The organism is Hydrogenophaga sp. 2FB (assembly GCF_005503365.1).
Taxonomy (GTDB): Bacteria; Pseudomonadota; Gammaproteobacteria; order Burkholderiales; family Burkholderiaceae_C; genus Hydrogenophaga.
On sequence record NZ_SCML01000031.1, the window covers coordinates 1 to 56,266 of the forward strand.

The 56,266-nt window shown below is 66.2% G+C and carries 52 protein-coding genes and 1 tRNA gene (1 of these 53 cut by a window edge); 21 read left to right on the top strand and 32 right to left on the bottom strand.

Going from position 1 to position 56,266, the window contains the following annotated elements:
* Positions 1-10: 10 nt before the first annotated feature.
* The gene (gene orn / locus FFS09_RS18140) at positions 11-562 is read left to right on the top strand and encodes an oligoribonuclease (RefSeq protein ID WP_137920367.1); all 552 of its coding nucleotides are present in this window, start codon (positions 11-13) and stop codon (positions 560-562) included.
* Between the two features lie 90 nt (positions 563-652).
* Positions 653-2,248, top strand: coding sequence for an inorganic phosphate transporter (locus tag FFS09_RS18145; protein ID WP_137920306.1), 1,596 nt, complete (start codon positions 653-655; stop codon positions 2,246-2,248).
* 25 nt (positions 2,249-2,273) lie between these two features.
* Here the strand turns inward: FFS09_RS18145 and FFS09_RS18150 are convergent, their stop codons facing one another.
* The 7 genes from FFS09_RS18150 to FFS09_RS18180 are packed head-to-tail and all read right to left on the bottom strand — an operon-like array spanning position 2,274 to position 8,408.
* Positions 2,274-3,584 carry a four-carbon acid sugar kinase family protein gene (locus FFS09_RS18150; protein ID WP_137920307.1) on the bottom strand — a complete coding sequence of 437 codons (1,311 nt, stop codon included), beginning with the start codon at positions 3,582-3,584 and terminating at the stop codon, positions 2,274-2,276.
* A 5-nt stretch (positions 3,585-3,589) separates the two neighbouring features.
* The gene (locus FFS09_RS18155; RefSeq protein WP_137920308.1) at positions 3,590-4,870 is read right to left on the bottom strand and encodes a ribulose-bisphosphate carboxylase large subunit family protein; all 1,281 of its coding nucleotides are present in this window, start codon (positions 4,868-4,870) and stop codon (positions 3,590-3,592) included.
* A gap of 7 nt (positions 4,871-4,877) precedes the next feature.
* Positions 4,878-5,420, bottom strand: coding sequence for a VOC family protein (locus tag FFS09_RS18160; RefSeq protein WP_137920309.1), 543 nt, complete (start codon positions 5,418-5,420; stop codon positions 4,878-4,880).
* A gap of 45 nt (positions 5,421-5,465) precedes the next feature.
* Positions 5,466-6,260 carry a transporter substrate-binding domain-containing protein gene (locus FFS09_RS18165; protein WP_137920310.1) on the bottom strand — a complete coding sequence of 265 codons (795 nt, stop codon included), beginning with the start codon at positions 6,258-6,260 and terminating at the stop codon, positions 5,466-5,468.
* A gap of 47 nt (positions 6,261-6,307) precedes the next feature.
* The gene (locus FFS09_RS18170; protein WP_137920368.1) at positions 6,308-7,036 is read right to left on the bottom strand and encodes an amino acid ABC transporter ATP-binding protein; all 729 of its coding nucleotides are present in this window, start codon (positions 7,034-7,036) and stop codon (positions 6,308-6,310) included.
* A 14-nt stretch (positions 7,037-7,050) separates the two neighbouring features.
* Positions 7,051-7,722: an amino acid ABC transporter permease gene (locus FFS09_RS18175; RefSeq protein WP_137920311.1), complete on the bottom strand. Its 672-nt coding sequence runs from the start codon at positions 7,720-7,722 to the stop codon at positions 7,051-7,053.
* Positions 7,719-8,408 (bottom strand): amino acid ABC transporter permease, encoded by a 690-nt coding sequence (locus FFS09_RS18180; RefSeq protein ID WP_137920312.1) that lies wholly within the window; start codon positions 8,406-8,408, stop codon positions 7,719-7,721. Before FFS09_RS18180 ends, FFS09_RS18175 begins: the two co-directional genes overlap by 4 nt.
* Positions 8,409-8,633: 225 nt before the next feature.
* On the opposite strand from FFS09_RS18180, the gene FFS09_RS18185 reads away from it, so the two are divergent.
* Both FFS09_RS18185 and FFS09_RS18190 read left to right on the top strand, forming a co-directional pair.
* Complete coding sequence (locus FFS09_RS18185) at positions 8,634-9,662, top strand: LacI family DNA-binding transcriptional regulator (RefSeq protein WP_137920313.1); 1,029 nt, start codon at positions 8,634-8,636, stop codon at positions 9,660-9,662.
* A 356-nt stretch (positions 9,663-10,018) separates the two neighbouring features.
* Positions 10,019-11,962: a DEAD/DEAH box helicase gene (locus FFS09_RS18190; RefSeq protein WP_137920314.1), complete on the top strand. Its 1,944-nt coding sequence runs from the start codon at positions 10,019-10,021 to the stop codon at positions 11,960-11,962.
* 193 nt (positions 11,963-12,155) lie between these two features.
* Here FFS09_RS18190 and FFS09_RS18195 read toward each other — a convergent pair whose 3' ends face one another.
* The 7 genes from FFS09_RS18195 to pdxR all read right to left on the bottom strand — a co-directional run bounded on the left by FFS09_RS18195 (position 12,156) and on the right by pdxR (position 23,143).
* The gene (locus FFS09_RS18195; protein WP_137920315.1) at positions 12,156-14,171 is read right to left on the bottom strand and encodes a hypothetical protein; all 2,016 of its coding nucleotides are present in this window, start codon (positions 14,169-14,171) and stop codon (positions 12,156-12,158) included.
* A gap of 185 nt (positions 14,172-14,356) precedes the next feature.
* Entirely contained in the window at positions 14,357-15,769 is a 1,413-nt protein-coding gene (locus tag FFS09_RS18200) for an efflux transporter outer membrane subunit (RefSeq protein ID WP_252374419.1), read from the bottom strand.
* Between the two features lie 35 nt (positions 15,770-15,804).
* Positions 15,805-19,026 (bottom strand): efflux RND transporter permease subunit, encoded by a 3,222-nt coding sequence (locus tag FFS09_RS18205; protein WP_137920317.1) that lies wholly within the window; start codon positions 19,024-19,026, stop codon positions 15,805-15,807.
* 74 nt (positions 19,027-19,100) lie between these two features.
* The gene (locus tag FFS09_RS18210; protein ID WP_137920318.1) at positions 19,101-20,399 is read right to left on the bottom strand and encodes an efflux RND transporter periplasmic adaptor subunit; all 1,299 of its coding nucleotides are present in this window, start codon (positions 20,397-20,399) and stop codon (positions 19,101-19,103) included.
* Positions 20,400-20,823: 424 nt separating this feature from the next.
* The gene (locus FFS09_RS18215; RefSeq protein ID WP_137920319.1) at positions 20,824-21,144 is read right to left on the bottom strand and encodes a DMT family transporter; all 321 of its coding nucleotides are present in this window, start codon (positions 21,142-21,144) and stop codon (positions 20,824-20,826) included.
* A gap of 5 nt (positions 21,145-21,149) precedes the next feature.
* A complete protein-coding gene (locus tag FFS09_RS18220) occupies positions 21,150-21,602 on the bottom strand; it encodes a carboxymuconolactone decarboxylase family protein (RefSeq protein ID WP_137920320.1) in 453 nt (150 codons plus the stop codon).
* 119 nt (positions 21,603-21,721) lie between these two features.
* Entirely contained in the window at positions 21,722-23,143 is a 1,422-nt protein-coding gene (gene pdxR, locus FFS09_RS18225) for a MocR-like pyridoxine biosynthesis transcription factor PdxR (RefSeq protein ID WP_137920321.1), read from the bottom strand.
* Between the two features lie 66 nt (positions 23,144-23,209).
* Between pdxR and FFS09_RS18230 the strand changes: the two genes are divergently transcribed.
* Positions 23,210-23,845, top strand: a complete 636-nt coding sequence (locus tag FFS09_RS18230) for an FMN-dependent NADH-azoreductase (RefSeq protein WP_137920322.1) — start codon at positions 23,210-23,212, stop codon at positions 23,843-23,845.
* A gap of 4 nt (positions 23,846-23,849) precedes the next feature.
* Here FFS09_RS18230 and FFS09_RS18235 read toward each other — a convergent pair whose 3' ends face one another.
* Positions 23,850-24,818 carry a LysR family transcriptional regulator gene (locus FFS09_RS18235; RefSeq protein WP_137920323.1) on the bottom strand — a complete coding sequence of 323 codons (969 nt, stop codon included), beginning with the start codon at positions 24,816-24,818 and terminating at the stop codon, positions 23,850-23,852.
* A gap of 122 nt (positions 24,819-24,940) precedes the next feature.
* Here FFS09_RS18235 and FFS09_RS18240 point away from each other — a divergent pair, with 122 nt between their 5' ends.
* From FFS09_RS18240 to FFS09_RS18285, 10 genes are all read left to right on the top strand, one after another.
* Positions 24,941-25,930, top strand: a complete 990-nt coding sequence (locus FFS09_RS18240; RefSeq protein WP_137920324.1) for a tripartite tricarboxylate transporter substrate-binding protein — start codon at positions 24,941-24,943, stop codon at positions 25,928-25,930.
* 2 nt (positions 25,931-25,932) lie between these two features.
* Entirely contained in the window at positions 25,933-26,499 is a 567-nt protein-coding gene (locus tag FFS09_RS18245; protein ID WP_137920325.1) for a 4-hydroxylaminobenzoate lyase, read from the top strand.
* Positions 26,496-27,197 carry a nitroreductase gene (locus FFS09_RS18250; RefSeq protein WP_137920326.1) on the top strand — a complete coding sequence of 234 codons (702 nt, stop codon included), beginning with the start codon at positions 26,496-26,498 and terminating at the stop codon, positions 27,195-27,197. The genes FFS09_RS18245 and FFS09_RS18250 overlap by 4 nt, the downstream gene beginning before the upstream one ends.
* A gap of 101 nt (positions 27,198-27,298) precedes the next feature.
* Positions 27,299-27,832 carry a MarR family winged helix-turn-helix transcriptional regulator gene (locus FFS09_RS18255; RefSeq protein WP_137920327.1) on the top strand — a complete coding sequence of 178 codons (534 nt, stop codon included), beginning with the start codon at positions 27,299-27,301 and terminating at the stop codon, positions 27,830-27,832.
* A gap of 90 nt (positions 27,833-27,922) precedes the next feature.
* The gene (locus FFS09_RS18260; RefSeq protein ID WP_252374420.1) at positions 27,923-29,122 is read left to right on the top strand and encodes a multidrug effflux MFS transporter; all 1,200 of its coding nucleotides are present in this window, start codon (positions 27,923-27,925) and stop codon (positions 29,120-29,122) included.
* Positions 29,123-29,176: 54 nt separating this feature from the next.
* Positions 29,177-29,608 carry an ankyrin repeat domain-containing protein gene (locus tag FFS09_RS18265; RefSeq protein WP_137920328.1) on the top strand — a complete coding sequence of 144 codons (432 nt, stop codon included), beginning with the start codon at positions 29,177-29,179 and terminating at the stop codon, positions 29,606-29,608.
* An 84-nt stretch (positions 29,609-29,692) separates the two neighbouring features.
* Positions 29,693-30,949: an Hsp70 family protein gene (locus FFS09_RS18270; RefSeq protein WP_137920329.1), complete on the top strand. Its 1,257-nt coding sequence runs from the start codon at positions 29,693-29,695 to the stop codon at positions 30,947-30,949.
* Between the two features lie 75 nt (positions 30,950-31,024).
* Positions 31,025-31,744 carry an endonuclease/exonuclease/phosphatase family protein gene (locus FFS09_RS18275; RefSeq protein WP_137920330.1) on the top strand — a complete coding sequence of 240 codons (720 nt, stop codon included), beginning with the start codon at positions 31,025-31,027 and terminating at the stop codon, positions 31,742-31,744.
* Complete coding sequence (clsB, locus tag FFS09_RS18280) at positions 31,741-32,952, top strand: cardiolipin synthase ClsB (protein ID WP_137920331.1); 1,212 nt, start codon at positions 31,741-31,743, stop codon at positions 32,950-32,952. Before FFS09_RS18275 ends, clsB begins: the two co-directional genes overlap by 4 nt.
* Positions 32,949-33,938, top strand: coding sequence for a lysylphosphatidylglycerol synthase domain-containing protein (locus tag FFS09_RS18285; RefSeq protein ID WP_137920332.1), 990 nt, complete (start codon positions 32,949-32,951; stop codon positions 33,936-33,938). The genes clsB and FFS09_RS18285 overlap by 4 nt, the downstream gene beginning before the upstream one ends.
* Before the next feature lie 29 nt (positions 33,939-33,967).
* Here FFS09_RS18285 and FFS09_RS18290 read toward each other — a convergent pair whose 3' ends face one another.
* Entirely contained in the window at positions 33,968-37,552 is a 3,585-nt protein-coding gene (locus FFS09_RS18290; protein WP_137920333.1) for an indolepyruvate ferredoxin oxidoreductase family protein, read from the bottom strand.
* A 226-nt stretch (positions 37,553-37,778) separates the two neighbouring features.
* Between FFS09_RS18290 and FFS09_RS18295 the strand changes: the two genes are divergently transcribed.
* The 4 genes from FFS09_RS18295 to FFS09_RS18310 all read left to right on the top strand — a co-directional run bounded on the left by FFS09_RS18295 (position 37,779) and on the right by FFS09_RS18310 (position 40,122).
* On the top strand, positions 37,779-38,231 hold the full coding sequence (locus FFS09_RS18295) for an Lrp/AsnC family transcriptional regulator (RefSeq protein WP_137920334.1): 453 nt from the start codon (positions 37,779-37,781) through the stop codon (positions 38,229-38,231).
* A gap of 127 nt (positions 38,232-38,358) precedes the next feature.
* Positions 38,359-39,006, top strand: a complete 648-nt coding sequence (locus FFS09_RS18300; protein ID WP_137920335.1) for a phosphoribosyltransferase — start codon at positions 38,359-38,361, stop codon at positions 39,004-39,006.
* 27 nt (positions 39,007-39,033) lie between these two features.
* Positions 39,034-39,219 (top strand): DUF6496 domain-containing protein, encoded by a 186-nt coding sequence (locus FFS09_RS18305; RefSeq protein ID WP_137920336.1) that lies wholly within the window; start codon positions 39,034-39,036, stop codon positions 39,217-39,219.
* Positions 39,220-39,351: 132 nt separating this feature from the next.
* On the top strand, positions 39,352-40,122 hold the full coding sequence (locus FFS09_RS18310; protein ID WP_137920337.1) for a hypothetical protein: 771 nt from the start codon (positions 39,352-39,354) through the stop codon (positions 40,120-40,122).
* 66 nt (positions 40,123-40,188) lie between these two features.
* Here FFS09_RS18310 and FFS09_RS18315 read toward each other — a convergent pair whose 3' ends face one another.
* From FFS09_RS18315 to FFS09_RS18385, 15 genes are all read right to left on the bottom strand, one after another.
* The gene (locus FFS09_RS18315; RefSeq protein WP_137920338.1) at positions 40,189-41,166 is read right to left on the bottom strand and encodes an SDR family oxidoreductase; all 978 of its coding nucleotides are present in this window, start codon (positions 41,164-41,166) and stop codon (positions 40,189-40,191) included.
* 76 nt (positions 41,167-41,242) lie between these two features.
* The gene (locus FFS09_RS18320; RefSeq protein WP_137920339.1) at positions 41,243-41,983 is read right to left on the bottom strand and encodes a sulfite exporter TauE/SafE family protein; all 741 of its coding nucleotides are present in this window, start codon (positions 41,981-41,983) and stop codon (positions 41,243-41,245) included.
* A 61-nt stretch (positions 41,984-42,044) separates the two neighbouring features.
* Positions 42,045-42,992, bottom strand: a complete 948-nt coding sequence (locus tag FFS09_RS18325; protein WP_137920340.1) for a Bug family tripartite tricarboxylate transporter substrate binding protein — start codon at positions 42,990-42,992, stop codon at positions 42,045-42,047.
* A 301-nt stretch (positions 42,993-43,293) separates the two neighbouring features.
* Positions 43,294-44,187 carry a LysR family transcriptional regulator gene (locus tag FFS09_RS18330; protein ID WP_137920341.1) on the bottom strand — a complete coding sequence of 298 codons (894 nt, stop codon included), beginning with the start codon at positions 44,185-44,187 and terminating at the stop codon, positions 43,294-43,296.
* Between the two features lie 6 nt (positions 44,188-44,193).
* A complete protein-coding gene (locus tag FFS09_RS18335) occupies positions 44,194-45,114 on the bottom strand; it encodes a LysR family transcriptional regulator (protein WP_137920342.1) in 921 nt (306 codons plus the stop codon).
* A 68-nt stretch (positions 45,115-45,182) separates the two neighbouring features.
* Complete coding sequence (locus tag FFS09_RS18340; protein ID WP_137920343.1) at positions 45,183-46,016, bottom strand: amidohydrolase family protein; 834 nt, start codon at positions 46,014-46,016, stop codon at positions 45,183-45,185.
* Positions 46,017-46,071: 55 nt separating this feature from the next.
* Positions 46,072-46,758 carry a fumarate hydratase C-terminal domain-containing protein gene (locus tag FFS09_RS18345; RefSeq protein WP_137920344.1) on the bottom strand — a complete coding sequence of 229 codons (687 nt, stop codon included), beginning with the start codon at positions 46,756-46,758 and terminating at the stop codon, positions 46,072-46,074.
* On the bottom strand, positions 46,752-47,687 hold the full coding sequence (locus tag FFS09_RS18350; RefSeq protein WP_137920345.1) for a fumarate hydratase: 936 nt from the start codon (positions 47,685-47,687) through the stop codon (positions 46,752-46,754). The genes FFS09_RS18345 and FFS09_RS18350 overlap by 7 nt, the downstream gene beginning before the upstream one ends.
* An 11-nt stretch (positions 47,688-47,698) precedes the next feature.
* Entirely contained in the window at positions 47,699-49,447 is a 1,749-nt protein-coding gene (locus FFS09_RS18355; protein WP_137920346.1) for an L-aspartate oxidase, read from the bottom strand.
* Positions 49,444-49,794 carry a succinate dehydrogenase/fumarate reductase transmembrane subunit gene (locus tag FFS09_RS18360; RefSeq protein WP_137920347.1) on the bottom strand — a complete coding sequence of 117 codons (351 nt, stop codon included), beginning with the start codon at positions 49,792-49,794 and terminating at the stop codon, positions 49,444-49,446. The genes FFS09_RS18355 and FFS09_RS18360 overlap by 4 nt, the downstream gene beginning before the upstream one ends.
* A complete protein-coding gene (locus tag FFS09_RS18365; protein WP_137920348.1) occupies positions 49,791-50,126 on the bottom strand; it encodes a succinate dehydrogenase in 336 nt (111 codons plus the stop codon). Before FFS09_RS18365 ends, FFS09_RS18360 begins: the two co-directional genes overlap by 4 nt.
* 1 nt (position 50,127) lies before the next feature.
* Positions 50,128-50,862 carry a succinate dehydrogenase/fumarate reductase iron-sulfur subunit gene (locus FFS09_RS18370; RefSeq protein ID WP_137920349.1) on the bottom strand — a complete coding sequence of 245 codons (735 nt, stop codon included), beginning with the start codon at positions 50,860-50,862 and terminating at the stop codon, positions 50,128-50,130.
* Between the two features lie 424 nt (positions 50,863-51,286).
* Positions 51,287-51,362 (bottom strand) — tRNA-Ala (locus FFS09_RS18375).
* Between the two features lie 32 nt (positions 51,363-51,394).
* Positions 51,395-52,306 carry an NAD(P)-dependent oxidoreductase gene (locus tag FFS09_RS18380; protein WP_137920350.1) on the bottom strand — a complete coding sequence of 304 codons (912 nt, stop codon included), beginning with the start codon at positions 52,304-52,306 and terminating at the stop codon, positions 51,395-51,397.
* Between the two features lie 114 nt (positions 52,307-52,420).
* On the bottom strand, positions 52,421-53,182 hold the full coding sequence (locus tag FFS09_RS18385) for a GntR family transcriptional regulator (RefSeq protein WP_137920351.1): 762 nt from the start codon (positions 53,180-53,182) through the stop codon (positions 52,421-52,423).
* Between the two features lie 73 nt (positions 53,183-53,255).
* Between FFS09_RS18385 and FFS09_RS18390 the strand changes: the two genes are divergently transcribed.
* Positions 53,256-54,161, top strand: coding sequence for an alpha/beta hydrolase (locus tag FFS09_RS18390; protein ID WP_252374421.1), 906 nt, complete (start codon positions 53,256-53,258; stop codon positions 54,159-54,161).
* 250 nt (positions 54,162-54,411) lie between these two features.
* Here FFS09_RS18390 and FFS09_RS18395 read toward each other — a convergent pair whose 3' ends face one another.
* On the bottom strand, positions 54,412-55,389 hold the full coding sequence (locus FFS09_RS18395) for a GMP reductase (RefSeq protein WP_137920352.1): 978 nt from the start codon (positions 55,387-55,389) through the stop codon (positions 54,412-54,414).
* A gap of 234 nt (positions 55,390-55,623) precedes the next feature.
* On the opposite strand from FFS09_RS18395, the gene FFS09_RS18400 reads away from it, so the two are divergent.
* On the top strand, positions 55,624-56,266 hold the start of the coding sequence (locus FFS09_RS18400; protein WP_137920353.1) for a UvrD-helicase domain-containing protein. The gene runs 1,775 nt beyond the window's last position; 643 of the gene's 2,418 nt are visible here — the first part of the coding sequence; it begins with the start codon at positions 55,624-55,626; the stop codon falls past the right edge of the window.

The following is a 56,266-nucleotide window of genomic DNA, read 5'->3' on the forward strand; positions in this document are numbered from 1 at the left end:
CGACACCCCCATTCCCACCCTGGCCAAGAGCGACCAGAACCTGGTGTGGCTGGACTGCGAGATGAGTGGGCTCGACCCCGAAAAAGAACGCCTGCTGGAAATTGCGGTGGTCATCACTGGCCCGCAGCTCACGCCGCGCGTCGAAGGCCCGGTGATCGTGGTGCACCAGAGCGACGCGGTGCTCAACGCCATGGACGCCTGGAACAAGGGCACGCACGGCAGGAGCGGACTGATCGACAAGGTCAAGGCCAGTACGGTGAGCGAAGAGCAGGCGCAGGCCGAGTTGCTGGCGTTCATTGGCAAGTACGTGCCGAAGAACGGCTCGCCGATGTGCGGCAACACCATCAGCCAGGACCGCCGTTTCCTCGTGAAGTACATGCCCAAGCTGGAGGCCTACTTCCACTACCGCTGCCTGGACGTGAGCACGCTCAAGGAACTGGCCAAGCGTTGGCGGCCCGAGGTGTATGACTCTTTCAAGAAGCACCAGAAGCACACCGCCCTGGCCGACGTGCACGAGTCGATCGACGAGCTCGAGCACTACCGCACCCATTTCCTGCGCTGATTCGGCGTTGTTTCCCCTGGTTTCCCCCCCTATGCGCGGCGTGAATGCCGCGCGGCACGTTTTCCAACTTGATCTTCCGCTGAGTTCAGCATGACAAAAAAATCCCGCCGACGGTTCCTGTTCAAGCACCAGGAGGTGCTGCAACTGATCGCTGCGTTGTTGTTCCTCTTGCTGGTCGGGGTCTACGCCTCGCTGACCGGCGCGTCCACCGCGGGCCTGAGCACGTCGGCCGTGTGGCTGTTGATCGTGGCCGCCTCCGTGGGCGCCTACATGGCCATGAACATTGGCGCCAACGACGTCGCCAACAACATGGGGCCAGCCGTGGGGTCGGGCGCCATGACCATGGGCTGGGCGATCCTGATCGCCGCCATCTTCGAGGCCCTGGGCGCCATCGTGGCCGGTGGTGACGTCGTGAGCACGATCAAGGGAGGCATCATCGACCCGGACGCCATTTCGGACCCGGCGCTGTTCGCCTGGGTGATGTTCTCGGCCTTGCTGGCCGGCGCGCTGTGGCTGAACCTGGCCACCGCGCTGGGCGCACCGGTGTCCACCACCCACTCCATCGTGGGCGCGGTCATGGGCGCGGGTATCGCGGCCGGCGGCTGGGGCCTGGTCCACTGGGAAACCATCGGCCAGATCGTGATCAGCTGGGTGGTCTCGCCGCTGGCCGGCGGTGCGATGGCAGCGGCCTTCCTGTACATCATCAAGCGCAGCGTGACCTACCGCAGCGACATGATCGAAGCCGCCAGCCGCGTGGTGCCGATCCTGATCGCCACCATGGTGTGGGCGTACACCACCTACATGCTGCTCAAGGGCCTGGGCCAACTGGTGCAAGTGGGCGTGGTGCAGGCCTTGCTGGCCGGCGTGGTGCTGGCGGTGGTGGTGTGGGCGCTGATCCGCAAGCCGATCGCGGCCATGGCACGGCGGCACGACAACAGCAAGAAAAGCGTCAACCGTTTGTTCACCTGGCCGCTGATCTGCTCGGCCGCGCTGCTGAGCTTTGCCCATGGCGCCAACGATGTGGCCAATGCCATCGGGCCGCTGGCCGCGATCTACGAAGCGGTGAAAGAGGGTGCGATCGCGACCTCGGCCGGCACGCCACTGTGGATCATGGTGCTCGGTGCCCTGGGCCTGGCGGTGGGGCTGACCTTGTACGGCGCGCGCCTGATCAAGACCGTGGGCAAGGAGATCACCGAGCTGGACAACATGCGGGCCTACGCCATCGCCATGTCGGCCACCTTGACGGTGATCGTCGCATCGCAAATGGGCATGCCGGTGTCGACCACCCACATCTCGATTGGCGCGGTGTTCGGCGTGGGCTTTCTGCGCGAGCTGTTGAAGGTGAACTACGCCAAGATGGAGGCGGTGGTGCGCGCCGGCCACCAGGGCGCCGACCGCGATGTAGTGGAAGCCTATCTGAGCCAGTTCGAAGCGGCCGAGGTGGGCGAGAAGAAGCGCATGCTCGCCGAGATGAAACAACGCGCCAAGCAACGCGAGCTTGCCGCGGTCGAAGACGGTGCGGTGTTCGCCAAGAAGGAACAGAAGGCGTTCAAGAAGGCCTACAAGAAGGAAATCGTGAAGCGCTCGGTGGTCATGCGCATCGTGGCCGCGTGGATCATCACGGTGCCCGCCACGGCCGTGCTGGCGGCCATCGTGTTCTACATCGTGCGCGCGGTGCTCAACTGACGGATGCGCGCCCACCGGGCGCGCATCAGCTTGCTGTGCCCTTCAGCAGCCGCTCGAACATGTCGGTCGGCCCCATCTGACCGCCCTTGAGCATGAGCTCCAGTCCGTCGAGCGATGGCTGGTCGCTGCGCGCGCGGCTCAGCGTGACGCCCGGCGCCAGCACGCCCTGACAGGTCAAACCCCAGATGCCGAGCCGCTGCACCGCGAGGCTGGAGGTGTCGCCACCCGCGATGCCGACGCGGCTCAGGGGCTGGCCGGTGTTGACGCGGGTGCGCACGACGCTCGCCACGAGATCACCTGTGGCGGACGCGATGGCGTGGGCGTCGAGGTCGGCGTGGCGCGTGCGGGCTTCCGTGTGCAGCAGCACGTGTTGTCGCGCGGCGAGACCGGCGAGCGCCGCATCGCCGCACGCCGTGGCATAGCCGGGCTCTTCGAGCAGGCGGCGCACGTCGACGGCAATCTTTTGAAACGATGCCGCGGCCGCCACCTGCGCCGCGGTCTGCGGTGAGAGGCTGCCGGCGAACGCGAACACCGGCGTGCTGACGGGTTCTGGTGCGGGCAGGGTGGAAGCCTGATCGGTGGCATTCCAGTGCGCCGCGAGCGCTTGCACCACACCACTGGGTCCGACCACCAGCAGTGGCGCCTGCTGCGCGCTCTGCCAGATCAGGCGGCCCACCGGGGCGAGGTCTTTCGATTCCGACACATCCATCAGCACCGCGTCGGGCCGCGTGGCCAGGACCTGTTGCAGCGCGGCGTCCTGCGCACCGAGTGGCCGCGCGTGACCCGGGTAGTGCAGGGCGGCGACTTGCAAACCCTGTGCTTGCAGATGCCGGCGCAGATCGGCCTCGCCCATGGGTGTGACCGGGTGCTGGCTCATCGTGGGATGGCGGTCGATGCGGTGCACCTCACCGCCCGCTCCCGCGGCCGCGAACAACTGGCTGAAGCAGCAGTAACGGCCGATGTTGGGCTGTCCGCCCACGATCGGCACCCAGGCGCTGTGGATGTGCTGGTTCAGCACGCGCACTGCCTGGCCGATGCTGCCGACGTGGGGCGCGCTGTCAAAGGTGGAACAGCACTTGTAGTGGACCACCGGCGCGCGCAATGCGGCGAAGAAGCGGCCCACGGGTTCGAGCTCGTCCGCCATGGCCTGCGGGTCCATGGCGCGCGCGGCACCCGCGATGCCGATGGCGTCCAGCGGGCCGGCGGCCTGCAGATGCGCCGCGCTCGGTACGCCCAGAAAAAGCAGGCTGCGCAGCCCCGCCTGGGCCGCCGTGGCCAGGGTGTCGGTGGCGCCCGTGAAGTCGTCGCCGTACCAGGCCAGCCGTGGGGTGTTCACGCGATCTACTTCGTCTTGGGGCCGAAGAACGCCAGCGCGGCCGCCAGCTCGGGGGCTTCGCGCGCGGCGTCGGCGAGCGCCACGCCGGCCCGCGCGGCGGCCCAGGCCTGGCGGATGCTCGCCACGCCGGCCGCAGGGCCGTTGGGGTGCGCGAGGATGCCACCGCCGGACATGAACATCAGGTCGTCGGTGCCCACGGCGGCCCAGGTCGCCGGCACGGTGCCGGCCCACTGGCCCGACGAGAACGCCGGCATCACGGCGTCGGCGTGGCCGTCGGTCAGGGGTGCGAGACAGTCTTGCGCCGACTCGATCACTTCTTCATCCGGTTGCGAGAACTTGCCTTGCAAGCCGTGCACGTGCATGTGGTCCACGCCGGCCAGGCGCCACAGCGTCTGGTAGGCCTGGAAACCGATGCCCAACAGCGGGTGGCGTGCGAGCGCGCCAAAGCCGTTGCGGTGGCCGTGGATCGCCAGCGGCGTGTGGCGGCGCAGGGTCTGCAGGGCCGAGTAGCCGCACCAGTTCAGGCTGGCCATCACACACGAGCCACCTTCGCGTTCCACGAGGTCGGCGTGGCGGCGCATGGCGTCGGTTTCGTCGGTGATGTTGAAGGCGACCATCACGTGTTTGCCGGTGCGCTGCTGGTGCTCGCGCACGACAGCCATGACGGCGGGCACGCGCTCGGCCAGCGGGGCGTGCGCGGGGTCGGCACACACCTCGTCGTCCTTGATGAAGTCCACGCCGGCGGCGCAGAGTTGCGCGACGAGCTCGGCGGTTTGCGCGGCGGAGAAGCCCACGTTGGGTTTGATGATGGTGCCCACCAGCGCGCCGCTGGACACGCCCGTGCGCTGCCGCGTGCCGGCGATGCCCAGTTGCGGCATGTCGAATCGCGCACGGTACGCAGCCGGCAATTGCATCGATTCGAGGCGCATGCCAGTAACCTCGCCGAGGTCGTACAGGTTGCCGCTGACCGTGGCCGCCAGCGTGGGCAGGTTTGCGCCGATGTTGGCGGTAGGGAAAGCGATGCGCACGCGCGCGCGCCGCCACGGACCACCGCGCCCCTGCCGTTCCAGCAAAGCGTTGGGCAGGCTGGGGGCCGTCGCATCGGGCAGCGGCTCGATGTGTTCCACCGTGGCGCGGGCGCGTTCGCGCAGGTCATCGGTTTCGCCCTGCACGCGGGTGAAGGTGCCGCAGGACTGTTCACCCGCCATCACCTCGGCCACCTGCGCGGGCTCCAACGGGGTTTCGATCAGGTAGGTGGCGTGCAGGCGCTCGGCGGACGTGGTCATGGGGCGGTCAGATCTTGCTCAGGTCGGGGAAAGGGCGCACGGGCTCGGTCACGCCGTCCCAGGTCTTCGACGATTCGCGGATCAGGTCGAACATGCGGCCCTTGGGACCGGCCACTTCCGACAGCTCGATCACGGTGCCCGGGTGGTACTCGGTGTCGAAGTAGATGAAGCGGCCACGCTCGCCCACCTCGCCCTGCATCTTGGGCTTGAAGCCCTCGGCCAGCAGTCGCTTGAGGTCGGCGTCGTAGTCGCTCGTCCAGTAGGCGATGTGCTGCAGACCGGTGCGCCCGGCCTGCAGGAAGTCGCGGTACATCGAGGGCACGTCGTTGCGCGTCTGGATCAGCTCCACCTGCACGAAGCCCGAGTTCGCGAGCGCCACCGAGTTGTGCGGCTCGTAGTCCTTGCCGTCGTACTGGTAGTTCTTGATCGGCACGCGCGGGTTGTAGTACCAGGGGCCCACGCCCAGCGTGCGGCTCCAGTAGTCCATGGCGGCTTCGATGTCGTGCACGACATAACCGAGCTGGCGGATTTCTCCGAAATGGCGACTCATGTGTGGTTCTCTCTCAGGTGCAAATGCGGAGTCAGACGATGGCGTTCACTTCGCGCCGTCGACGATTTCCTTGGGGATGGGCACGCCGGCGTGCTTCAGGTGGATGGCGTTGAGCTTGCCGTTGGACAGGTTGGTCTTGACCCAGCCATTGACCCAGTTCATCAGCTCGGGCTGGTTCTTGCGCATGGCCACGGCGAGCTGGTAGGACTGCAGGATGAACTTCACTTCGAAGTCGCGCGCCGGTGCGCGCTTGGCGATGGCCGCGATGATCGGCGGCGTGATCGCGACGATGTCGGTCTGGCCGCTGGCGGCGGCCGTGATCGAGGCGGCTTCGTCGTCGAAGCGCACCACCTTGGCTTGCGGTGCGCGCTCGGTGACGATCTTGTCTTGCGGGCCACCGCGCGTGACGGCGATGGTCTTGCCGGCCAGGTCGTCGATGCCGGTGATCTTCAGGCTCTTGGGCGCGCCCACCGCAGCCTGGATGGCTCCATAGGGAACCGAGAAGTCCACCGCCTTCTGGCGCTCGGGCGTGATGGACAGGGACGAGATGATCAGGTCGGCCTTGTTCGACAGCAGGTTGGGGATGCGCGCGGAGTTGGTCGAATTCACGATCTCCAGTTGCACACCCAGGTCTTTGGCCAGCAGCTGCGCGGCTTCCACGTCCGAGCCCGCGGGGTTCACCTTGTCGTCCACGTAGCCGTAGAAGGGCGCGCTCAGGTCGATCGCGATGCGGATCTTGCCTGCTGCCTTGATGTCGGCCAGGTCGGCCATGGCCGGCAGGCACAACGCGCCCAGGGTGGCGGCGAGGACGGTGCGGCGCAGGATGCGGGACGTGTTCATGGTGTGTCTCCAGGTGTTGTGGGAAGGAACGAGGGAAAAGGGAACGGTCAGAGACCGTGCGAAAGAAACTCGCGCAGTTCGGGCGTCTGCGGGTCGCGCAGCATGGTGCCGGGCCCGGTCTCCCAGACCTTGCCCTCGTGCATGTAGATGATGGTGTCGGCCACGCGCGCGGCGAAGTCCATTTCGTGCGTCACCAGCACCATGGTCATGCCGCCTTCGGCCAGTTGTTCGATCACGCGCAGCACCTCGCCGGTGAGCTGCGGGTCCAGCGCGGAGGTGACTTCGTCGAACAGCATCACCTGCGGCTCCATCGCGAGCGATCGCGCGATCGCCACGCGCTGCTGCTGCCCGCCCGAGAGTTGTTCGGGATAGGCCTGCGCCTTGTCGGCCAGGCCCACCTGGCGCAGCGTGCGTTCGGCGATCGCCTTGGCGTCGGCCGCCGAGAGGTTCTTCACCGCCTTGGGCGCGAGCGTCACGTTCTGTTCCACCGTGAGATGCGGGAACAGGTTGTAGCTCTGGAACACGATGCCCACGTCCATGCGCAGCTTGCGCAGGTCGATGGCCGGGTCGTGCACCGCGTGGCCGCACACCTGGATGGTGCCGCTGTCGATGATCTCCAGCCGGTCGATGCAGCGCAGCGCGGTGCTTTTTCCCGAGCCGCTCTTGCCGATGATGGCCACCACCTGGCCCTTGGGAATGGCGAAGGACACGCCCTTGAGCACCTGGTTCGCGCCGAAGCGCTTGTGCACGTCCTTGAGTTCGACGACCGTGGTCATGGCGTTGTTTTCTTTCATGTCTCGCTCGGAATGCGGGTGCCCACGTGCAGTCGCTGTTCCAGCTTGCGGCTCCAGACCGACAGCGGGAAACACATCGCGAAATACAGCGCCGCGATGATCAGGTAGACGAGGAAGGGTTGAAAAATCGAGTTGTTGATGAGCTGGCCGGCGCGCACCAGCTCGACGAAACCGACGATGGAAGCGAGCGAGGTGTTCTTCACGATCTGCACCATGAAACCCACCGTGGGCGGCGTGGCGATGCGCAGCGCCTGTGGCAGCACCACCAGTCGCATGCGCTGGGCGCGCGACAGTGCCAGACACTCGGCCGCTTCCCATTGCGTGCGCGGCACCGACTCGATGCAGCCGCGCCAGATCTCGCCGAGGTACGCGCTCACGTAGACCACCATCGCGATGCTCGCGGCCACCAGGCCCGGCAACTCCAGGCCCATGATGCTCAGGCCGAAGTAGCACACGAACAGCACCACCAGCAGCGGCGTGCCCTGGATCAGCTGGATCCAGCCGATCGCCAGCCAGCGCACGGCCTTGTTGGGGCTGATGCGGCACAAGGCGATCACGCCACCCGCCAGGCCACCGCCGATGAAGGCGATCAGCGACAGGCACACCGTCCACAGCACACCCACCGCGAGGAACTGGATGTGAAAAAGATTGAGTCCACCGTCGATCATTTGCTGGCTCCTGCACCGAGCCGGCGCTTGCGCGTGAACACCATCTGGCCGAACAGCCACAGCCCGGCGCGCATCAACAGCGACAACAACAGGTACCCCACGGCCACCAGGATGTAGGCCTCGAAGGGACGGAAGGTTTCGGACTGCACGCGCGCCGCAATGGCGGTGAGTTCCTCCACCGAAATCTGCGACGTGATCGACGTCGCCAGCATCAGCAGCACGAACTGGCTGGTGAGCGCGGGGTACACCTTCTCCATCGCCGGGCGCAGGATCACGTGCCAGTACACCTGCCGGCGCGTGAGCCCCAGGCACTCGGCCGCTTCGAGCTGGCCCTTGTGGATCGAGTCCATGCCCGCGCGCATGATCTCGCACGAGTAGGCCGCCACGTTGATCACCAGCGAGACCAGCGCCGCCGTGAACGCCGACACCTTCCAGCCCAGGCTGGCCAGGCCGAAGAACACCAGGAACACCTGCACCAGCAACGGCGTGTTGCGGACCACTTCCACATACGCGCCGCAGAGCTTCGAGAGCCAGCGCACCTCGCCGCGCCGGCCCACGGCGAGCAAGGTGCCGATCGCAAACCCCAGCACCGTGGCCGGGAACGACAGCTGGATCGTCATCCAGGCACCCTCCAGGAACAGGGGCCAGGCCGCCAGCACGCTGGCGAAATCGAATTCGTAGTTCACGCGAACCGTTCCTCGTCAGCCGCTCAGAAGCGGGAACGCAAGGCAGCCGTGGCGGCGGAAAGTGGATCGCATGTTGTCTCCTGGAACCCCGTCGGCTGCTGAGGCCATCCGGTTTGTTGTCTGATTGGATTTGATGTGTTGATGCATCAGAATCGAGATCGATGTTATCGTTTGACGCCATCAGATACCAGTTGAAGTATTGATGGTTTTTGATTGATTTACCGCATGAGCAAAGCCGCCCGCATCCCCGACATCGCCCACATGGCCGGCGTCTCTACCGCCACGGTGGACCGCGTGCTCAACCGGCGACCCGGCGTGCGCCGGGCCACGGTCGAGCGCGTGATGCAAGCCGCCGAGCGCCTGCAGTATTTGCCCGATGCCGACGTGCGCGCCGCGCTGCAACCACCGCCCATGCAGCTCGTCTTCCTGCTGCCCGCTGGCAGCAACCGCTTTCTGCGCATGCTGGGCGACACCATCGGCTATTCGCAGGAACACTGCACACCCTACAACGTGCAGTGCCGCGTCGAGTTCGTCGAAGGCTTCAACCCCGAGGTGCTGGCCAAGGCCTTGCTGCGCCACGGTGCGCGCGCCGACGGCATCGCCTTCATGGCGCTCGAACATCCGCTGGTGCGCGACGCGGTGGACCAACTGGCCGAGCGGGGGGTGCACACGGTCACCCTGATTTCCGATCTCTCCGGCGCGCGCCGCGCCGCGTACGTGGGGCTGGACAACCGCGCCGCTGGCCGCACCGCCGCGTACCTGATCGCGCGCTTCATCGGCGAGCGGCCCGCGCAGGTGGCGATGATCGCCGGCAGCCTGAGCTACCGCGCGCACGAAGAACGCGAAATGGGCTTCCTCTACCTGTTCAAGGAATCCTTTCCGCGCATCGAGGTGGTGGGCCTGCGCGAAGGCCACGACGATGCCGAGCGCAACTACATCCTCACGCGCACGCTGCTCGACCAGTACCCCGACCTCGCCGGCATCTACAACATCGGCGGCGCGTCCGACGGCGTGGGCCGCGCGCTCAAGGAAGCCGGGCGCGACCAGAAAGTGGTGTTCATTGGCCACGGCCTTTCGCCCGACACGCGCGGGCTGCTGATCGACGGCACCATGGACGCCGTCATCAGCCAGAGCCCGCAGGGCGCGATGCTCACCTGCGTGCGCATCTTCGCCAACCTGCGCGACGGGCGCGACGCGCTCACCGGGGTTGAAACGGTGCGCGGGCAGATCATGTTTCGCGAGAACCTGCCGTAGACCGCTCAGCGGACTTGCCGCGGAATCGCGGAAACCCCCTGGGGTTTTCCCGAATCTGTGCCATAATCGTGGGCTTCGCAGGCAACTGCGATGATTTGTGCATCTGCCTCACACACCAGGCTCCCCGAACACCCGGTTGGCACGTTGTCCGTCAAGGACTTCACCAACTCCAGCGGATGGGGCCTTCGCTCCCGGCGTCACGCTTCTTTCTGTGACCCAAGGCGCGTCGATCGTTTGATGGTTGATGTTTTGTAACCACGAACGGATCCGACGCCACGGAGCTGCCACCTTTTCAGGTCGGCCGTCCCTTCAACGTTTGCATTCGATCAATTGCGCCTGATGGCGCATGGACGAACATGAGCGACTCTTTTGAAGCCCGCGGCGATTTCACGCCCGAAACCCTGTCTGCCGATACGGACGCAGACACCTCCACCCCCATGACCGCTGAAGCCGTCGAGCCTGTGGTGCCGGCCGGCCCCAACGGCTTCGAACTGCTGGGCCTCGCGCCCGAGCTGGTGCAAGCTTGCGTGGACCTCGGTTACACGCAGCCCACCGGCGTGCAGAACAACGTGATCCCCAAGGCCTTGCTGGCCGAAGGCGAGCAGCGTTTTGCCGACCTGATGGTCTCCAGCCAGACCGGCAGCGGCAAGACCGCCGCCTTCCTGCTGCCCGTGCTGCACACCCTGCTGCAGCAGCGCGCCGCCGCCGATGCCAAGGAACGCGCCGAACGCGAGCAAGCCGTGGCCGATGCCCTGGCCCGTGGCGAAGCACCGCCCAAGGCGCCCAAGCGCAAGGACCCGACCAGCTCGCGCAACTTCAAGCCCGCCACGCCCGGCGCGCTGATCCTGTGCCCCACGCGCGAACTCGCGCAGCAGGTGGCCAACGACGCCATCGACCTCGTGCGCCACTGCCGCGGCCTGCGCATCGCCAACGTGGTGGGCGGCATGCCTTACCAGTTGCAGATCGCGCGCTTGCAGAACGCCGACCTCGTCGTCGCCACGCCGGGCCGCCTGCTCGACCTGCAGCGCTCGCAGCAGCTCAAGCTCGACCAGGTGCAGTTCCTGGTGGTGGACGAAGCCGACCGCATGCTCGACCTCGGCTTCTCCGACGACCTCGCCGAAGTCAACGCCCTGACCAGCCAGCGCCGCCAGACCATGATGTTCAGCGCGACCTTCGCGCCGCGCATCCAGCAACTCGCCATGCGCGTGATGCACGAGAACGGCAAGCACGCGCAAAAGGTGCAGATCGATTCGCCGCAAGAGCAACACGCCAACATCAAGCAGGTGCTGTTCTGGGCCGACCAGGCCGACCACAAGCGCAAGCTGCTCGACCACTGGTTGCGCGACACCACCATCAACCAGGCCGTGGTGTTCTGCAGCACGCAGATCGAGTGCGATGGCCTGGCCAACGACCTGCAGCAATCCGGCTTCGCCGCCGTGGCACTGCACGGCGCGCTGAACCAGGGCATGCGCAACCGCCGCCTGCAGGCGCTGCGCGCTGGCCAAGTGCAGATCCTGGTCGCCACCGATGTTGCCGCTCGCGGTATCGACGTGCCCACCATCACCCACGTCTTCAACTTCGGCCTGCCGATGAAGGCCGAGGACTATACGCACCGCATCGGCCGCACCGGCCGTGCGGGCCGCGATGGCCTGGCCGTCACGTTCGCCGAGTTCCGCGACCGCCGCAAGATCGGCGACATCGAAGCCTTCACGCGCCAGCGCCTCAACGTCGAGACCGTGCCCGGCCTCGAGCCGCGCCAGCGCGCGCCGCAACCCGAGTTCGGTGGCCGTGGCCGCCCGGCCGGTCGTGGTGACCGCTTCGGTGGTGGTGGTGGTGATCGCAACTACGCCGACCGCAGCAACTTCAATTCCCGTGGTCCCGCACCGCGCGGCCCGCGTTTCGAAGGCCGTCCGGAACAAGGCCGCTTCGATGCACCGCGCGCCGAGCACGGCCGCCCCGATGCGCGCTTCGACCCGCGTTTCGAAGGCCGCGCCGAGCCGCGCAGCGAGAACCGCTTTGACAACCGCGGTGAAGGCCGTGGTGACCAGGGCGGCTACCGCAACGACACGCGCCCCGCAGGCCGTTCGTTCGACCGCGCACCGGGCGCCCGCCCAGGTTTCGGTCCCAAGCCCGCCGGTGGTTTCTCCAGCTTCGGTCGCAGCGACAAGGGCGGCGAACCGCGCGGTGGCTTTAGCGACCGTGGCAACGCTGAACGCGGCGCCATGCGCGGTGGCGAGTTCGCACCGCGCCGCCCCGAGGGCGCTCCGTCGCGTCCGATGGCGCGCCGCACGCCGCGCTGAGGCGGTCGACAAGGGCTCGCATCAAAGCCCTTGCGCCCGAGCCCTGACGGTTAATCCAAAAAGGAAGCCCCTCGGCGCGAGCCGAGGGGCTTCCTTGTTTGAGAGGTCAAGGCGTTCTGCTATCTGCCCTCTGCCATCTTCACGGCGAATTGTTTGAATGCAAGAAGTCTGTCATGCAGTCGGCGTGGAACTCTCAGTTCGATGGATTTGTCGGCGGCGATGGTTGTAGCGACGCTGATGTAGTCGTTGTCGTGGTGGTCGTCGTGATGGTTGTGTTGGCGTCGGAAATGGCGAAGGGCGGGTTGTTGACCAGATGCCGGTTGCGCTCGAAGACGTCCACCACCTGCTTCTGTGCATTCAAAATATCCGTCGCATCGAATTGTTCCGCGAGCAAGGCGCCCAGGTTGTTCAAGAGGCTGGTGTGCACCACCAAGGGGATGCCCCGCTCCTCTGCGTGCTGGGCGGCCAGGAGGTAGGCCACCTGACGCCCCAGCTCCTGCACCATGACACGGCCGTGGTCGAGTTGCTGCTGTGGCGCCGAAAGCATGGCGTTGGCCTTGGGCGCGACCAAGGCGAAGCCGGGTTCGAACGGCTTCTGACGATCGATGTCCTCGGGCATTCGCGTCCTCAAAGCGAACACGTACTTGCCCGACCCAGGCTTCAGGGGGTCACCCTCCTCGGGAACCTTGGTGGTGATCCGCTCGCACCCGTAAATCTGCTTGTCAGGACCTGTGACGAAGAGTTCGTGGTGCCGGGGCAGGGTGAGTTCCTTGACTCTCGGCAGCTTCCACAAGGCTTCGGTCAAAGCTACCGTCGCCTGCAGCTCCGTCACGCAACCCTCCAGATCGACCTTCTCGAGGAGGGCGAGTGCGCCCTCTGGATGCGCTTCTTGCGCCAACTGATCCAGCTGGCTGGCAGGGAGAAAAACGTTCTTGATCACGATGGTTGTCAGGGAAGGCGTCTCCTTGCTGCTGCTGCTGCTGCTGCTGCTGCTGCTGCTGCTGGATCGGCTTTCCTTCATCCTGGTGACCGCTTCCTGTGGATCCAGGTCGGAGCCTTGTTGTTGAAGGTCCTCCAGCTCAAGCACTGTGGGCGGCCAGTTGAATGTGATGCGCACCGTTTTCAGCGTGGGGCATTCCAGAGCGAGCGCGAAGATATGCGATTGGAGTTGCATGCCCTTCGGACTGAGGGTTGCGAGCCCGCCGGTCACCACCAGTTCGGTCAACGCTCCATGCTTTTTCAATGGGCTGAGGAGCAAATCGTCCACGTCGCCAACCATGAGCCAGGGTGCGCTCACCTCGATCTTCTGCAAGGACTTGATCTGACGGACTGTATTGATGAGGATCGGCAGCTCTTGGCCCGCAGTTCCTATTTGGGAGCCCCGCCGAAAGCTGACCGATGTCAACACCGCCCCCTCCCAGGTGGGGTCGATGTAGAGCTTGAGGGTCTCATGCAGGCGCAATAGGCCAGAGTTCTCCAGGGCGAGATGCTTCAGCGTTCTGCAGAAGGCCAGATCGTTCAACACCACCTTGAAGTTGCCGATCGCATCGTCGGAGAAAGCACCATGAAACCATGCGTCTCCCAGCGTGATCGACGCCAGTTGGCTCGACTTCCAAAAGTCGATCTCCGACGGCGCGGCCGGTGGCGAAACGAGATGGAGGTGGGTGGTGCCTGCTTTCAACAAGCCGGCCAGACCGACATTCAACGCCTCCGGCAAAGACATCAGAGGGTCGTGGAGGTTTTTCAGGACGACTCTCTGTGCGTCGATCTGGCTGAAATGCTTGTGCACTTCTTCTACGGTGTAGATGCTCCAGGGCGCCCAGTCGGAGCGCACGCTCAGGGTCAACGAAGATGCGTGGGGCGGCTCTTCCGGGCTTGTCCACTTGGCCATGGTCTCGTTGAAGAAGTTGCTGACCTTCACCAGCAAATCAAGTGCGTAGGCATTGGCGAGTGCAGAGCAAACTTGCGCGGCGCGTTTTTCCCAATCGGCGTCCGGTTTGACGTTGTCGGAGATATCCCCCAGGGCGGTGAGAAATTGTTGAACGGTTTCCGGGTGCCCGAGTCGCATGGCTTGCTCGTCTCGCAGCCATCGCATATTTAGCGACCCATTTTCCAAAAGGTGTTCCGTCTCGGTCTTTGGAACAGGGGGCAGATCCGAAGCGCCAATGGATGGCCGGGGTGATTGGGGCGTGTTGGACACGTTGCTCATCAATGCTCTCCTTCGGGTTGAGGTAGAGCATTTGTAACTTCCGCCTTTGGGCGGTTCAAACGCGCCGTGCAACCATCGAGCTCGAAGCTTCGTGTGATGTTCGGCGGAGGAGCGGTTGGGCCGCAGAACACGTACAGCGGTATGGTGCGCCGCTGTTGTGGTGGCCGTGGGACAAGCCTTCTTGCCTACCCGCCCAGCACCTTCCAAAGCGCGATGCGGTTGGCCTGCTCGGACAGGCGCAAGGCGATCAGGTTCTGTTGCGCCGCGTACAGGCTGCGCTGTGCGTCGAGCACCGTGAGGTAGTTGTCCACACCCGAGGTGAAGCGCGCTTCGGACAACTCGAAGGCCTGTGCGTTGGCTGCCACCACCGCTTCCTGTGCGCTCAGCCGGGCCTGCCATTGCTCGCGCTCGGCCAAGGCGTCGGACGCTTCGCGGAACGCGGTCTGGATGGTCTTCTCGTACTGGGAGATCGCGATCTCGCGGTTGGCCTTGGCCACGTCCACCGCCGCACGGCCGCTGCCGCCGTCGAAGATCGGGAAACGGATCTGCGGCACGAAGCTCCAGCTGCCGTTGCCGGTGCCGAACAGGTTGTCCAGCTCGCGGCTGCCGGTGCCCACGCTGGTGGTAAGGCTGATGGTCGGGAACAGCGCGGCTCTGGCGGCCGCCACGTTCGCCGCCATGGCGCGCAGGTTCAGTTCGGACGCGCGCACGTCGGGGCGCGAGAGCAACACGGTGGATTCGAGCGTGGCCGGGCGTTCCAGCAGGGAGGCGGGCGCCTGGGTGCCTTGCAAGGTGTCGGCCGTGGGCAGCCAGTCGGGATTCAAGCCGTTGCCGACCAGCAAGGCCAGGGCATTGCGGTCCTTCGCCACCTGCGCGGTGAAGGCCGCCACGTCGCCGCGCGCGGTCTCGACCGTGCTGCGGTTCTGAGCGAGCACAAGGCCGGAGGTGGCGCCCAACGCGTGGATGCGCTCGGTGAGCTGGTAGGCCTTTTCACGGCCGGCCAACGTGTCCTGCGCCAGCTTCAGGCGCGACTGGTTGGCGGCCAGGTTGAGCCAGGCGTTGGCCACGTCGGCCACCAGCGTGATGCGCACGTTCTGCTGGTTCGCCTCGGACTGCAGGAACTGCTGCAGCGCCGCGTCGTTCAGGTTGCGCACGCGGCCCCACAGGTCCAGCTCGAAGCTGGTGATGGCCAGTTGCGCGGTGTACTGGGTGCTGGTGGTGGGGTTGCCGGAGTTGGAGAGGTCCGCCGGCGTGCGGGCCCGGCTGCCCTGGGCGTTGGCCGCCACGGTGGGCAACTGCGCGGCGCTGGTGATGCCGTACTGCGCCCGGGCGCGCTCGATGTTGAATAGCGCGGTGCGCAGGTCGCGGTTGTAGGTGAGCGCCTGGGCGATGGTCTGGCGCAGGCCGGGGTGTTGCACCCAGACGAGGGCCTGCGCTTCGTCCAGCGCCTTTTGCGTGGCGTCGGCCGGTGCTTGCGGCTGGCCAATGACGGGAGCGACCACGCCTTGCACATCGGGTTGGGCCGGTGGTGTCAGCGCGCAACCGGCCACGAGCGCTGCGCTCAGCAGCGTCAAAGGGGTCCACAAGCGAAGGTTCACGGTGCGGCTCGGAAAACGGTTCGGGCTGCGCGGCATCAGGCTTCTCCCTGCACAGCGAGTTGCGCGGCCGTGGCGGCGGGCGGGGTGGCGAGTGGGGCCGTGGGCGAGGCCGCGGGCGGCGTCGCGAGTGGGACGTCTTCGGGGGCCTTCTGTCGGCGGTTGACCCAGCTGCGCACCAGCAGGAAAAACACCGGCACGAAGAACAGGCCGAGCATGGTGGAGAGCACGGTGCCGCCCAGCACGGCGGTGCCGATGGCCTGGCGGCTGGCAGCGCCCGGGCCGGTGCCCAGCGCGAGCGGCAGCACGCCGAAGCCGAAGGCCAACGAGGTCATCAGGATCGGGCGCAGGCGCCGTCGCACGGCTTCGACCACGGCCTCGAACACGCTGCGGCCCTGGTCCTGCAACTGCACCGCGAACTCGACGATCAGGATGGCGTTCTTCGACGCCAGGCCGACGGTGGTGAGCAGGCCGACCTGGAAGTACACGTCGTTGGACATGCCCCGCGTGTAGGTGGCCAGGAGCGCGCCGACCACGCCCAGCGGCACGGCCAGGATGACCGAGAACGGCACGCTCCAGCTTTCGTACAGCGCGGCCAGGCACAGGAACACGAACAGGATGGAGATGGCGTAGAGCAGCGGCGCTTGCGCGCCCGACTGGCGTTCCTGCAATGAGGCGCCGGTCCATTCGTAGCCGATGCCCAGGGGCATCTCTTTCATGATCTTTTCCACCGCACGCATGGCGGCGCCCGAACTCACGCCCGGCGCGGTCAGGGCCAGCATTTCCATCGCGGGCGCGCCGTTGTAGCGCATGAGCTGCGGCGCGCTGCTGGTCCAGGTGGTCGAGGTGAAGGACGACATCGGCACCATTTCGCCGCTGCGGTTGCGCACGGCCCACTGGCCGATGTCCTGGGGCAGCATGCGGTAGGGCGCATCGCCCTGCACGTACACGCGCTTGACGCGGCCGTTGTGCACGAAGTCGTTCACATAGCTCCCGCCGATGGCGCTGGAGAGCACGCTGTTGATGTCGTTGGTGGCCACGCCCAGCGCGGCGGCCTTGCGGTCGTCGATCACCACCTTGAGCTCGGAGGTGACGTCGAAGTCGGTGGTGCGCATGTTCACCAGTTCCGGGCGCTGGTTGGCCAGCTCGATCACCTTGTCTTTCGCGGCGCGCAGCGCGTCGTTGCCCAGGCCGTTGATATCCTTGAGCATGAAGTTCACACCTGCGTCCGAGCCCAGGCCGCGAACGGCGGGTGGCATGGACACGAAGATGCGCGCTTGGCGGATGCGCGCGAGTTCCTTCGTTGCCTTGCGCGAAATGGCTTCGGCGCTCTGCTCGGGGTTGGGTCGCTCGTCCCAGGGCTTGAGGCGCACGAAGATGTTGCCCGAGCTCTGGTTGCCGCTGTTGCCCGCGAGCGAGTTCACGCGCAGCACGTCGGGCTGGGCCTGGAAGTAACGTGTGATGTCTTGCAGCACCACGTCCAGCTGCGCGTCGGACGAGCCGGCGGGCAGGGTGACGCTGGCGGTGATGAAGCCCTGGTCTTCGACCGGCAGGAACGAGGTGGGCAGCTTCTGGAACAGCAGCACCACGCCACCGATGATCAACACGTAGATCAGCAGCATGCGCTTGGCGCGTTGCAGCAGCCGGCGCACGGTGCCCTGGTAGCGCGTGGCGTTGCGGTCGAAGCCGGTGTTGAACCCCCGGAAGAAACGATCGACGTGGCCCAGCCAACCCTTGCGCGGCTCGCCATAGTTGTGCTCCGTGGGCTTGAGGATGGTCGCGCACAGGGCCGGGGTGAGCGTGAGCGCCACCAGCACCGAGAACGCCATGGCCGAAACGATGGCGACCGAGAACTGCCGGTAGATCACCCCCACCGAGCCCGAGAAGAAGGCCATGGGAATGAACACGGCCGCCAGCGTGAGGCCGATGCCCACCAGCGCGGGCGTGATTTCCTTCATCGACTTGATGGTCGCTTCCTTGGCCGGCAGATGCTCCTGGTGCATCACCCGCTCCACGTTTTCCACCACCACGATCGCGTCGTCCACCAGCAGGCCAATGGACAGCACCATGGCGAACATGGTGAGCATGTTGATGGAGTAGCCCATGACGGACAGCACGCCGAAGGTGCCCAGCAGCACCACCGGCACGGCGATGGCCGGGATCAGCGTGGCGCGCAGGTTCTGCAGGAAGACGTACATCACGATCACGACCAGCAGCAAGGCCTCGAACAGCGTGATGGCCACTTCCTTGATCGATGCCTTCACGTAGGGCGTGGAGTCCGAACTGATGACGCCGGTGATGCCGTCGGGGAAGAAGGGCGCGAGTTCGGCCATCTTGGCGTTGATCGCGGTGGCCACCGCCATGGCGTTGGCGCCGTCGGCCAGCACGATGCCCAGGCCGGCGCCGGGCTGGTTGTTCAGGCGCGACTTGACGGTGAGGTTGTCGGCGTCGAGTTCCACGCGGCCGATATCGCCCACGGTGACCACCGAGCCATCGGTGGCGGACTTGAGCACGATGTTGCGGAATTCTTCAGGCGTCTTGAGCTTGGTGCGCGCCGTGATGGTGGCGTTGAGCATCTGGTCTTTCACCGCCGGCAGCGCCCCGAGCTGACCGGCCGACACCTGGGCGTTCTGCGAGTTCAGCGCCGAGATGACGTCCGAGGGCATGAGCGCGAACTGCTCCATCTTGGCCGGGTCCATCCAGATCCGCATGGCGTAGTTCGTGCCGAACACGTTCACGTCGCCCACGCCGTCGATGCGCGAGATCACATCGACCACGTTGCTGTTGATGTAGTCGCCAATCGCCACCTGCGTCACCGACGGGTCGGGCGAGGTGAAGACGAAGGTCATCAGGTTGTCCTGACCGCCCTTGTTGACGAACACGCCGCGGCTCTTCACGGACTCGGGCAGGCGGTTCATGGCGGCCTGCAGCTTGTTCTGCACCTGCACCTGGGCCACGTCGATGTCCGTGCCCGGCGCGAAGGTGAGCTGCGTGCGCGAGCGGCCGGCGGAGTCGCTGGTCGAGCTCATGTAGAGCACGTTGTCGATGCCCTTGAGCTGCTGCTCGATCACCTGCGTGACGGAGTCGGCCACGGTCTCGGCCGAGGCGCCGGTGTACAGGGTGTTGATCGACACGCGCGGCGGCGCGATGTCCGGGTACTGCTCCAGCGGCAGAGTGAAGATCGACATCGCCCCCGCCAGCATGATCACGATGGACAGCACCCAGGCGAAGACGGGGCGGTGAATGAAGAACTGGGCCATGGAGCAGCGTTTCGGAGGTCGGTTGGTTCAATGAGTCAGGGTGTTGCCGTGGGTTCCACCCTGCCGCTGCGCGCTCAGGGAGCGGGGCGTTTCGCCGGTGCCTTGCCGCCGGACGCATCCGCCTGCGCAACCACCACGCGGTTGCCTTCCACGCGCATTTCGAGCGGCGTCACGCTCTGACCCACGCGGGCTTTCTGGAAGCCGTCGACCATCACCCGGTCGCCACTCGCCAGGCCTTCGGCCACCAGCCACTGGGCGCCCAGGGCCTGGCCGAGCTTGATGGGGCGCTTTTCGATCTTGTTCTCGGCCGTGATGACCTGCACGCTCGGGTTGCCAGCCGGGTCGCGCCGCACGGCGGGCTGCGGCACCACGATGGCGTCGCTGGCTTCGCCGGTGGCCAGCTGCGCGCGCACGTACATGCCGGGCATCAGCACGCGGTCGGGATTGGGCACGGTGGCGCGCAGGGTGATCGCGCCGGTGGTCTGGCTCACGCTGGCCCCGGTGAACTGCAAGGTGCCCACGTGGGGGTACTTGCTGCCGTCTTCCAGGATCAGGCGCACCTTGGCGGCATTGCCTTCGACCTTGCCGAACACGCCGGCCTGCCATTGGCGGCGCAGCTCTAGCAGCTCGGCGCTGGACTGGGTGATGTCGACCAGGATCGGGTTGAGCTGGCTGATGGTGGTGAGCGGCTGCGTCTGGTTGGCGGTGACCAGCGCACCCGGCAGCACGGTGGACAGATCGATCTGCCCGCTGATGGGCGCGGTGATGCGGCTGTATTGCAGGTTGATGCGGGCGTTGTCCAGCGCGGCTTGCGCGACGGCGACGTCGGCCGCGCCCTGGGCCGCCTGGGCCTGGCTTTCGTCGTTGGCCTGGCGGCTGATGGCATCGATCTTCACCAGCTCGGCATTGCGCGCGGCGTTGGCTCTGGAGGTTTGCGCGGAGGCGCGGGCCTTGGCCAGCGCGGCTTCGGCGCTGGAGACGGCCGCCTGCAGCGAGCGCGAATCGATCTGGTACAGCGGCTGCCCGGCCTTGACGATGGCGCCTTCGGTGAACAGGCGCTGCTGCAGGATGCCCGAGACCTGGGGCCGCACTTCCGCACTCTGGGACGCCTTGGTGCGGCCGGTCAGGTCGGTGTGCAGGCCTTGGGCCTTCGGTGCGATGGTGATGTAGCCCACGCTCGGCGGCGGTGGAGGCGCGGCCGCGCTGCTGGCGTCCTTGCCGTTGCACGCCGCCACCATCGCCGCCACGGCCAGCGCCGTGCCGACCCCGGCCCAGCGCCGGGAGACCGTCTGTCGAGCAGGGCGCGGCGTGGCGGACGGGTGCTCGGAAGCCGGCTTTTCGTGATCGACGGAGTGCGGGGATGTGGATGGCATGGGGTTCAGGACGGACATTCGGGAGACGAGACGACGCGCATGGGGCCGGCTGCTGGCCGGGCGTGGGTGCCCTACAAGTAACCGATTATTTGCAAACCAACATGTCGGTTGTGTAAACCCGGCATGAAGGTCGCATAAAAGTGCTCCGCGCGCACGGCCCTTGTGAGAGACCGGGTGCCGGAGCGTTTTAATCAGACCCGCGGAGAACCCAGGAGTTCTATCAGATTCCCGACCAATTCGTTATTGGTGAGAACCGTCGAAGCGCGCGGCGTTGACACTTTCGTCACGCCCCGGCTTGGTGCAGAGGCGGCTTTAGCTCGCCTGCAGCGCCTTTAGCCGCCCGCTCGTCTGGTTGGCGAGGTCCTGCAGGTCGGCCAGGTAGCGCTCGACCAGCCATCCCCGGCTGCCCGGACTGACGCGGCGGTCAGAGACCCGACGTCAGCTTGAGCCCGACCACGCCCCCCAGGATCAGCGCGATGCAGAAGAGCCGCAAGGGAGCGGCCGAGTCGCCCATCACCGCGATGCCCAGCAGGGCGGTGCCCGCCGCGCCGATGCCGGTCCACACGGCATAGCCGGTGCCCACGGGCAGCGTGCGCAGCGAGAGCGAGAGCAGCACCACACTCGACACGCCCGTGGCGAGCGTGAGCAGCGAAGGCCACAGACGCGTGAACCCCAGAGAGGCCTTCATGGCCAGGGCGAATGCGATTTCTAGAAGGCCGGCGATGCCGAGCAGGACCCAAGCCATGGGTCTCAGGCCTTGACGGCGGCGGGCGTGGAGCGGAATGCCACGCCGAACCGGTTGAAGGCGTTCATCAGGCCGATCGCATAGGTGAGGTCGGCCAGCTCCTTGTCGCTGAATTCGGCTGCGGCGGCCGCGTAGTCGGCATCGGGAATGCCGGTGGAGGCCACGCGGGTCACGGATTCCGCCCAGGCCAGTGCGGCGCGCTCGCGTGGGCTGAACAAGCCGCCCGCGTCGTGCCACACCGCCACCAGGGCAAGCTTGTCCGCCGACAGGCCGGACTTGAGCAGATCGCGGCTGTGCATGTCGAGGCAGAAGGCACACCCATTGATCTGCGACACCCGCAGGTAGACCAGATCGACCAGGCCTTTGGCCAGGCCACTTTTCTGAACACTGACATACACGCCGCCAAAGGCTTTGAAGCCCTCGGGAGAGGCCTGTGCGTAGTCGATGCGATTGCTCATGATGGATCCTTGAAGTGCTGTTGTGGAAGGACGCCATCGTGCCGAATCATGGCCCTGTCAGAAAGAACCAAGATGGGTGTTTTTGACTGGTCCATGATGCATCTCTCGCGGGCACGTTCCTACAGCAGGGTCAGGATCCGCCTGCCGAGTTTTTCGGCGCCCGCCCGGGCATCGATGTTCGTGAAACCGAGCAGCAGGGCCGAGTCCACCGCCGAGTCCATCGCCCAGTCCGACAGCGCCTCCGCATACAGGCCGGCGTCTCTCAGGCGTGCCACCAGCCGGCGATCGGAGCGGCGTGCCTTCAAGCGCAGAACCAGGTGCATGCCGCCCGGCGGTGCGTCGATCGTCATGTGCCGCCCCAGCACGCTTGAGAGGCCCGCCGTCGCCGCCGCCCGGCGTTCGCCATAGAGCTTGCGCATGCGCTGGACATGGCGCGCGAAGTGCCCCTCCTGGATGAACGCGGTGACGATCGCCTGCGTGAGCGCCGGACTGCCGCTGGCAAAGACCTCGCTGACTTGCTCGAAGCGCTCCACCAGCGAAGGCGGCACGACCAGGTAGGCCAGCCGGATGCCCGGAAACAGCACCTTGCTGAACGTGCCGGCGTAGAGCACGCGGCCCTCACGGTCCAGGCTCTTGAGCGCGGGCAGCGGGCGGCTGACATAGCGGTACTCGCCGTCGTAGTCGTCCTCGACGATCCAGGCCTGGGCCTGCGCGGCCCAGTCCAGCAAAGCCTGGCGGCGGGGCAGCGACAAGGACACGCACAGCGGACTCTGGTGCGCCGGCGTCACCACGGCCGCGCGCGCGCGTGGCGCCACTTTCATGCCATGGGCCACCACCATGCCCTCGCCATCCACCGGCACCGGCACGGCGGTGATGCGCCGGCCCGCCAGCAGCTCCCGGGTGGGTGGGTAGCCCGGGTCTTCCAGCCAGACGCGATCGCCTTCCTTCAGCAAGGCATGGGCGATCAGTTCCATGCTCTGGCGGTAGCCCGAGGTCACGAACACCTGCGATGGCGCGCAGGCGATGCCGCGCGAGACCTGCAGATAGGCGGCGATCTCGGCGCGCAATGCGGGCAGGCCCTGCACGGGCGGGTGTGCCATGTCGGCGGCCTGGGTGGATCGAACACAGCGCGCGCCCAGGCGCGCCCAGATCTTGCGGGGAAATGCGTCCAGCGCCGGCAGGCCCATCTGGAACGGCAGGATCGAATCGGGTCTGAAACCCGCCGCGGCGATGCCGCTGCGGGCCGCGGGTGCTGGCAAGGCCACGGGCATCCGCGGCTTGAGGCCCGGCGTCACGATGGTGCCGGCCTGACCGCGCGCCTGGATGTAGCCCTCGGCGCTCAACAAGGCATACGCCGCCTCGACGGTGCCCCGGGCCAGGCCCAGTTCGGTCATCAGCGCGCGCGCCGACGGGATCCGGTCGCCCGGTTTCAGCACGCCACGGTTGATGGCGCCCCGAAACCGTTCGTGGATCTGGCGGTACAAGGGTTCGTTGGACGACGGGTCCAGTGGCGACAGGGGGCTGGGTGGTCTGTTTTTCATGGCCTATTCATCTTATCGATTCATGGATCTTTCGGATGGTCCATGAAAGACCAAGAATGCCGCTCCATGAACATCCTCCACATCAGCTGCAGCCCGCGCGGTCCAGCCTCCGAAAGCCGCCGGCTCGCCCGGCAGATCATTGAGCACCTGCGGCGCGCCGACCCCACGGCGGTGCTGGTCGAGCGGGTGCTGGACCCCACCGTGGTGCCGCACGTCGATGGCGACTACGCCACGGCGCTGGGTACCTCGCAGGCCACAGCCGACGAGGCCCGTGGTACCGGCAGCATGGCCACGTCGGAGGTGCTGATCCGGGAGCTGGAGCGCGCCGACGTGTTGGTCATCGGCACGCCCATGCACAACTTCACCGTGCCTTCCGCGTTGAAGGCGTGGATCGACCACATCGTTCGCGTGCGCCGCACGTTCGACATGGGCAGAGAAGGCAAGGTCGGCGCACTGCGCGACCGCCCCGTGTTCGTCGCGGTGTCCTCGGGCGGCGCTTATGCCGGGGACCGCGCGCGCCAGCCCGATTTCCTGACGCCGTACCTCCAGGCGGTTCTGGCCGTCATCGGTCTGCGCGATGTGAGGTTCTTCTCCGTGGAAGGCACCGGCGCTGGCGCGGATGCCCTGGTGCGTGCCCGGTCGCGGTCCGAGCAGGCGCTTCAGGCGCACTTCGCGGCGGCGCACCCGCGCGCGCTGGCCTGAGCGGCTACGCCACCTTGTCCGCCGCGCGCGCCACGCAGTCCTGCAGCCACACGTGCGCGGGGTCGTGGTCGTTGCGGCTGTGCCAGACCGCGCGGAAGGTCGACAGCGCGGAGGGGTAGGGCGGCGGGCGCATCAGCAACTCGCCGGCGGCGGCCAGGTCCCGGGCCAGCGACGACGGCATGATGGACAGCATGTCGCTGCCGCGCAGCAAAGCCGGAATCGCCAGCGAATGCGGCACGGTGGCGCGGTAGCGGGGCGCCGCGCCCACGGCGGACAGGGCTTCTTCGAGCGCCTGGCGGTCGAACATCTCGGCCTGCCGCGCCAGACCTCGCTCCAGGATGAAGCCGCCCACCGCACCTTCTTCCTGCCCGCCCACCGACACCGTCACCAGGGGGTAGCGCGCGAGGTCTTGCAAGGCCAGCTTGCGGCGCGCGGCGGGGTGACCCTTGCGCATCACGATCAGCTCACCCTGCGTCATCAGCGTGCGCGAACTCAACCGCGAGGGCACCTGCGCGAAGATGCCCACCGCGAGATCGATGCGGCCCACGTCGATCTGCTCCGCCAGGTCGAGGCGCGTGGACGGGCGGATCACGAGATCGATGCCCGGCGCCTCCACCATCATCAGGCGGCTCAGCTCCGCCACCATCACCGCGGTCAGGTGGTCGTTGGCGGCGATCACGAAGCGGCGCGCCGACCTGCCCGGGTCAAACGGCTCCACCCCCAGCGTCGCCTCGATGCGGCGCAACGCGTCGCGCAGTTCATCGGCCATGGCAACGGCGCGGGCCGTCGGCACCATGCCCTTGGCGGTGCGCACGAACAGCTCGTCACCGACCACCTCGCGCAGGCGCGTGAGCGCATGGCTTACCGCCGACTGGCTCAGGTTCAGCCGCTTGCCGGCGCGCAGCAGATTGCGGTCTTCGTGCACCGCGTCGAACACCTTGATCAGGTTCAGGTCGATGCGTCCGATGCTCATGCGGGGCCCTTTTCATATTGCATGGCGTGCATTGTGCTCTTGCAAAACCAGCGCTTCCATTCAAGTTGGCGGATGGCGATCATCCAACCCATCACCCACCCCGAAACCTGACGGAGCCCCACATGAACACCCTCTCACGTCGACACTTTGGCGCTGGCGGCCTAGCGACACTGGCCGCCGCGGCCTGGCCCATGGCCACCTGGGCGCAGGCCTCCGGATCGCCCCGCCGGCTCATCGTCGGTTACCCCGCGGGCGGCACGCTGGACCAGACCGCGCGCCGCGTGGCCGAGGCCTGGCGCAAGGCCGGCACGACCTTCATCGTGGACAACCGATCGGGCGCCGCGGGCCGCCTCGCCAATTCACAGCTCAAGCGCGAGCGCGGCGACGGCAACACGCTGCTGTGCACGCACACCTCGGCGCTGAGCATCTACCCGCACGTCTACACCAAGCTCATGTACGACGCCGTGGCGGATTTCGTGCCCATCACACCCGTGGTGTCGGCGACCTGTGCGCTGGCCATCAGCAACGCCGTGCCCCCGTCCGTCAAGACGCTGGCCGACTATGCGAAGTGGGTGCAGCAATCACCCGACCGCGCCATGTACGCCTCGCCAGCGGCCGGCTCCATGGCGCACTTTCTGGGCTTCCAGTTCTCCGAGGCGGCCCACCTCAAGCTGCAGCACGTCGGATACCGCGGGTCCGCGCCCGCCATGAACGACATGCTGGGTGGCCAGATCCCCGCCTACATGGGCTTCGTCGCCGACTTCCTGCCCTACATGCAGAGCGGCAAGCTGCGCATCCTGGCCGTGAGCGGCGAGAAGCGTTCGCGCTTCATGCCCGGCGTGCCGACCTTTCCCGAGCAAGGCCACGGCGCGATCACCGGCATCGAGAGCTACGGCATCTTCGCGCCGCCCGGCACGCCCGAGGCCATGGTGAAGACGCTGCACGACGAGGTGCTGGCGTCCACCCGCGACCAGACGCTGGTGGCCGGGTTCGAGGAGGTCGGCCTGGAGCTGTTCACGCTCACGCCGAAGGCCTACGAGCGCTACATCCAGACGGAACGCGACAAATGGGGCCCGGTGGTGCGGGCCTCGGGCTTCAAATCGGAGGAATGACCATGCCGCACGACAGCCATGACGACCGCGAAGAACTGATCCGGCGCAGCATCGCCTTTCTGGGCGAGGTGAAGGACATGACCGCGGGAACGGAGGTGGAGCGTTGGCTGAACACCGTCCACGGCCCCGGCAGCGAGGTGTATGACAACCTCGCGCGCCTGGTGGAGGCCGGTGTGCGCGATGGCTGGGCCGCCAACGTCGAGATCAGCGGCCCCCACTACCGCCGCAGCCGCATCCTGGAGCCCTCGGAGCGCACGCACTGGTTCAGCATCACCGCCGTGTACATGGACAGCACCGGGAACACACAGGGCAACCCGGGCCACACCTTTCGTGGCCAGTACCACGCCCACCCCTACGGAGAACTGAACATGGTGATTCCCCTCAACCCCGGCGCCGCGCTGGCCGGCCCGAACGGCTGGTGCGAAGCGGGCTGGACGGCACCCGGCCCCGGCAGCCACCACTACCCCGAGGCCCGGGGCGGCGCGGTGATCGCGCTCTTCTATCTGCCGGCCGGACGCATCGCCTACCACCCGCCACCGACGGAAACGCGCGCGGAGGCGGCCACATGACGGGCACACGCACAGAAGACACCACGCGCGTGGTCGACGGGGTGCTGCGCGCGCGCCGCAGCCTGCGCGCCTTCCGTCCCGACCCGGTGCCACGCGCTCTGCTGGAGGACATCCTGGACGTGGCTTCCAGCGCGCCCAGCAACTCCAACACCCAGCCGTGGCGGGTCCACGTGCTGGCCGGCGCGGCCAAGGATGCGATCGGCGACGCGCTGGTGGCCGCCTTCCGCGACAACAGCCTGCCACCGTCGCCCCACTTTCCCGAGCCGCTGCCCGAGGAGCATGCCCAGCGTCAGCGGGACTTTGGCGCGACGTACTACCGGACCCTGGGCATCGACATCGCCGACATGGCGAGCCGGATGCGGCAGACCGAGAAGAACTTCCACTTCTTCGGCGCGCCGGTCGGTCTGATCTTCACCATCGACCGCCGTCTGGCGCCACACAGCTGGCTGGACCTGGGCCTGCTGGTGCAGAACGTGATGATTGCGGCCACCGCGCGTGGCCTGGGCACCTGCCCGCAGGTCTCGTTCGCCCGCTTCCATCCGGTCCTCGCGCAGCACCTGGCGATGACCGAGCACGAGGTGACGGTGTGCGGCATGTCCCTGGGTTACCCGGAGGCGGAGGCGGCCGTCAACCGCATGGCGATGCCCCGCCGCGCGCCGCGCGACTTCGCCAACTTCGAGGGCTTCATGGCGCCCTGACGGGCCCGCCCGACCGTGCCGCCGGGGCAATTCCAAGAGGAATCAAGGGTTTCCCCTTGGTTTTTTCGGCCAGGTTTTCCTTTTGCGGGAAAATACTTGGCATGCAAACCAATTCGACGGACCCCCTCGGCAGCGATCCTGCTCAAGCCCGCGCCCGTTTTGGTTCCTTGCTGGGCGGTGTTTACCGCCAGTGGCGGCGGCAGGTCGATCTGAGCTTCAAGGACCTGGGCTTGTCCGACGCCACGCGGCTGCCCTTGCTGGCCTTGCATGTGCACCCCGGCGCGCACATGCGCCAGAAAGACCTGGCGCAGGCCCTCCACCTCGACACCTCTTCCCTGGTGCGCGTGCTCGCGCAGCTGCGGGATGCGGGGTATGTGGACTGGGAATTCCACGCGGACGACCGGCGCGCGAAATGCATCGCGCTGACCGACCTGGGACGCGAGGTTGCCTCGCAGATCGTGGCCAAGAGCCTTGAGATCGAACGCTCGATCCTGTCCGACCTCACGCCAGAAGAGCTGGCGGTGACGCGGCGCACGCTGGAAAAGATGTCGCGGCGCTTCGAAGCGCTGAGCGACCCGAACCCGGGTGACGGCGGTCCGGCCCACCCATCCAAGACACCACCTTCTAGACGGTAACCAGCAGATGAAGTCAAAAGATTCGCCCCATGTGAGGGTGGGTTTCGCCCGGATCCGCCCGCTGTGCATGCAACCGGTGCGCGCGGCGTCATGAGTTCACCGGCTTCTCCTTCCGGGCCCACACGAGGCGCGCCGCTGTGGCTGCTGGTGCTGGTGACGCTCAGCGGCACCATGGCCATGCACATCTTCGTCCCGGCACTGCCGGTGGCGGGGCAGGCGCTGGGCGCGTCCGCGTCGAGCATGCAGCAGACCATCACGCTCTATGTGCTGGGGCTGGCGGTCGGGCAGCTCCTTTACGGCCCGATCTCGGACGCCACCGGCCGGCGACCGACCCTGCTGCTGGGGCTCGTGATCTATCTGGCGGCCAGCGTGGTCGCCTTGTTCGCGACCTCGGTGGACGTGCTGTCGGCGGCCCGCTTGCTGCAGGCGGTGGGTGGCGCCGCCGGCCTTTCCCTGGGGCGCGCCATCGTTCGCGACACCGCGAGCCCGGCCCGGGTCATGAAAGACCTGGCGTTGCTCAACCTGCTGTCGCTGGTGGGCCCGGGGCTTTCGCCTGTTGTCGGCGCGTACCTGGCCGACCATTTCGGCTGGCGTTCGATCTATGTGTTTCTCGTGGTGTTTGGCTGTGCGGCGTTGGTGTTCACCGTGTGGCGCTTGCCGGAAACCAACGGGGAGCTGCGGGCCTTGAAAGTCCGCACCGTCTCCAGCGGCTACTTGCAACTGTTCTTCAACCGCCGTTTCGCGGGTTTCACGCTGGGCGGTGCCTGTTGCACCACCGTGCTGTTCCCCTACCTCGCCACCGTGGCCTACATCGTGCATGAGCAGATGGGTCTGCCCATTCGCACCATCGGCTGGTTCGCGGCCATCACCATCGCGGGCGCCGGTCTGGGCACCTTGTTGACCCGGCGCTTCTCGGGCTCCAGGCCGGCGGAGCTCTTTCTCATGATCGGTGTGGGCTTGCAGATCGCCATGGCGGTGCTGTTTCTGGTGGTGTACGGCCTGGGCTGGTTGTCCCCGGCATGGTTGGTGGGCATCACCGTCACCATGACCATGGGCTCGGGCATCGCCAGCCCCGCCGCCCTGTCACGCTCCCTGGCCGTGGTGCCATCGCTGGCGGGTTCGGCGGCCGGCGTCTATGGATTCACCCAGATGACGGTGGGTGCGCTCGGCAGCTTCGTGGTCGGCTACGGAAGCGACCCGGTGGTCGCCTGCGCGCTCACGCAATTCGCGCTCGCCACGATCGCGTTGGGCTGCTTCAAATGGGCGCAGCCCCGCGCCAGCGTTCCTTGAAGTGACCCGGGCGCCTGCGTACACTCCCACACCCTGCCACAAACACTGCCCCACGTGACCGATTGGAAAACCCAGCAAATGATCAAGGCCTCCGGCTGGCCGCTGGCGCCGGAGCTGCTGGCGCCGGACGCCGACTTCAACGCCCGGCTCGAAGGCGGTCTGGTGCCCTTGCACTGGGCCTGCGCCGAAGGCAAGGCCGGGGTGGTGAAGTACATGATCGAGCACGGTGCCAACGTGCTGGACGTGGCCGACGATTTCGGCCGCACACCCTTGTCGATGGCGATGCGCTCCGGCAGCTTTCAAACCGTGATGCTCGTGATCGACCGCCTCAAGGCCATCGGTGCGCCGCCCGCCGATGAGGCGCTGAAGAAGCACCTCACGAAACTGTTCAGCCACAGCCATGCCGATGCGAAAAACCGTTTGCTGCAGACGCTGAAGGACTGGGACCGCATCGCGAGGAAGGCGCCGCCGCCCCCGCCGAACTGACGGCGGCCAACGCTGGCAGAATCCCCGGTCCTCGACGGCGCCGCCTGCCGGCACCGTTGCGCTTCTCCCTCACGCCCACCCACCATGCAATCTCCGCCCGCCGGCATGCTCGGCATCGACTTCGGCACGTCCAACTCCGGCGTGTCCTGGGCCGCGCCCGGCGGCACGGCGCGCCTGCTGCCTCTGGAGGGCGAGGCCACGTCCATGCCGACGGCGGTGTTCTTCAATGCCGAAGACCGCCTCACCCACTTCGGGCGCGACGCCATCGCGCAGTACCTCAGCGGCACCGAGGGGCGCTTGCTGCGTTCGCTCAAGAGCCTGCTGGGCAGCCCCTTGCTGAACGAATCCACGGTGGTCAACCACGAGCAGATCAGCTTTCAGAAGATCGTGGAAATCTTCCTGAACCAGTTGCGCGAGCGTGCGGCGCAGGCGCTGGGCCAGGCGCCGCGCCGCGTGGTGATGGGCCGACCGGTGCATTTCGTCGACGACGACCCGGCGCGCGACGCGCAGGCCCAGCAGTCGCTGCACGATGCGGCGCTGGCCGTGGGTTTTGACGACGTGTCGTTCCAGCTCGAACCCATCGCCGCCGCGCTGGACCACGAGCGCCGCCTCACGCACGAGAGCCTGGTGCTGGTGGTGGACCTGGGGGGCGGCACGTCGGACTTCACCGTGGTGCGCCTGGGCCCGCAGCGCATGGCGCGAACCGACCGCGCCAGCGACGTGCTGGCCACGTCCGGCGTGCACATCGGCGGCACCGACTTCGATCACCGCCTGAGCCTGGGCCAGGTGATGCCGCTGCTCGGTTACCGGCACCACGGGCCGGACGGCCGCGAGGTGCCCAACCGCGTGTTCATGGACCTGTCCACCTGGCATCTGATCCAGTGGCTGTACCTGCCCCGCGCGCTCAGCCAGGCGCAGGCGCTGCGCACCAACTACACCGACCAGCGCCTGCACCAGCGGCTGATGCGCGTGCTGCAACAGCGCGACGGCCACCGCATCGCGCACGAGGTGGAGCAGGCCAAGATCCGTTGCTCGCAGCACGAAGCCGAGACGGTGGTGGACCTCTCGGGCGTGGAGCCCGGCCTGGCCGCGCCGCTCGCTCCCGCCGACATGGCGGAACACCTGGGCGTCCTGCTCACGCGCACGGTGCACTGCGCGCGCGAATGCGTGCGGCGCGCCGGCCTGCAGGACACCGCGCTGGACGCGATCTACCTCACGGGCGGTTCGTCGGCCCTGCGGCCGTTCCAGCACGCGCTGCAGCGCGCGTTCAAGGACGTGCCGCTGGTCGAGGGCGATCTGTTCGGCGGTGTGGCCTCTGGGCTGGCTTACTCGCGGGTGTGACATTCGCGGGGATGAACGGCGCGGAATGCGCGTTTGTCTGACATAGGGGGTTGCCGGCCCGACCTAGCATGCAGCATGCAGGTCCTCACCGTGAACATCCACAAGGGATACGACGTCTTCAACAGCAAGTTCGTGTTGCACGGGTTGCGCGAAGCGGTGCGCGCGGTCGGCAGCGACGTGGTGTTCCTGCAAGAGGTCAACGGCGGCAGTGGGGCCAGTGCCGCGCAATACGAGTTTCTCGCCGACCAGATCTGGCCGCAGCACGCCTACGGCCGCAACGCCGTGGCCGAGGGGCTGGACCATGGCAACGCGGTGATGTCGCGGTACCCGGTGCTGCACAACGAGAACCACGATCTGTCGATCGATGGCTTCGAGCCGCGCGGCATGCTGCATTGCGTGCTGGCCGTGCCCGACAGGGGGCCCGAAATGCATGTGATGTGCGTGCACCTGGGGCTGCGCGAATCGCACCGACGCCGGCAACTGGCCCGGATCTGCGACATCGTGAGCCGCCACGTGCCGGACGATGCGCCGCTGGTGGTGGCCGGTGACTTCAACGACTGGCGCCTGAAGGCCGATGCGCTGCTCGCGCCCAGCGGCCTGCGCGAGGTGTTTCGCCAGGCGCATGGCCAGCACGCGCGCAGTTTTCCTTCGCGCTGGCCGTTGCTGCGGCTGGACCGCATCTATGTCCGGGGCGTGGGCTACGCCGCACCGGTGCCCCTGGCACGCCGTCCCTGGGACCGGCTGTCGGACCACGCGCCGCTGGCCGCCGACATCGCGCTGGAGGCCGCGCCATGAACTCGCATTGGGTGCCTGGCAACCGCGTCACGCTGCTGGAGAACGGTGAGGGCTACTACCCACGCGTCTTCGAGGCCATTGCCAGCGCCGAGAAAGAGGTGCTGCTGGAGACCTTCATCCTGTTCGACGACAAGGTCGGGCGCCAGCTGCACGAGGCCTTGCTCAAGGCCGCGCGGCGCGGCGCGCAGGTGCACGTGCTGGTGGACGGCTGGGGCTCGCCCGGATTTCCGGCCTCGTTCACCGAGCCGCTGCTGGAGGCGGGTGTGAAGTTGCGCGCCTTCGAGCCGGTGCAACGCGTGCTGGGCGCGCGCGTCAACCTGCTGCGCCGCATGCACAACAAGATCGTGGTCGTGGACGGCCGGGTGGCCTTCGTCGGTGGCATCAACTACTCGATCGACCATCTGGTGGAGTTCGGCGAGCTGTCCAAGCAGGACTACGCGGTCGAGGTCACGGGGCCGCTGGTGGGACAGATCCAGGCCTTCTGCCGCGCCAACATCGACACGCCGCAACCCACGCGCGGCCAATGGCTGCGGCGCTGGCGCGCGAGCCTGCGCCGCAAGGGCGTGGCCGAGTTGACCGGTGAGGGTGCGCTGGCCGCCTTCGTCACGCGCGACAACAACGAGCACCGCACCGACATCGAGCGCCACTACCGCGCCGCGATCCGCAGCGCGCGAAAGCGCGTCCTGATCGCCAACGCGTACTTCTTTCCGGGCTACCGCTTCCTGCGCGACCTGCGCGGCGCGGCACGCCGGGGCGTGCAGGTCGATCTGTTCCTGCAAGGCCGGCCCGACATGCTGTGGGTGAAGCGGGCGAGCGAGCTGCTCTACCGCCACCTCATCCGCGCCGGCGTGCGCATCTACGAATACAACGAGCGGCCGCTGCACGGCAAGGTGGCCGTGGTGGACGACATCTGGGCAACGGTCGGTTCGAGCAACCTCGACCCCACCAGCCTCAGCCTGAACCTCGAAGCCAACGTGGTCGTGCGCGACGAAGCCTTCGCGCGCCACCTGCGCGAGCGCATCGACGATCTGCTGGAGACCTGCTGCCAGCGCGTGGAGCTGCCCACGCCCGGCAAGCTGCACTCGGCCTGGATCGCGGTGCGCAGCATGGTGGTGTTCCACGTGCTGCGCCGCTTCCCAGACTGGACGCGAAAGGCGTCCACGAAAGAGCCCCGTGTGGTGGCCATCGGCCCGGAGACCGCGCCATGAGTCCGGCGGCGCAGGGCGCGTGGCGCTGGTTCAAGCGCCTCGCGCCCTGGGTGTTGGCGGTGTTGGTGCTCTCGCTGGTGGCGCAACAGGCGCGCGCAGTCGACTGGCCAGCGGTCTGGACAGCGCTGCAGAATTTGTCGGCGACGCGGCTCGTCGTGGCCGTGGCGCTGGCGTTGTTGAGCTATGGGGTCTACGCCGGCTTTGACCTCGTCGGTCGCTATCTCACCGGTCACAAGCTGTTGGTGCCACGCACCCTGGGCACGGCCGCCATCTGCTACGTCTTCAACCTCAACTTCGGGGCGCTGGTGGGTGGCTTTGCGATGCGGCTGCGCCTCTACACCCGTTGGGGCCTGAACGCGGCGACCGTGGCCAAGGTGATCGGACTGAGCATGGTCACGAACTGGCTGGGCTACCTCTGGCTGGGGGGCGTGGTGCTGCTGTGGTGGCCGCCGCAGTTGCCCGGCGGGTGGGCGCAGAGTGACGCGGTGATGCGCACAGTCGGCGTGGTCATGATCGCGCTGGCGCTGGCCTACCTCGGCATGTGTGCGTGGTCGACTCGGCGCACGCTGCGCTGGCGTGATCACACGCTGGCTTTGCCGGGCGGCGCGTTGGCCGCCGCGCAGGCGCTCACCGGCGCGACGAGCTGGATGCTGATGGGCGGCATCATCTGGGTGTTGTTTGACGGGCGCGTGGCCTACCCCGTGGCGCTGGGGGCGTTGTTGATGGCGGCCGTGGCGGGCGTGGTCACGCACGTGCCCGCGGGCCTGGGGGTACTTGAAGCGGTGTTCGTGGTGGCGCTGGCGGGCGTCCTGCCGTCCACCGAGGTGCTGGCAGTGGTGCTGGCCTACCGCGCGATCTACTACCTGCTGCCGTTGGCGATCGCGTTGCCGGCATACATGTGGGCCGAGGCGGTGGCGCGCCGGCGTGGGTCGATGAAGGCCGCGACGCACAAAAAAAAGAGGGAGGCCGTTGCGCCTCCCTCCTGAGCCATCGGGCCGCCCCGACCACCTGAACCTCAACCCACCTTGCGCTGAACGTCGAGCGAGCCTTCAGGGTCAACGCCATTGAGTTCCTGCAACAACGCGGCCATGCGTTGACGGGCGTGTTGGGCCGCGCGTTCCTTGACGTGGCCGAATCCGCGCACCTCTTGCGGTAACCGTGCCAGTTCCAGCACCAGCGGGTGGTTGGCCGCATTGAGCTGCTGCATCGCCTGGGTGATGGCCTCGCGGTACTCGACGATCAGGGCGCGCTCCATGCGGCGCTCCGCCGTCTTGCCAAAGATGTCCAGCGCGGTGCCGCGCAGGAACTTGAGCCTGGCCAACAGCGGGAAGGCGTGCCCCATCCACGCGCCAAAGCGCCGCTTGACCAGATGCCCGTGCGCATCCGTCTTGCTGAGCATCGGTGGCGCGAGGTGGTAGGCGATGGTGTAGTCGCCCTCGAACTGGCGCGCCAACTGTTCCTTGAACTGCGGGTCCACATACAGACGGGCCACTTCGTACTCGTCCTTGTAGGCCATGAGCTTGAACAAGGCGGTGGCGACGGCTTTGCTCAGGCTGTCCGGCAGCCCTTTGGCCGCCACCTGTGCCGACACCGACTCGACGAAGCCGGTGTAGCTGCCCGCGTAGGCATCGTCCTGGTAGTCCGCCAGGAACTTGCGGCGGCGCTCCACCAACTGGTGCAGCGACTCGGGCATGTGCACCACGACCGCCTGCTCCATGCTGGCATGCAGCCGCGCGCTCTTCAGATCCACCGCCGCCACACGGCCCCAGTCAAACGCCTTCTGGTTGGACTTCACGGCCACGCCATTGAGTTCGATGGCTTTGAGAATCGAGGCCCGGTGCAGCGGGATCAAACCCTTCTGAAACGCATAGCCCAGCATGAACATGTTGGTGGCAATGGAGTCGCCCATCAGGCCCGTGGCCAACTGCGTGGCGTCCACCAGGTCGAAGTGGCCACCGGTGGCGTCGGCGAGCAACTGGTGCAGTTCCTGGGTGGGGAAGGTCCAGTCGCGGTCCTTGGCAAACTGGCCCGGGGGTTGTTCGTGGGCATTGACCACCGCCGTGGTGCGCACCGGGTGCGTCTTGCCGATGGCATCCGCGGACCCGGCGGTCAGGATGTCGCAACCCAGGATCAGATCGGCTTCACCGGTCGGGATGCGCTGCGCCTTGATCGCGGAAGCGGTCTGCGCCAGGCGCACGTGCGATGTGACCGAGCCGTTCTTCTGGCTCATGCCGGTCATGTCGAGCACGCTGGCACCGCGGCCTTCGAGGTGCGATGCCATGCCCAGCAAGGCCCCGATGGTGATCACGCCGGTGCCGCCGATGCCGGTGATGAGGATGTTGAAGTTGTCGCTGCCGCGCGGCTGCACGAACACCGGCTCGGGCAGGGTGGTGAAGTCGACTTCGGGCCGGGTGGCGGGCGCCACCGGCTTGCGCACTTTCGCTCCCTTGACGGTGACGAAGCTCGGGCAGAAGCCCTTCACGCAGGTGGTGTCCTTGTTGCAGCTGGACTGGTCGATCACGCGCTTGCGGCCGAGCGGTGTTTCCTTGGGCAGGAGAGAGGTGCAGTTCGACTGCACGCCGCAGTCCCCGCAGCCTTCGCACACCAGCTCGTTGATGAAGGTGCGTTCATCGGGATCGTGCATCTCGCCCTTCTTGCGGCGCCGCCGTTTTTCCGCGGCGCAGGTCTGGTCGTAGATGATGGCGCTCACGCCCTTGACCTCGCGCATCATGCGCTGCACGTCGTCCATCTTGCTGCGGTCGTGCACCTCGATGCCTGGCGGCAACACGTCACGGTCCGCATGTCGGCCGACATCTTCCGAGACGATGGCGATCTTCACCACGCCTTCCGCCGCCAGCTGCCGCGCCATGCCGGCCACATCGATCTGCCCGTCCACCGGTTGGCCGCCGGTCATGGCGACCGCGTCGTTGTAGAGAATCTTGTAGGTGATGTTGACCGGCGCCACGCGGCTGGCCGCGACCGAGGCGCGAATGGCGAGATAACCCGAGTGAAAGTAGGTGCCGTCGCCCAGGTTGGAGAACACGTGCGGCACCTTGCTGAAGCTGGCCGCGCCGATCCACGGCGCGCCTTCGCCGCCCATGTGCGTGGTGAGCTTGTTGAATTCGGGGTAGATGGCCGTGGCCATGACGTGGCAGCCAATGCCCGCGAGGGCGAAGCTGCCTTCGGGCACCTTGGTGCTGCTGTTGTGCGGGCAGCCCGAGCAGTAGTAGGCCGGGCGGGTCGGGGTGCCGATGCTGCGCTTGAGCACCTCTTCTTTCGCGTCCAGAAAGCTCAGCCGGGTCTTGATGAGGTCTTGCGTGTGGGTTTCGATCTGCAGACGGTGAATGCGCGCGGCGATCACGCGCGCGACCTGCGCCACGGAGAAGTCGGCCTTGGCGGGCAGCAGCCAGTCGCCACGGCCGCGCGCATTGCGCACGTTCCACTCGCCACGCTCGTCGAACTTGCCGATCACGCGCGGGCGCACATCCTCGCGCCAGTTGTAGAGCTGCTCCTTGAGCTGGTACTCGATGATCTGGCGCTTCTCTTCCACGATCAGCACCTCTTCCAGCCCTTGCGCGAATTCGCGCGTGACCTCGGGCTCCAGCGGCCAGGGCATGGCCACCTTCAGCACGCGAATGCCGATGTTGGCCGCGAGCTCGGGCGTGATGCCCAGTTCTTCCAGCGCCTCGAGCACGTCCATGTAGCTCTTGCCGCTGGCCACGATGCCCAGCCGCGCCCTGGGTGAATCGATGACGATGCGGTTGAGCTTGTTGGCGCGGGCGTACGCCATGGCGGCGTAGATCTTGTAGTCCTGCATCAACGCTTCCTGTTTGCGCGCCTGCACGCCCAGGGTGTCGGTCGAGAGCCGGCAGTTCAGGCCGCCTTCGGGCAGGTCGAAGTCGGCGGGAATGATCGTCTCCACCGCGAACGGGTCGGCGGCAATGGTGGCACTGCTCTCCACCGTGTCGGCCAGGGCCTTGAAACCGATCGGACAACCCGAGAAGCGCGACATGGCCCAGCCATGGATGCCCAGCTCGATGTATTCGGCCACGTTGCACGGGTACAGCACGGGGATCATGGCGGCCGCGAACACGTGGTCGCTCTGGTGCGGCAGCGTCGACGAGTAGGCGCCGTGGTCGTCGCCGGCGATGAGCAGCACGCCGCCATGGCGCGCCGTGCCTGCGTGGCTCATGTGCTTGAGCACGTCCACGCTGCGGTCCACGCCGGGGCCTTTGCCGTACCACAGGCCGAACACGCCGTCGTAGTCGGACTCGCCCAGCAGATGCACCTGCTGTGAACCCCAGACGGCGGTGGCGGCCAGGTCTTCGTTGACGCCGGGCACGAACTTGACGTGGTGAGGTTCCAGCCATGGGTGGGCGTGCCAGAAGGCCTCGTCCAGACCGCCCAGGGGCGAGCCGCGGTAGCCCGAGACGAAGCCGGCCGTGTTCAGGCCGGCGCGCTGGTCGCGCAGGCGCTGCACGATGCACAGCCGCACCAGGGCCTGGATGCCGCTGAGGTACACATTGCCTTCGGTGGCTTCGTACTTGTCGTCGAGCGTGGTGGGCCGCAGAGACACGGCGGAGGGAGAGGCGTGGGGCATGGCAGTCCTTTGGTGAGGCGATGGTTCCCGTTGCACGGGTGGTGCTTGGGCGTTGTCCGCGTTGCCGGGTAGGGCAACGAGGACTGAGAAACAGAACCGGTAAACCGGTTCAGGGTCGGCATCCGACGCACCTTGATTTTTCTGGATAGGCAGCCAAAAGAGGTTCTCTTTTTGGGCTCGTTTGCCAGAAAATCAGGAAAACTTTCTTTCAAATGGAGAAATGGCAGTGGATAGTCTCGATCTGAAAATCCTCTCCGTGCTGCAGCAGGACGGGCGGGCCAGTCTGCAGAGCATCAGCGAGAAGGTGGGTTTGAGCAGCACACCGTGCTGGACGCGCATCAAGCGCATGGAGGAGTCGGGCGTGATCGAGGGCTACACCGTGCGCCTTCGGCCCGAGGCGCTGGGCTTTCAGGACACGGTGCTGGTACAGGTCACGCTGGACAGCCACTCCGACAACACGCTGGAGAAGTTCGGCGAAATCCTGGCCTTGATTCCGGAGGTGCTGGAGTGTTACCTCGTCTCGGGCGACTGCGACTACCTGCTGCGGGTCGTGGTCAAGGACACCAAGGACTACGAACGCCTGCTGCGGGAGAAGTTCTACAAGATCAAGGGCCTTCGCCAGACCCGATCCAGCTTCGTGTTGCGGACCTTGAAGAAGGCGGACTTGCCGTTGGCCTGAGCCGTCTGTACGGCCTGCTGCAAGGCTTGCCGCAAGAGATTCGGGCGCGCTGTTCTGACGACGGACCGAGCCCCTTGATCGGTGATGGAAGGGGTGGTGGGAACGCGCGTTGCCGGGCGGATGGACCATGACGGACGCTCTGTTTCAGGACCGCCGCGGTGCGGGCCGCGCGTTGGCGCAACGCCTGAGCGGCTATGCGGACCGCCCGGATGTTCGGGTGCTGGCGCTGCCCCGCGGCGGGGTGCCGGTCGGTTTCGAAGTGGGCCAGGCACTGCACGCGCCGCTGGACGTTCTCGTGGTGCGCAAGCTGGGCGCGCCAGACCACGAAGAGCTGGCCCTGGGCGCGATCGCACCGGGTGTGTGCCACGTGAACCAACGTCTGGTGCAGGAGCTCTGCATCGACCCTGAAAGGCTCGACCGGATCGTCGAGCAGGAGCAGGTCGAACTGGCGCGGCGCGAGCGCCTGTACCGCGAAGGCAGGCCCCCGCTCGATGTGCACGGCGCTTGCGTGATCGTGGTCGACGATGGGCTGGCGACCGGCGCGACGATGCGCGCCGCCGTGCTGGCGCTGCGGGCGATGGCGCCCGCGCGCGTGGTGGTTGCGGTGCCTGTGGCCGCGCAAGACACGTGTGCCGCCTTGCGTTGCGAGGCGGACGAGGTGGTCTGCGTCGCCACACCCTATCCGTTCGTGGCCGTGGGCCTGTGGTACCGCGACTTTTCACAGACCAGTGACGACGAGGTGCGCGACCTGCTGGCGCAGGCCGCGTCGCCATGATGCAAACCTGCTCTTTAGGAGATGACCATGAACAAATACGGCCCCAAGGCGTCCGAGAAGGTCGAGAAGACCCTGCACGAAATGAAGGAAGGCAAGCTCAAGTCCGGCTCGGGCAAGAAGGTGACGAGCCGCAAACAGGCCATTGCGATCGGCCTGTCGGAGGCGCGCGAGGCGGGCGCCAAGGTGCCCAAGCGTTCTGCGAAGGCGCACTGACCTCGGCCTGCGCGCCGGGTGGTGCGCGCACGCCAACGGGCACATGCATTGCCCCCGGAAATCCAGATGTCGCCAGCCCTGACACGGTGGCGGCATCTGCATCTGTGGACCGATCATTGAAAGGACATTTCCATGAATCAGCAAGGCAACCGGGGTCGCCAACAGGGTGGCTCCCAGCAAGAGGCCTACAGCCAGCAATCCCGCCAGCAAGGGGGCGGGAACGACCCGTCACGCCAGCCGCGGGGCGACTACGGCGGCAGCGAGCGCGGGTACCCCCCCGGGGGCAGCGGCGACTGGCGCCGCGAGCAGGACTACCGGGGCGGCTACCGGGACGATCAGGGCATGCAGGCATGGCGCTCGCGCAGCGAACAGGAGCGCTTTGGCGCCCCGGGTCAACCACGCGATCCGTATGAGAGTGACCAGGGCGAGTCCTATGGCAGCGGGCGGCAACAACACAGCCAGTGGAGCGACTACGGCGACCAGGGTCGGGAGTATGGCCAGTACGGCTTGCATGACCGCGATGACGCTCGCTATGGCCCGTATGGCCAGGATCAGCGCCGCCCCAGTGCCCTGGACCGGGACTACCGCGGCGCCGGCTACGCGGGCCCTGGTGGTTATGGCGGTGGCTATGGCGGCCCGGAGCCCGGCTATGGCCGTGGGCGGTGGAGCAGCGGCCAGCGCGAGAGCGAGCAGTTCGACCCGGACTACGACCAATGGCGGCGCGAACAGCTCCGGGCGCTGGACGACGACTACAACCAGTGGCGCCAGGACCGCTTCAAGAAGTTCTCTGAAGAGTTCTCCACCTGGCGCTCCAACCGCGGTCAGCAGCAACAGCAGTCCACCGCGGGCACGAAGACCGAGGCCGGGACCACGCCGGGCAAGACCCACAAGGACAACAGCTGACGCCGCGTGCACCGCACCTGAAGCCGGGATCCCTCCCGGCTTCTTTTTCGTGTGGTGCCGTGCGCGTCAGATCGCGCCCACGCTGCCGGTGACGGGCAGCACGATGCCGGTGATGTAGCCCGAGCAGACCGACGATGCCAGGAACACATAGGCGGGCGAGAGTTCTTCGGGCTGGGCGGCGCGTTCGAAATCGGTCTTCTGCCCGAATGTCGCCACCTTCTCGGCCGGCAGATCGGTCGGGTTGAGTGGCGTCCACACCGGACCGGGCGCGACCGCATTGACGCGGATGCCACGCGGCAGCAGGTTGCTCGCCAGGGATTTGGTGAACGCGTGAATCGCGCCCTTGGTCGCGGCGTAGTCGAGCAGGTGGGCACTGCCGCGCAGGCCCACCACCGAGCCGGTGTTGATGACGCAGGCGCCTTCCTTCAGGTGGGGCAGGGCGGCACGCGTCATGCGGAAGTAGCCGCCCAGGTTGGTGTCCCAGGTTTCCTGCAGGCGTTCGTCGTCGATGTCTTCGATGGAATCGGCGTGCTTCTGGAAGGCGGCGTTGTTCACCAGCACGTCCAGCCGGCCAAAGGTTTTCACGGTGGCGGCGACGGCCTTCTTGCACGAGGCCAGGCTTTTCACGTCGCTCTGCAGCACCAGGCACTGCCGGCCTTCGGCCTCCACGCAGCGCCGCGTTTCTTCGGCGTCGTCCTGGGACGAGAGGTAGGTGATGGCCACGTCGGCGCCCTCGCGCGCGAACAGAATGGCCACGGCGCGGCCGATGCCCGAATCACCCCCGGTGATCAGCGCCGCCTGGCCTTGCAGCTTCCTGCTGCCCAGGTAGTCGGGCGCGAGGAAGCGGGGGCGGAGCTTGAGGTCCGATTCCTGGTCATCGACATCCAGGTGCTGCGCGGGCAGCTTCGCGGGCTGGGCGCGAGCACCGGTTTGCGCGGGCGGTTTTCTGGCGTTCGATGCGCCCGATGACTTCTTGTTCCGGTCAAGACGGTCTTGTTTTTTCTGGATGGCTTTCTGCTTCTCAAGTGTTGCGGTGATGGGCATGGCGCACTCCCGTCAGTGGTCGGACCCCGGTGGGGCATGGCGCGTGCCAGGGGGTGGAAAGGCGAAGCGAGACGCGCTACGAGATCGCCCCACGGTAGATGGCCCCAACCGCCCCCGCTGCCATGAACAGGAAGAGCGCCTGTCGTGTTGATCGGGGCGTCAGCTTGTGCCGCAGGAACGAGCCCACGGCCAGTCCCAGAATGCAGAAGGGCAGGGCCCACAGCGCGGTCGTCAGCAGCCTCTCCTGTTGCAGCAAGCCGGCTGTGGCGAACACCGCGGCGCGCACCAGGGCGCTGCAGAAGATGACCGTTGCAATGGTGGTTCTGAACACCTCGGGGTTCACCAGACGGCGGACGAGATACGTTGTGTAAATCGGCCCGCCGGTACCGAAGAGTGCACTGAACACGCCGCCGACGAGCCCGGCGGGAGCGGCCCAGATGGGTGGCAGCGCGTCCAGCTCCCGCTGTGACGAGGCCCATGCCCGTCCGATGGCGAACAGCACAAAGGTGCCCAGCCCGATCAGCAGCCATCCCGAAGAAACGCTCGAGAGCACCGTCGTGCCGATGGCCACGCCCACGAGCATGAACGGCAGCAGCCTGCCGAGTTCCGCGAGCGAGACGCCGCGCGGATTCCTCAGCACCACGGTGGTCGTTGCCACGATGTCCAGGAGCAGCACCAGCGGGACCGCAAATTGCAGCGGGACCACCTGCACAAGCACAGGCACGGCCACCATCGCTGCGCCAAATCCCGTCGTCCCGAAGACAGCGTAGGCGACCGCGATCGTGGCGAGAACAAGAGGCAGGCTGTCACCGCTCATGGACACTCCGGTGGATTCAGGTGGGGGAAGGCCGATCCGCTTGCGCGGATCGGGGCGAGGCTCAGTTGGCCTTGATGCCGCGCTTGGCGACCAGCACCTTCCAGCGCGTGGACTCCTGGGCAATGTCCTTCACGAGCTTTCCTTGTTCCGAGATCGCTGGCGACATGCCTTGTTCGGCCATGTAGCGCTTCATGGTGGGCTGAACGACGGCTTCGCGCAGGTCGGCATAGGTCTTCCCTGTGATGGCGTTCGACGTGCCCACGGGCGCCATCAAGCCGAACCAGCCGACAAACTCGAAGCCCGGCAACCCCGCCTCGCTCGCGGTGGGCACATCGGGCAGCAGCGCAGAGCGCTCGGTTCCCGTGACGGCCAGCGCGCGAACGCGGTTGCCCTTGAGCAGCGGCGTGATCGCATTGATGTTCGCCACGGCCATCTGCACGACGCCCGCCATCAGATCGGCGTAGGCGGGGCCCTCCCCCTTGTAGGCCACGTGGGTGAGCTGCAGACCGCTGGCATCGGCAAAGGCTTCGCCGGCCATGTGCACCTGGCTGCCGTTGCCGGCGGAAGCAAAGTTCAGCACGTGCGGATTTGCCTTGCCGTACGCGATGAGTTCCTTCAGCGTTTTGGCAGGCACGTCGGCGTTGACCGTGACGACCATGGGGCCGTTGGCGACCTTCGAGATGAGCTCGAAGCTGTCGGCGGAGTAGGCGAGCTTTGAATAGATGAACGGGTTGACGGTGAACATGCTGCCCGATGCGAGGAGCAGTGTGTAGCCGTCCGCCGGTGACTTGGCGACGATTTCGGCACCGAGCGCACCACCGGCTCCCGGTCGGTTGTCGACGATCACCGGTTGCTTCCAGAGCTTGCCGAGTTCGACGGCCAGCGCGCGTCCCAGCAGATCGGTCGCACCACCGGCGGCGAATGGCACGACGATGCGCACCGGTTTGTCCGGCCACGCATTCGCTTGGGCCCACGCTGGCGCGGCGAAGAACGGGGTCGACAGGGCCATCGCGAGACAAGTGGCTTGCGTGATGCAGCGTCTGCGATTCGCGCGCTCAAACGGGCGGAGAAATGGACCCGTGCTGGTGGTGTGGGAAGCCGTGGAATTCGGAACGTTCATCGTGTCTCCAATCTGTGTTTCGGTACTCGCGACCACCTGATCGCGCTGACAAACTTTAGGGACTCACGTGCAAATCAAGAAGCGACTAATTCTTGTCTCAGTGATGAGCAGCGGTCGTCATCTCCTGTCGACAGGCGTGACTTGAACTACCGCGCAACGCAGTACTTTTCTCCCATGAAAATGAGGCCGCTTACGCCGGTCCGAAGAAGCGTTGGAAGGTGCTGTTCATCGCACGCTCGTGATGAACAACGATGTGAAAGGGGCGTGAGATGGCAGGGAGGTCCGTGCACAGCTCGACCAGCGCGCCGGTGCGCAATTCCTCGGCGACGAGCAAGCGGGAAAGACAGCTGATGCCAACGCCCAGCACAACGGCCCGGCGGATGGCCTCCGAACTGCCCAGCACCAGCGGGCACTTCAATGGACCCAGGTGTGGCAGCAGAGCGCTTTGAACGGCATCCCGCGTGCCGGATCCTTCTTCACGGACCAACCACGTGGCGTCGCGCAGCGTCGCCAGATCGAGTGGCACATGCGGTGGAAATTGCCGCAGGGTGAGTGGGTGGTGGGGCGCGGCCACGACGATCAGCTCATCGTCACGCCAGTGCGTGAGGACCAGTCCGGGCACGTTGCTCGGACCCTCGACAACACCCACATCCGCCTTGAAATCGGTGATGGCGCGCAGCACCTCTGACGTGTTCCCGATCTGTATGTCGACACGGGCGCAGGGATGGATGCGGAGGTAGTTTGCGAGCAGGTCCGGGACCAGGTAGTTGCCGACCGTGGAGCTGGCCGCAATCTTGAAGTGACTCGATGGGTTGGGTCCATCGAAGTCCTGGCTGATGGCGCGCGCTGCCTCCAGCAGGGTCATGGCGCGCACGTTGAGTGCCCGCCCCGATTCGTTGAGCACGAGCTTCTTGCTGACGCGGTCGAAGAGCTGCAAGCCCAGCGTCAACTCGAGGTCACTGAGCGCTGCACTGGCGGCCGATTGCGAGATGGATACGTCGGCGGCTGCGCCGGACGTGGAACCGGTGCGCGCGATCGCTGCAAAGATCTCGAATTGACGCAGTGTGAATCGCAGCGCAGCCATGTACCCTCATCGATTGCGTGCGGGACGCGGTCGGGGTTCTCCCGCCTTCGTGGGCGCGGGCCTGACAGAGACGGCCCGCAGGGCGTCGATCAGGAAACGGGAGAGATGCGCGCGCGGATTGTTGCGCGGCACCAGGACACCCAGCCGGCGCGTCAGCGGAGGGTTGCCAAACGGAACGGCACGGATGGACGGGGGAAACTCACCCTCAACCGCTCTTGAGGGAATGATCGAGGAACCGAGGCCGTTGGCGACCATGGCCACCACACCTTCCAGAGTGTCGATCTCCATGACCGATCGCACCGTGATGTCGCGACGGACGAGCTCTTGCTGAATCAGATTGCCCACGCGCGCAGAGCGGTTGAACCGGATGTAGGGCGTCTGCTCGAGGATCTCCTGATCCGTGGCTGGGTCGGTGCTCTGGTGGGTGATCACCATCAGCGACTCATCGATGAAGGGGAAGAACTCGAGGTCTTCGCGCGGCGTGCCGGGCTCCGTGACAATGGCCGCGTCCAGCTGGCGGTGAAAGACCGCTTGCTCGAGATCGTGGCTCAGTCCGGTGGTCAGGTGGATGTCCACCCGGTGACCCATCTGTTGCATGTGTTTCAGTGCCAGCGGGAGGACACCGGAAACACAGGTGTGCACCGCGCCCAGCTTCAGCAGACCGCCCGACGCGTCGCGCTTGAGCGATTCGCTCATGCTCTCCCAATGGGCAATCAACTCGCGGGCGCGGTGCGTGAGCACCAGGCCAGAGTCCGTCAAAACCGGCGGGCGCCGGCCGCGGTCGAACAGCGAGGTGCCGAGTTCTTCTTCCAGCCCGCGCATCTGCATGCTCACCGCGGGCAGCGACAGGCCCAGCGCCGCCGCGGCTTCCGCAAAGCTGCCACGGTCGGCGATGGTGATGAGGGTGTAGAGGGTCTTGACGTCCATGGCGGTCTGCGTGTTTTGTTTCAGCAGCCTTGAGCGTATCGTCTTTGCCCTTGGGTCACGCAGAACGCTCAGATGCCCAGCAACTTCCGGGCGTTTCCGCCCATCACCTTGGCGAGGTGCTCGGGTTTGATCGGCAGGGTCTCGAACCAGTCCTTGTAGTCCTTGACGGGGCAGAACGGGAAGGAGCTGGCATAGAGCATGCGATCCGAGAGAAAGGTGTCGGCCGCGCTGACGTACTGCTCCCAACCCGGCATGCGCGAGAAGTACATGTCCGGCGACAGGTACATGTTGGGACGGCGAAACGCGATGTGCAGGATCTCGGTGACCCAGGGCCATCCGCCATGCGCGACCACCACCTTGAGGTTCGGGAAGTCGGCCAGCACACGGTCCGTTCGGATGGGATCGGAGTAGCTCAAGTCCGGACCCGCTGTGCCGCCCACCATCATGATCACCGGGACCTTGCGGTCTTCGCAGTGGGCATAGATCGGGTACAGGCGCCGGTCGTCCGCATACATGGGATTGGGATAGGAGCCCGGCTCGATGTTGATCAGCTTGAAGCCCGCCGCCAGCGCATTGTCGATGGTCTGGCATGCGCCGACCCGCGACGTGGGATCGATCGATGCCGCGCCAATGAATCGATTCGGGTGCTCCTCGACGATCCGCTGCACGTCCTCATTCGGCACGCTGCCCAAGGTACCGGCCAGACGGCCCACGACCACCCCGCGGTCGACCTTGGCCTGGTCCATCTCCTGGAGCAGCAGGTCCATGGACTGCTTCTGCGCGGCGATGGAAGGTGTGAAGCCGACGGTCCGGGTGAATCCGTCGCGGCGTTCCCCTGCGGAATACATCAGGGTGTCGCGGAACCCGCCAACGGGTGGGCGGATGCGAAAGTCAATGATCATGGGAGGGTCCTGCAGGGGCTTGCTGAGTTGCGTGTGAGGGGAGGGCATGCGCGGTCTACATCACTTCGTTGCGGCGGTCATCCGTCTCGCCATACCGGTGCAGCGCGGGTGGCTTGAGGCCGGCATACAGCTTTTCGATCCCGGCGTTGATCACCTCGCCGTGTTGCGCGAACAGCGAGTTGCCCTGCAGGTCGCTCTCGACAATGAACGGCCCGAAGTTCTCGACCTCGAACACCCACATCGCCTGCGCGATGCCCAGCTCGTCCAGCCAGAACACGTCGCGCACGCGCTTGATGCCGCGGCCCAGCAAGGCACCCGTTCCATACCCCACGGTGGTGAGGTAGATGGCGCCGTTGGGCGCCAGGATCTTCTTGTAGTCCTCCGCCGGCATGCCGCCCTTGCCGATCAGGATGCGTGCGCCGGTGCGCTCGAGCCAACCCGGAATCCACTTCGAGAAGCGGAAGCTGGCGGTGGCGGTCACGGCGCCGACGTTGTAGCCACCCTCGTCGTTGGGCGCGGCCGCGGGCGAGCAATGGAAGTTGACGTTGCTGATGGACCTCAGATCCAGCGGCAGGGGCACGCCGTTCTCGAGCACCTTCTTGTAGACACCTTCTCGCGCCGTGTAGACCACGCCGGTGAGGTAGACCGCGGAGCCCAGCTCGAGCCTGGAGATGTCCTCCGTCGTCGCGGGCAGGTTGAGATGAAACACCTTGATGTCATCGGCTTCGTTGTTGTCTACCATTCGACTGTCTCCCGACGCATGTAAGGGGTGAACCACAGAGGATCCGTGCGGTATTCGATCTCGCCGTTCGGATGGATGCGCGCCGTGGCGCGGCGTGACGAGAGGCAGAACGTGTGGATGCTGATCGGCATGCCTCCCGTGTGCGTGTAGCCGACCTCGATGTGGCAGTCGACCACCATGGAGGAACCGACGAAGCCCATGGCGCCCATGCCGATCGAGTTGCCCAGCTGCTTGAGCTCCAGCTCCAGCGCGGCGATCTTCGGATCGGGATTGCGGTCGCCGACCACGCGCAGGCAGGCAGCTTGTTTGCCGAGCTGCATGCAGGTGTCTTTCGAGCCGCCGAGACCGATGCCGACGATCGCGGGCTGGCAGGCCAGGCCGCGTTTGCCGAAGGCGATCAGGGTGTCGAGCACGAAGCGCTTGATGCCGTCGATGCCATCGCCCGGAAACAGCATGCGGTAGTCGGTGCCGAACAAGCCACCCTTGTGAACGGTGGTGATGTCGATCCAGTTGGCGTCGGGCTCGAACGAATACTCGATCTCGGGCGCGTTGATGCCGACGTTGTTGTTGTGGTCCGTGCGCCAGAGGGGATGTACCCGGTTCGGGCGCAAGGGCACCAGTTGCGTCGCATCGGACGTGGCCTTGCGCAGTGCGCGTTCGACGGCGACGAATCCCGATTCCACCGAGGCTTCGTTGCCGACCTTGACGTAGTACCGCGGCAGGCCGGTGTCCGCGCACATGGGACGCCGATCTTCATCGGCCGCCTCCCAGTTGTCCTGCATGGCGTGGATGACGAAGCGCGGCAGTTTGCCGGTCTCCTTCTTCTGCGCTTCCTTGATGCCGTTCTTGTAGTCGACCGGGATCTCGATCGCGGCGCGCCGCATGATCTCCAGTGCGGCTTCGCCGACTTTGTGGATGGGTATCTTCATCGTGTGAATCCTTACGCTGGGGTCTTTGGCGGCTGGCCCGCTTCGCCGGTGATGAGAGAGGTGCCGGGCCGGACGATGTCGAATGACACGGGAACCATCTCCAGGTCGATCTCGTCGCCATTCGCGGACACGCGGGTGTAGCAACTGGTCTCGAGATCGCCGGGCTCCGGGAAGTCCTCGCGGAAATGGGCGCCGCGGCTGTTCTCGCGGGCAAGGGCGGAGACCGTGATCACTTTGGACATGTCGACCAGGCTTTCGAGGTTGAGCCAGTCGTGCCAGGTCAGGTTGTAGCGACGGTCGCTGTCGGCGACCCCGATGGCGCGCAGGTCGGCACGGTGGCGCGCCACGGATGTCAGGCCGCGTTCCATCGCCTCGCGCTGGCGCAGCACGCCGACGTCGTCCCACATGGTTCGCGACAGCGCGTCGCGCAGCTCATGGATGGCCCCGGAGGGGCGTGAGAACGGGTACTCGGCGCGCTCGATGCCTTGCTGGATCACGCGGTTGTCCAGGTCTCGCCAGTGCGTCACGCGCGACGCATACGCGGCCATCGAATCGCCGGCGATGCCGCCAAAGACCGTTGAGTTGGCGACGCCGTTGCCCCCCAATCGGTTCGCGCCATGGACCCCGCCGCAGTCTTCGCCTGCGGCAAACAAGCCGGGTGACGCGGTCGAGCAGTCGACGTTGAATTCGACACCGCCCATCAGGTAGTGCGCGGTCGGCACCACCTCTACCCGTCCGCCGGCGAGGTCGAAGCCGCAGTCCTTGCAGCGGTTGACCATCCCGGGGAAGGTCTTGGCGACCTTCTCCGGTCCGAGGTGGCTCATCTGGATGTAGACACCGCCCATGGGGCCCGTGCGGCCCGCGCGCATTTCGGCGTAGATGCCGCGGCTCACCACGTCGCGCGTGGCCCGCTCGCCGCGCGCGTCGTAGTTCGCCATGAAGCGCTCGCCGTCGCCGTTCAGGAGATACCCGCCCGCGCCGCGCAGTCCTTCTTCGAGCACGGTGCCGGTCATGCGGGTGTCGGGCCCGCCCAGGAGCCCGGTGGGATGGAACTGCACCATCTCCATGTCCCTGAGCTTCAGCCCGTAGCGCATCGCCATCGCGAGACCGTCGCAGGTCTTGTCGCCGGAGGGCGTGTGGTAGCGGTACATCGTCGGGCCGGCCCCGGTGGCCAGCAGCACCGCCTTTGCCTGGACGACGCGGTATTCGCCGGTCCGCATGTCGATGAACAGAACGCCCGCAATGCCCGATCCATCCGCGGCCGGGATCAGCTCGATCGCGCGGTGCTCTTCGAGCTCTTCCACGTCCAGGGCGCGCACCTGTTCCATCAAGCGGTTGATGATTTCGATGCCCGTCAAATCTGCCTTGTGAACGGTGCGGTCAAAGCTCTGGCCCGCGAACGCTTTCTGGTGCAGCGTGCCGTCAGGGTTGCGATCGAAGAAACAACCGATCTCGTTCTCGAGTTCGCGCACCCGTTCCACGGCACCTTCGACCAGGCGCCACGCGAGGTCCTGTCGCGGCAGCCACTTGCCGCCTTCGATGGTGTCCATGAAATGCCGCTCGACCGAGTCGCCTGCCGACAAGGCCACGTTGTAGCCGCCCTGGACCATGCGGGTGCAACCGCATTTGCCGAGCAGTCCCTTGACCGCGACGCTGACCTTGAGCGCGGGGTTTGCCTTCTTGGCGTGCAGTGCTGCAAACAGGCCAGCGCCACCGGTGCCCAGGATCAGGATGTCTGTTTTGTGGTGACGGATGTTCATTGGACGACTCTCGCGGCGAATACCAAACCGATGACGAACGAAACGATCCCGCCCCACGTGATCCAGGACAGTCGGGCATCGCGTGTGGTGCTCCAGGGCAGCAGTTCCATGGCCAGGAGCCGCAAACCGAAGCACATGTGGATGGACAGCAGAATGACCAGTCCCCATTCCCCGAACTTGAAGGCGCCCATCTCGGCGAGCTTCAGGAAGCCATCGAGCCGTTGGGATTGCTCGAGCGCCAGTCCGAGGACGTAGAAATGGGCCGGCAGGAAGATGCCCAGCGCGAGCCCGGACAGGCGGTGGCCCAGAAACGCCCAATACGCCTTGTGATTTCTGGGCGACTTCATGAGAGCAGCCCTCCAACCGCCACCACCGCACGCAAACCCATGAACAGCAGCAGCGCTGAGAAGGCGGCGCTGATCATGCCCGCTGTCGTGCGGGACAGCCTGGCCCATTCGATGAGGATGTTGCGCACGCCGATGGGCACGTGTATGCCGACGCTGACGACGAACAGCGTGTAGAAGCTGATCCAGCCCCAACTGCCTTGCGTGCGCGACAGGATCTCGCCGGCGGTCAGCCCGCCTTGAACGGCGTACACGATCAGACCGACGTGGATCAGGACGAACGGCGCCATGATCATCGCGGTGAGGCGCTGGAGCGCGAACAGTTTCTGCTCCATGTCAGCCTCCCTTGAGGAACAGGGTGAGGGCGTTCTTCTTGAGTCCCGCGATCGAGCCTGTCGGGCTAAGTTCGACCGGGCAGTGGGTCATGCAGCTGCCCTGGCTGTGGCAGGAATTGCAGCCGCTGCCGGAGGTGGCTTTGCGCAGCACGTCGGTCGGGTCCGCGTGGCGCTCGTCGTTGAACAAGGTCCAGGCCCGGTTCAACGCCGCCGGCCCGAGGTAGTCCTTGTTCCACGACACGACGTCACAGGCCGCGTAGCAAACGCCGCAATTGATGCATTCGATGGCTGCGTCTGCCATCTTGCGCTTGCGGCTTTGCGGCAAGACATGCGCGGGCGGGTCGTGGCGGGTGGCGGTGCCCACGAAGGTGTTGCCCGCCTGCTTCCACTTGCCAAAGAACTCCGCCATGTCGACGACGAGGTCCTTGACGTGCGGCATGTTGCGCAAGGGCTCGATCACGATCACGCCGTCTTCTTCCACGCGGCTGACGTGTGTTCTGCAGGTCCAGCGTGGCTTGCCGTTGACCGTCATCGCGCAGGAACCGCAGACGCCCACGCGGCACGCGAAGCGATAGGACAGTGTCGGCTCCTGGGTTCTTTGCACCTCGGTGACCACGTCCAGCACCGTCTGGTTTTCCCGCCAAGGCACGGCGTACGTGGCGTGATCGCCCGACCCCGGGCCGCGGTTGATACGGACCTTGAGCATCCGTTGTTCTGTTTCTGGTTTGTTGTCCATCGTGGTGATCCTTGCGTGGCCGGGTTCGTCGATGGCGCAAGTTTATAAGTTAAGAAAAATAAAAACAAGACATATCAAGTTAAGTTGTTGCGATTTAAATCATGGGGTTTTCCCTGGGTATCAGTGTTTGAAGGTGGCAGGTGACGCACGTGGTTTTCCGACGGCGATCGAGCCGATGAAGGGCACCTTGCAGACGAAAAAAAGCAGCCACCCGAGGGTGGCTGCTGGCTGGTTTCACAACGTTCCGTGTGTGCCCGTCAACGGCGTCGAGCCGCGCGGGTGGGGTGCACCACGGCGCCGCTTGCTTGGCCGTGGGGACTGGGTCAGAGAGGCGCTGGCGACGGGATTTGACGTGTCTTTTGCGCGTGCCATGCCAAGCCGAAACAAAAAGGGCCTTGTGCGAACAAGACCCTTTGAATCGTGGTGGTGGAGACGAGGAGGATCGAACTCCCGACCTTCGCATTGCGAACGCGACGCTCTCCCAGCTGAGCTACGTCCCCATCGCCGGAAATATTAGCAAAGAAGCGCCGTTTCAGGTCATGCCATTGCGGCTGGCGAGTTCGACGAACAGCGCCGAGTGGTCCAGGTCGGACAGGCCATGGTCGACGGCTTGTGCATACAGCTGCTCGAACAATTGCGTGATGGGCGCGTCGAACCCCACCTCCTGTGCGGTGGCCATGGCGTTGCGCATGTCTTTGAGTTGCACCGACACCGCGCCGTGCTTGGTGAAGTCGCGCTCGATCATGCGTTGGCCATGCACTTGCAGGATGCGGCTGTCGGCGAAACCGCCGGTGATGGCCTCTTTGACTTTGCCCATGTCGGCGCCGCCTTTTTCGCACAGCAGCAAGGCCTCGGCCACCGCGCCGATGGTGATGCCCACGATCATCTGGTTGGCCAGTTTGGCGAGCTGGCCAGCGCCGTGCGAGCCCACATGCACCGGTTTGCCGAGCAACTCGAGGATGGGTCGCACGCGTTCGAACTGGGCCGGCTTGCCCCCCGCCATGATGGCCAGCGTGCCTTGTTCGGCGCCCAGCGGGCCACCCGACACAGGCGCGTCCAGGTGGTGCAAGCCCTGGGCCGACAGGCGCGTGGCGTGGTCGCGCGCCTGTCGCGGCTGGATCGACGACATGTCCACCACCACCGCGCCCGCGCGCATGCCTTGCGCGGCGCCTTGGTGGAACAGCACGTCGTCCACGACGCTGCCGTCCTCCAGCAGCAAGATCACCACGTCGGCCTCGGCCACCGCTTGCGCGGGGGTGTCGGTCACCGTCGTGCCCATGGGCAGCAGGCGCTCGGCCTTGCTGCGCGAACGGTTCCATGCGCTGACCTGCAAGCCTGCTTCGCGCAGGCGGCGCGCGATCGGGAAACCCATCATGCCGATACCCAGCACGGCCACGCGTGTCGAGGTGATCGGATCGCTGGACGGGGGGGCGGAGGTGTTCATGTGGGTCCGGTGGGATCTGAAACAGGGGCCACGGCCTGCGTGGCACCCAGTCAATGGTAGGCAAAAAAAGGCGGTTTCCGGGCCAGGCCCGGAAACCGCGCTGAAGTGGGTCGACTACGCGAGTAGCCGATGACCACGGAGTTGTGAGGTCCTGGGCTTGCGCGCCCGTGGTGGGGGAGTGACCGCCCGCGTCCGGGCGTTCAGCTCTGTGCTCAGCAAATGGCTGGCTTGTTGGCCGTGTTGGCGCATCAGTGCGTCGGCGAGCGCCACGTCGCCGCTGGCCACGGCCCGGGCAATGGCTTCGTGCTCGTCCCACACCGGCTCGCGCACAAAGTCCGCTTGCAAGGCCGCGCCCATGGCGCGGCGGATGTGGTGCCAGTGCAGCAAGGCGCTCTGTTCGATGAGCGGGTTCTGCGTCGCGCGGTACAAGGCGGTGTGGAAGGCGAGGTCGGCATCGATCATGGCCTTGATGTCGCCGCGCTTCACGGCGTCACGGCCGCGCGTCAACAACGCCGGGTCGAGCACCGTGCGGCGCTCCGTCGCCAGCCGCACGGCCAGGCCGTCGAGCGCGCCGCGCACCTGGTACACCTGCGCGATCCAGGCGGTGTCCAGCGGCGTGACCTGCAGACCGCGGCAACGCCCGGCCGGTCCGTGGGTCTGGGGTGCATCCTGCACGAAGCCGTCTTTCTTCAGCAGCCGCAGCGCCTGCATGACCGGCTGGCGCGAGACCGCGAGTTGCGCGGCCAACTCGTCCTGGGTGATGCGCTGTCCGGGCGCCAGCGAGCCCGCGCTGATGGCGTCGAGCAGTGCGCGGTAGACCTGATCGGTCAGATCGGGTGCGGCACTTGGCTGAAGGGACGGAAGCGGCTGGGTCATGGGCAGTTTCGAATTCCGTATACAGAATACGGTAAATACCACCGGGGGTGTTGAAGAACGAGAGAAAAACCCCATGACACAATGCGCCCACATGACGAATCCCGCCTCTTTTGACCCCGCCTGGCTCGAGCGCGAGTACAACAACCGCGCTCGGGTGCCTGAGCACCCGGCCTATTTCGAGCGCTGGGCGCGCGACTCCGCCCAAGCGCGCGAGAGTGGCCGCAGCCTGATCAACCTGAGCTACGGCCACGGCGCCGGTGAGACGCTGGACGTGTTCCCCGCGCGGCGCAAGCCGGGGGCACCACCCGCACCGGTGCTGGTGTTCATCCACGGCGGCTGGTGGCGCAGCCTGGACAAATCCGACCACTCGTTCATCGCCCCGGCCTTCGGGCAACACGGCGCATGCGTGGTGATGCCGAATTACGCGCTGTGCCCGGCGGTGACGATCCCGGATATCACGCTGCAGATGGTGAAGGCGCTGGCCTGGGTGTACCGCCACATCGCCGCCCATGGCGGTGATCCGGATCGCATCACGGTGGTGGGGCATTCGGCGGGCGGCCACCTGGCGACCATGATGCTGGCGTGCGACTGGACCTTGGTGGGCGACGATTTGCCCGAGTCGCTGGTGAAGAACGCGCTGTCGATGTCGGGCCTGTTTGATCTGGAGCCGATCATGCACACGCCCTCGCTGCAGGCTTCACTGCATCTCACACCCGAGCAGGTGAGAAAGGCCAGCCCTGCGCTGCTGCCCGCGCCACCCCTGCGCGAGCGCGGCCGCGGCGAGTTGGTGACCGTGGCGGGTGCCGAGGAAAGCAGCGAGTTCCTGCGCCACAACCGCCTGATTCAGCAGGCCTGGGGTGAGACGGTGGTGCCGGTGTGCCAAGCCTTGAAAGGGTTGAACCACTTCAGCATCGTCGATGCGCTAGCCGATTCGAAACACCGGCTGCACAAGATGGTGCGGTCTTTGCTCTCGGTCTGAGGGGGTTCTGTTTTTTTGTTTTTGGTGCCGTGTCGCGCCGTGTGGCTCCGGTCATCGGCGACCACGGGGCACGGCTCCGCGGCTGTCCCCCGAGTCGGCTTCGCCGCCTCTCCTCCTTTACGCCGCTGCGCCGTACCCCATGGCCACCGATGACCTCGTTGGCACTCGAACAAGGGGTGCGCCACCCGTCCACGAGCCCGCGAGGTAGCCGACCGAAACGGCTAGCGAGAAGACACCCCAGTGAAGAGGGTCACATCAACAGATGCTCACCCGCGTTGTCCCCACCCAGGATCACGTAGTTCACCTTGCGGATGTCCATCAACTTCGTACCACCGGCGTAGCTGATCGAACTCTGCACGTCCTGCTCCATCTCGATCAGCGTGTCGGCCAGGTGGCCCTTGATCGGCTCCAGGATGCGCTTGCCTTCCACGTGCTTGTACTCGCCCTTGTTGAAGTCGCTGGCCGAGCCGTAGTACTCCTTGTACCGCTGACCGTCCTCTTCCACCGTCAGGCCCGGTGACTCTTCATGGCCGGCGAACAGCGAGCCGATCATCACCATCGACGCGCCGAAGCGGATGCTCTTGGCGATGTCGCCATGGCTGCGGATGCCGCCGTCGGCAATGATGGGTTTGGTCGCCACGCGCGCGCACCACTTCAGCGCCGAGAGCTGCCAGCCGCCGGTGCCAAAACCGGTCTTGAGTTTGGTGATGCAGACCTTGCCCGGGCCCACGCCGACCTTGGTCGCGTCCGCGCCCCAGTTCTCCAGGTCGATCACCGCCTCGGGCGTGGCCACGTTGCCCGCGATCACGAACGACGTGGGCAGTTTCTGCTTCAGGTAGCCGATCATGTTCTTCACGCTGTCGGCATGCCCGTGCGCGATGTCGATGGTGATGTACTCCGGCACCAGGCCCTCGGCCACCAGCGTGTCGACCGTGGCGTAGTCGGGTGCCTTCACGCCCAGCGAGATGGACGCGAACACGCCTGCGGCGTGCATGTCGCGCACGAACTGCACGTTGTCCAGGTCGAAGCGGTGCATGACGTAGAAGTACCCGTCCTTGGCCAGCTTGGTGCAGATCGGCACGTCGACCACGGTCTTCATGTTGGCGGGCACCACCGGCAGGCGGAACTTGCGTCCGCCGAGCTCCACACTCGCGTCACATTCCGAACGGCTCTCCACGCGGCACTTGCGCGGCAGCAGCAGGACGTTGTCGTAGTCAAAAATTTCCATTTGAACCAAGCTCCAGAAAGCTGTTGTTGAACAGGTGAGCGCTTGGTCTGGCCGGCTTTCTGGCCAAGGGCTTGTCATGCCGTGGCCAAAAAAAACCGGGCGCAAGAAGCTTGGGCCCGGTGCCCGATTCTAGGCGCAATGGAAATGACCCCCTTGTCCATGGGTTATGCAGGGCCATATGAGACCCATATGGATTTCCACATGAGGCGTGCCGGCGCTTCCTACAATCAACCCATGTTGTTTGAAGACCCCGTTGCCCCGTCCTCCCCGCTGCTCGCGGGCCTCAATGCCGAGCAAGGCGCCGCCGTGGCGCTGCCGCCCGAGCATGCGCTCATCCTCGCGGGCGCCGGCTCGGGCAAGACGCGGGTGCTCACCACGCGCATTGCGTGGCTGCTGCAGACCGGGCAGGTGTCGCCCGGCGGCATTCTCGCGGTGACCTTCACCAACAAGGCCGCGAAGGAAATGATGACGCGGCTGTCCGCGATGCTGCCGGTAAACGTGCGTGGCATGTGGATCGGCACCTTTCACGGCCTGTGCAACCGCCTGCTGCGCGCGCACCACAAGCTGGCGAATCTGCCCGCCACGTTCCAGATCCTGGACACGCAGGACCAGCTCTCGGCCATCAAGCGCCTGTGCAAGCAGTTCAACGTCGACGACGAGCGCTTTCCGCCCAAGCAAATTCAGTACTTCATCAGCGGCTGCAAGGAAGATGGGCAACGCCCGCGCGACGTGGTTGCGCGCGATGAGGAGACGCGCAAGAAAGTGGAGCTGTATGGGCTCTACGAAGAACAGTGCCAGCGCGAAGGCGTGGTCGACTTTGGTGAGCTCATGCTGCGCAGCTACGAAGTGCTGCGCGACAACGACCCGATCCGCGAGC

What these genes read in the sequence shown, in the direction of transcription:
- FFS09_RS18145 (WP_137920306.1), top strand. Translation starts at nt 653, where the DNA reads ATGACAAAAAAATCCCGCCGACGGTTCCTGTTCAAGCACCAGGAGGTG.
- FFS09_RS18155 (WP_137920308.1), bottom strand. Translation starts at nt 4,870, where the DNA reads ATGACCACGTCCGCCGAGCGCCTGCACGCCACCTACCTGATCGAAACC.
- FFS09_RS18160 (WP_137920309.1), bottom strand. Translation starts at nt 5,420, where the DNA reads ATGAGTCGCCATTTCGGAGAAATCCGCCAGCTCGGTTATGTCGTGCAC.
- FFS09_RS18165 (WP_137920310.1), bottom strand. Translation starts at nt 6,260, where the DNA reads ATGAACACGTCCCGCATCCTGCGCCGCACCGTCCTCGCCGCCACCCTG.
- FFS09_RS18170 (WP_137920368.1), bottom strand. Translation starts at nt 7,036, where the DNA reads ATGACCACGGTCGTCGAACTCAAGGACGTGCACAAGCGCTTCGGCGCG.
- FFS09_RS18175 (WP_137920311.1), bottom strand. Translation starts at nt 7,722, where the DNA reads ATGATCGACGGTGGACTCAATCTTTTTCACATCCAGTTCCTCGCGGTG.
- FFS09_RS18185 (WP_137920313.1), top strand. Translation starts at nt 8,634, where the DNA reads ATGAGCAAAGCCGCCCGCATCCCCGACATCGCCCACATGGCCGGCGTC.
- FFS09_RS18190 (WP_137920314.1), top strand. Translation starts at nt 10,019, where the DNA reads ATGAGCGACTCTTTTGAAGCCCGCGGCGATTTCACGCCCGAAACCCTG.
- FFS09_RS18195 (WP_137920315.1), bottom strand. Translation starts at nt 14,171, where the DNA reads ATGAGCAACGTGTCCAACACGCCCCAATCACCCCGGCCATCCATTGGC.
- FFS09_RS18205 (WP_137920317.1), bottom strand. Translation starts at nt 19,026, where the DNA reads ATGGCCCAGTTCTTCATTCACCGCCCCGTCTTCGCCTGGGTGCTGTCC.
- FFS09_RS18210 (WP_137920318.1), bottom strand. Translation starts at nt 20,399, where the DNA reads ATGCCATCCACATCCCCGCACTCCGTCGATCACGAAAAGCCGGCTTCC.
- FFS09_RS18215 (WP_137920319.1), bottom strand. Translation starts at nt 21,144, where the DNA reads ATGGCTTGGGTCCTGCTCGGCATCGCCGGCCTTCTAGAAATCGCATTC.
- FFS09_RS18220 (WP_137920320.1), bottom strand. Translation starts at nt 21,602, where the DNA reads ATGAGCAATCGCATCGACTACGCACAGGCCTCTCCCGAGGGCTTCAAA.
- pdxR (WP_137920321.1), bottom strand. Translation starts at nt 23,143, where the DNA reads ATGAAAAACAGACCACCCAGCCCCCTGTCGCCACTGGACCCGTCGTCC.
- FFS09_RS18230 (WP_137920322.1), top strand. Translation starts at nt 23,210, where the DNA reads ATGAACATCCTCCACATCAGCTGCAGCCCGCGCGGTCCAGCCTCCGAA.
- FFS09_RS18235 (WP_137920323.1), bottom strand. Translation starts at nt 24,818, where the DNA reads ATGAGCATCGGACGCATCGACCTGAACCTGATCAAGGTGTTCGACGCG.
- FFS09_RS18240 (WP_137920324.1), top strand. Translation starts at nt 24,941, where the DNA reads ATGAACACCCTCTCACGTCGACACTTTGGCGCTGGCGGCCTAGCGACA.
- FFS09_RS18245 (WP_137920325.1), top strand. Translation starts at nt 25,933, where the DNA reads ATGCCGCACGACAGCCATGACGACCGCGAAGAACTGATCCGGCGCAGC.
- FFS09_RS18250 (WP_137920326.1), top strand. Translation starts at nt 26,496, where the DNA reads ATGACGGGCACACGCACAGAAGACACCACGCGCGTGGTCGACGGGGTG.
- FFS09_RS18255 (WP_137920327.1), top strand. Translation starts at nt 27,299, where the DNA reads ATGCAAACCAATTCGACGGACCCCCTCGGCAGCGATCCTGCTCAAGCC.
- FFS09_RS18260 (WP_252374420.1), top strand. Translation starts at nt 27,923, where the DNA reads ATGAGTTCACCGGCTTCTCCTTCCGGGCCCACACGAGGCGCGCCGCTG.
- FFS09_RS18270 (WP_137920329.1), top strand. Translation starts at nt 29,693, where the DNA reads ATGCAATCTCCGCCCGCCGGCATGCTCGGCATCGACTTCGGCACGTCC.
- FFS09_RS18275 (WP_137920330.1), top strand. Translation starts at nt 31,025, where the DNA reads ATGCAGGTCCTCACCGTGAACATCCACAAGGGATACGACGTCTTCAAC.
- clsB (WP_137920331.1), top strand. Translation starts at nt 31,741, where the DNA reads ATGAACTCGCATTGGGTGCCTGGCAACCGCGTCACGCTGCTGGAGAAC.
- FFS09_RS18285 (WP_137920332.1), top strand. Translation starts at nt 32,949, where the DNA reads ATGAGTCCGGCGGCGCAGGGCGCGTGGCGCTGGTTCAAGCGCCTCGCG.
- FFS09_RS18290 (WP_137920333.1), bottom strand. Translation starts at nt 37,552, where the DNA reads ATGCCCCACGCCTCTCCCTCCGCCGTGTCTCTGCGGCCCACCACGCTC.
- FFS09_RS18300 (WP_137920335.1), top strand. Translation starts at nt 38,359, where the DNA reads ATGACGGACGCTCTGTTTCAGGACCGCCGCGGTGCGGGCCGCGCGTTG.
- FFS09_RS18305 (WP_137920336.1), top strand. Translation starts at nt 39,034, where the DNA reads ATGAACAAATACGGCCCCAAGGCGTCCGAGAAGGTCGAGAAGACCCTG.
- FFS09_RS18310 (WP_137920337.1), top strand. Translation starts at nt 39,352, where the DNA reads ATGAATCAGCAAGGCAACCGGGGTCGCCAACAGGGTGGCTCCCAGCAA.
- FFS09_RS18315 (WP_137920338.1), bottom strand. Translation starts at nt 41,166, where the DNA reads ATGCCCATCACCGCAACACTTGAGAAGCAGAAAGCCATCCAGAAAAAA.
- FFS09_RS18320 (WP_137920339.1), bottom strand. Translation starts at nt 41,983, where the DNA reads ATGAGCGGTGACAGCCTGCCTCTTGTTCTCGCCACGATCGCGGTCGCC.
- FFS09_RS18325 (WP_137920340.1), bottom strand. Translation starts at nt 42,992, where the DNA reads ATGGCCCTGTCGACCCCGTTCTTCGCCGCGCCAGCGTGGGCCCAAGCG.
- FFS09_RS18330 (WP_137920341.1), bottom strand. Translation starts at nt 44,187, where the DNA reads ATGGCTGCGCTGCGATTCACACTGCGTCAATTCGAGATCTTTGCAGCG.
- FFS09_RS18335 (WP_137920342.1), bottom strand. Translation starts at nt 45,114, where the DNA reads ATGGACGTCAAGACCCTCTACACCCTCATCACCATCGCCGACCGTGGC.
- FFS09_RS18340 (WP_137920343.1), bottom strand. Translation starts at nt 46,016, where the DNA reads ATGATCATTGACTTTCGCATCCGCCCACCCGTTGGCGGGTTCCGCGAC.
- FFS09_RS18345 (WP_137920344.1), bottom strand. Translation starts at nt 46,758, where the DNA reads ATGGTAGACAACAACGAAGCCGATGACATCAAGGTGTTTCATCTCAAC.
- FFS09_RS18350 (WP_137920345.1), bottom strand. Translation starts at nt 47,687, where the DNA reads ATGAAGATACCCATCCACAAAGTCGGCGAAGCCGCACTGGAGATCATG.
- FFS09_RS18355 (WP_137920346.1), bottom strand. Translation starts at nt 49,447, where the DNA reads ATGAACATCCGTCACCACAAAACAGACATCCTGATCCTGGGCACCGGT.
- FFS09_RS18360 (WP_137920347.1), bottom strand. Translation starts at nt 49,794, where the DNA reads ATGAAGTCGCCCAGAAATCACAAGGCGTATTGGGCGTTTCTGGGCCAC.
- FFS09_RS18365 (WP_137920348.1), bottom strand. Translation starts at nt 50,126, where the DNA reads ATGGAGCAGAAACTGTTCGCGCTCCAGCGCCTCACCGCGATGATCATG.
- FFS09_RS18370 (WP_137920349.1), bottom strand. Translation starts at nt 50,862, where the DNA reads ATGGACAACAAACCAGAAACAGAACAACGGATGCTCAAGGTCCGTATC.
- FFS09_RS18380 (WP_137920350.1), bottom strand. Translation starts at nt 52,306, where the DNA reads ATGAACACCTCCGCCCCCCCGTCCAGCGATCCGATCACCTCGACACGC.
- FFS09_RS18385 (WP_137920351.1), bottom strand. Translation starts at nt 53,182, where the DNA reads ATGACCCAGCCGCTTCCGTCCCTTCAGCCAAGTGCCGCACCCGATCTG.
- FFS09_RS18390 (WP_252374421.1), top strand. Translation starts at nt 53,256, where the DNA reads ATGACACAATGCGCCCACATGACGAATCCCGCCTCTTTTGACCCCGCC.
- FFS09_RS18395 (WP_137920352.1), bottom strand. Translation starts at nt 55,389, where the DNA reads ATGGAAATTTTTGACTACGACAACGTCCTGCTGCTGCCGCGCAAGTGC.